Genomic DNA, 56,122 nt, shown 5'->3' with positions numbered 1-56,122 from the left:
TGCGCAGGCCGCACCCGCCGAGCCCGCACCCGCCGAGTCCGCGCTCGCGCTCGCCGAGCCCGCTCCGGACGAGGCCCCAGTGCCCGAAGCGCCGCAAAGCATCGAGACGCCGCAAAGCATCGACGCGCCGGAAGGCATCGACGCGCCCGCAGGCACCGACACGTCGGGGATCCCCGACGCCGTACCTGCACCCGAGACCGGAGCCGTGCCTGCCGGTGACGCGGCACTCGCGCCGGAGAACTATCTGCACCAGCAGGCCCTGGACGGTGCCGTCCTCGCCGACGGGTCGCCCGCCCCGCGGGACCCGGACGCACCGCTGATCCCGCAGACCCTCGACGGCTCACCGGACCCGCACACCGGGCACGTGACCGACTTCGAGACCGGGCAGCCGCCGCAGCAGGCGCAGGCCGACCTTCACGGACCCGCCGTTGCCGAGCCGTCCGGCCCCGAGGGGGAGGAGGCCGAGTCCGCGCACCCCCTCCCGGCGCCGGACCTTCAGCCCGCCGCGGCCCTTCAGGCGGCCCCGGACCTCCAGCCCCTCCCGGATCCGCAGGGCTTCCTGAACCCGCACGACGCCTCGTACGCGTACGAGCCCCGGATCGCGCCCCCCGCACGGCCGCGGACCACCGAACCGGCAGCGCCGGAGGCGGACGCGGCCGGCACGGGGGCCGCTCCGCCCACCGGGGCCGTGCTGCCGGACGCCGGTGCCCCGGACACGGAGTCCGCCGCCCCGTTCGTCGACGCCGGGCCCGCCGACCCGCAGCCCGTGGAGGCACCGCAGCCGTCGGCCGGGACGGACCCCGTGCCCGCGGTCGACGCGGCGCACGCCGAGCCGGTCGCGGACGTCGCACCGGGTTCCGCCGCGTCCGAACCCGCGGCGCCGTACGTCCAGCAGATCCCCGAACCCGTCGCGGAACAGCCGCACGCCGTCCCGGTGGGCGTCGGCGCGCCCCACGCCGTCCTGGGTCAGGCCCTGGCCGGTCACGCGCGGGGCGAGGTCCTGCCGGACGAAACGGTCGCGTTCCCGGAGCCTGCGCCCGCCGCGGTCCACCGGGAGCAGAGCGTGGGCCGGCACGCGAACCGGCCCGTCGGTGAGTTCGTCCCCGTCGAGGGCTCGGTGCCGACGACGCCGCATCTGGCCCCGACACCCCCGCACGCCATGACGGTGCCACCCCTGCCACCGCAGGAGCAGCAGACCGCCCCGGTCCCCGACCCGGAGCCGGCACCTGTCGCTCCGCCGACGACCGCACCCGCCTCGGCACCGACCGAGGAGCCCCGGCTCACCGAGGAACCGGCCGAAGCCGAGGCGGACCAGCCCCTGGCGGCCGGGCCCGTCGTAGCCGAAGCACCGGTGGCGGAACCCTTGGCGGCCGAGCCGGTCGCGGAGGCACCTGCCCCGGTTCCGGCCCCCGAGCCGACGGACGAAGCGGAGCCCGCCACCGCCCTCGCGGCGGCCGAGGAACCCGACGCCGCCGTGCCCGCCCCGCGCGGGGCCGAGGCATCCCCCGTACCGGAGCCGCCCGCCGCGGACCCGGAAGTCGTAGTCGCACAGCAGGCGGACGACCTGGACACCCAGGGCGCCGACCAGGAAGAGAGCACGGCCGCAGTGGAAGACGTGAGGGAGTCCACCGGCCCCGCCGCGCCCGGTTACGACGACGCCGAGCGCGAGGCCGTGCTGCGCGTGATGCGCGAGCGCCGCGACATCCGCAACGGCTTCCGCAGCGACCCGATCCCGCACGACGTGCTGCTGCGCGTCCTCGAGGCCGCCCACACCGCGCCGAGCGTCGGCCATTCGCAGCCGTGGGACTTCGTGGTGATCCGCTCCGGCGAGACCCGCCGCTCGATGCACGAACTCGCGGCGCGTCAGCGCGAGGCGTACGCGAAGTCGCTGCCCAAGGGCCGGGCGAAGCAGTTCAAGGAACTGAAGATCGAGGCCATCCTCGACACCCCGGTGAACATCGTCGTCACCGCCGACCCGACCCGCGGCGGCCGCCACACTCTGGGCCGCCACACGCAGCCGCAGATGGCCCCGTACTCCTCGGCGCTCGCCGTCGAGAACCTCTGGCTCGCCGCGCGCGCCGAGGGCCTCGGCGTCGGCTGGGTCAGCTTCTTCGACGAGCGTGAGATGGTCCGCGCCCTCGGGCTGCCCGAGCACCTGGAGGTCGTCGCCTACCTCTGCGTCGGCTACGTCGACGAGTTCCCCGACGAGCCCGAGCTGATGCAGGCCGGCTGGTCCAAGCGCCGCCCGCTGTCGTGGGTCGTCCACGAGGAGACGTACGGCCGTCGCGCGCTGCCCGGCGAGGAGCCGCACGACCTGCTCGCGGAGACCGTCACCAACATCCGCCCCCTCGACGCCAAGGCGCTCGGCGAGGCCTGGGAGCGCCAGAAGCGGATGACGAAGCCGGCCGGCGCACTCGGCATGCTGGAGATCATCTCCGCGCAGCTGTCGGGACTGTCCCGCCAGTGCCCGCCGCCCATCCCGGAGCCCGCGGCCGTCGCGATCTTCGCCGGGGACCACGGTGTGCACGCCCAGGGCGTCACTCCCTGGCCGCAGGAGGTCACCGCCCAGATGGTGGCGAACTTCCTGGGCGGCGGCGCGGTGTGCAACGCCTTCGCCAACCAGGTGGGCGCCGAGGTCTGCGTCATCGACGTGGGTGTCGCCTCCGACCTGCCGGCGACCCCGGGGCTGCTGCCGCGCAAGATCCGGGCCGGCACGTCCGACATGACCACAGGTCCCGCGATGACCCGCGAGGAGGCCAGGGCGGCCATCGAGGTGGGCATCGAGACCGCCCGCGACCTCGTGGCGGCCGGCAACAAGGCGCTCCTCACCGGCGAGATGGGCATCGCCAACACCACCGCGTCGGCGGCCCTGATCTCGGTCTTCACGGGCGCCGACCCCGGTGAGGTGACCGGTCGCGGCACGGGCATCAACGACGAGACCCTGGCCCGCAAGACCGAGGTCGTCCGCCGCGCCCTGGAGCTGCACCGGCCGGATGCGGCCGACCCCGTCGGCGTCCTCGCCGCGATCGGCGGATTCGAGCACGCCGCCATGGTCGGCCTGCTGCTGGGCGGCGCCTCCCTGCGCACGCCGGTGATCCTGGACGGGGTCAGTGCCGGCGCCGCCGCCCTGGTGGCGCGCGCGATCGCCCCCGAGGTGCTCGCCGCCTGCATCGCGGGCCACCGCAGCGCCGAACCCGGCCATGTGGCAGCCCTGAACAAGCTGGGCCTGCGTCCCCTGGTCGACCTCGACCTGCGGCTCGGGGAGGGCACGGGCGCGCTCCTGGCGCTGCCCGTGGTGCAGAGCGCGGCGCGGGCGATGCACGAAGTGGCGACGTTCGACTCCGCCGGGGTGACCGAGAAGTAGCACCGCGACCGCCGTGCCCTGTCCTGCCCCTCGTAAGGCGGTACGGGCAGGACACGACCGCCCGGAGCCGGCTTCGGCGCCCGCGGACACCGATCCGCTGCCGACTCGGCACCTGGACGCCGACCCGGCACCGGGGCGGCACCCCCGGGATGCCGCCCCGGCACCGGACGGCGCCCTCGGACACCGCCCCGGTCCTCAGCCAAGCCCAGACACCGCCCGGTTTCGGGCGGCACCCTGGAACACGGCCCCGGTCCTCAGCCCCGCCCGGACACCGCCCGGTTTCGGGCGGGCCCGGGCGCGGGGAGGAAATCCGCACCCGCCCGCGCCACCACACGGACCCGCAGCTTAAAATCCGCACGTCAGGCCCGCTCCGAAGGCGCAGGGGGCCCGTCTCGCACCGCCCCGCAAGGAGCCGACCTGCCATGGCCGAACACCCCGCCTACCCCGTAGGCCTCCGCCTCGCCGGCCGCCGCGTCGTCGTCCTCGGCGGCGGCCAGGTGGCCCAGCGCCGCCTGCCCGCCCTGATCGCTGCCGGCGCGGACGTCCACCTCGTGTCACCGCAGGCCACTCCCTCCGTCGAGGCGATGGCGGACGCGGGCGAGATCAGCTGGACGCGGCGGCCGTACGAGGACGGTGACCTCACCGACGCCTGGTACGCACTGATCGCCACCAGCGACACCGCGGCGAACGTGCGTGCCTCCGCGGAGGCCGAGCGGCACCGCGTCTGGTGCGTCCGCTCCGACGACGCCGACGCCGCCACCGCCTGGACCCCGGCCACCGGCCACAGCGAGGGCGTCACGGTCGCCGTGCTGACGACCGACGCGCGGGGCCGCGACCCCCGGCACACCGCCGCCATCCGTGACGCCGTCGTCGAAGGCCTGCGCGACGGCACCCTCGTGGCGCCCCACCACCGCAAGCGTGCCCAGGGCGTCGCCCTCGTCGGCGGCGGCCCCGGCGACCCCGACCTGATCACGGTGCGCGGCCGCCGGCTCCTCGCCGAGGCCGACGTGGTCATCGCCGACCGCCTCGGCCCGCGCGACCTGCTCGCCGAACTCCCCCCGCACGTCGAGGTGATCGACGCGGCGAAGATCCCGTACGGCCGGTTCATGGCCCAGGAGGCCATCAACAACGCGCTGATCGAGCACGCCAGGCAGGGCAAGGCGGTCGTCCGGCTCAAGGGCGGCGATCCCTTCGTCTTCGGCCGCGGCATGGAGGAGGCCCAGGCGCTCGCCGAAGCGGGCATCCCGTGCACGATCGTCCCGGGCATCTCCAGTTCGATCTCGGTCCCGGGCGCCGCGGGCATCCCGGTCACGCACCGCGGGGTCGCCCACGAGTTCACGGTGGTCAGCGGTCACGTGGCCCCCGACGACGAACGTTCCCTGGTCGACTGGGCGGCGCTGGCCAAGCTGCGCGGCACGCTGGTCGTCCTGATGGGCGTGGACAAGATCGGCGCCATCGCCCGCACGCTCATGGACAACGGCAAATCCGCCGACACCCCGGTCGCCCTGGTGCAGGAAGGCACGACGGCCGCCCAGCGCCGGGTCGACGCGACCCTCGCGACGGTCGAAGAGACCGTACGCACCGAGGACGTCAGGCCCCCGGCGGTCATCGTCGTCGGGGAGGTCGTGAACGCGGGCGCGGGGCTGCTCACGGACCTCTTCGGAGCGGTGCCCTCCGGGCCGTCCGACTCCCCGGCCACCGCGCTCCCCGAGTAGCACGCTCCACGTAACCCCGGGTAACCCACCCGTTCCGAGCCGTTGGCACCGCACCCAGGACAAGGCAGTATCACCCTGTGGCCGATCTCATCACCGTTGAGGACCCCGACGACCCGCGTCTGCGTGACTACACGGGCCTGACCGACGTGGAGCTGCGCCGCAAGCGCGAACCGGCCGAGGGCCTGTTCATCGCCGAGGGCGAGAAGGTCATCAGACGCGCCAAGGACGCCGGCTACGAGATGCGCTCGATGCTGCTCTCCGCCAAGTGGGTCGACGTCATGCGCGACGTCATCGACGAGCTGCCGGCCCCGGTGTACGCGGTCAGCCCGGAGCTCGCCGAGCAGGTCACCGGCTACCACGTGCACCGCGGCGCCCTCGCCTCCATGCAGCGCAGACCGCTGCCGACGGCGGACGACCTGCTGCGGTCGGCCCGCCGGGTCGTCGTCATGGAGTCGGTCAACGACCACACCAACATCGGTGCGATCTTCCGTTCGGCGGCGGCCCTCGGCATGGACGCGGTGCTGCTCTCCCCGGACTGCGCGGACCCGCTGTACCGGCGTTCGGTGAAGGTCTCCATGGGCGCCGTCTTCTCCGTGCCGTACGCCCGGCTCGACTCCTGGCCGCGGAGCCTGGAGTCGGTGCGCGAGGCGGGCTTCGCCCTCCTCGCGCTCACCCCCGACGAGAAGGCCAAGACCCTCGACGAGACCGCGCCGCACAGGATGGACCGGGTCGCTTTGATGCTCGGCGCGGAGGGCGACGGCCTGTCCACCCGGGCACTGGTCGCCGCCGACGAGTGGGTGCGCATCCCGATGGCCCACGGTGTCGACTCGCTCAACGTCGGCGCGGCGGCGGCGGTCGCCTTCTACGCCGTGGCGACGGGCCGCCCGCCTGCCTGAGCGTCCCGCCGGCCGATGCGCCCCGCCGGAGTCCGGCGTCCTGCCCGACGCGCGTCCCGCTACCGCGGGGCGATCCGGTGTCCGCCGTCCGGCGGCACGTACGACAGCTCGTGGCGTACGTCCGTGCGGGCGCCCCCGTCCCCGAGCCCCCGCGCCGGACCCTGGCAGCCCTGGGCCACCGCGATGCCCAGCGCCACCAGCAGTGTCACCACGACGAACACGAAGAGCCGCTGCCGCAGGAGCCGCGGATTGGCGGGCCGCCGGCCGGTGCCGGTGGTACGCGGGCCCGGCCGGCCCGCGCCGCTGCGGGGAGCGGGCCGCCTGCCGGAGCGCGTCGTGTCGCGCGAGGGCGTAGGGCGCGAACCCGACCGCGAGCCGCCGCCCGTGCGGGGCTGGGAGGTGCCCCGTGACCCCTGTGTGCCCTGCGGGCGGCGCTGGGTGCGCTGCTCGGCGTACTGCTCGGCGAGCCGGCCGCTCGGCCGGTCCGGGTCCGTGCGCGGGGCGGGCGGCCGTACGTCCGCGAGTCCCTGCCCCTCCCGGGCCGCGATCTCCTTGAGGCGCAACGACAGTTGCAGCGTGCTAGGGCGCTCCTCGGGATCCTTCGCGAGGCAGGCCCGCACGAGCGGGGCCAGCGCGTCGGGAACGCCGTGCAGCTGGGCCTCCTCGTGCACCACGCGGTACAGCATCACCTCGGAACTGCCGTGCCCGAAGGGCGAGTCGGCCGTCGCCGCGTAGGCGAGCGTGGCACCCAGGGAGAAGACGTCGGTCGCCGGAGTGACGGCGGCGCCGCGCACCTGCTCGGGCGCGAGGAACCCCGGCGACCCGACCGCCGTACCGACGTGCGTGAGGGTGGAGGCACCCGTCGCCCAGGCGATCCCGAAGTCGATGATCCGGGGGCCCTTCGGGGACAGCAGGATGTTGGACGGCTTCAGGTCGCGGTGGACGACACCGGCCTCGTGCACCGCGACGAGCCCCTCGGAGAGGGCGGCGCCGACGGCCGCCACGTCGGCGGCGCTCAGCGGTCCCTCCTCGGCGACCTTGTCGTGCAGCGAGGGCCCGGGAACGTACTGCGTGGCGAACCACGGCCGCTCCGCGTCGAGATCGGCCGCGACGAGCCTCGCCGTGCAGCCGCCCCTGATCCGCCGGGCCGCCGAGACCTCGCGCGCGAACCGCGACCGGAATTCCTGATCCTCCGCCAGGTCGGGCCGGATCACCTTGAGTGCGACCCGCTGGCCACGCCGGTCGGAGCCCAGGTAGACAACGCCCATCCCGCCCGCGCCGAGCCGTCGGTGAAGCCTGAACGAGCCGACGACACGCGGGTCCTCGCGCCTCAGGCGCATCATCGCCATGTCCATCCCCGCTGCCCGGTCCGTTTGACGAGCCACAGCTTACGTTTCCACGGCCGGGCGCGTGCATAGGCCGCGCCCTCACGACCCGATCGATTGTCAGTGCCGGGTGGGAGACTTGAGAGGTGGTCAGGGAACGCGCGGCCAGGCCCGCTTCGAGCCGCCTGGGGTCCCAACCATCCGTCGCAGAAGGGGGATTGAGCCCATGAAGGGTGACCGTGTGGAGATAGTCGTGGACGCCGGGGACACGACGCGTACGTACGAGGTGGTGGCGAGCAGGGCGGGCCGCCGGGTGGAGACGGCGGTGCGCCGGGGTGTCGTGGAAGTGAGCGAAGTCACCCGAAGTGGATCAGTGGTGCGCACGGCGCGCTTCATGGCCAATCGGGTGCTGGCCCTCGTCGAGCAGCCGATCCCGAGACAGGACACCTCGGAAGAGTAGGGACACACCGGACGTCCCCTCCGGGAAGACCCTGAGACCTAGGACCTCATCTCCACCCAGGGGAGTACGTCGCAGGTCATCGCTCATCCTCCGGGAGGCCCGGCAATCGGTACGAGGGCATGACGACCGGCACCCGCCGGGCCCCTAGATTTGAGGACAAGCGGCGGGTGCAGTACTCGTCCCCCGAGGTCAGACACCCGCCGCCGTCAAGAACTACGGAAACTCGGTCAGGAGAGGGACCATGGCCCACACGGCACCGCGGACAGCGATCCGCACGCAGGGACGCAAGGCGTACACGGCCGCGTTCGGCGGCAGCACGGGCCGTCGCCACCCGTTGGTGGCGACAGCGATGGTCCTTCCCCTGGCGGCCCTGCTCGTGGTCGTGTTCGGCGGCTGGGAAGCAGTGGTCACACAAGCGTCGTCCGTGGGCGTGATGCTGGGGCGCTGAGCGGCGCCCCGGGCCCGGAAGAGCGGTCCGGGCGGGGACATCCGGCCAGGAAACCCCGTGGGGACGGGGGTGCGGCGGACGGCACAGATGCCCGCGCAGCTGGGGAGCTGCGCGGGCATTGCCATGCCCACGCCCGACCGGCCGCCAGGGACGGGGCCGCCACCCTGGCGACGCACCACGGTGACGGGCCGTCGCCGTCGCCGTGGGGACGCAACCGCCGTGAAGACCGAGCGCGGTGCCTGGCTGTCGCCGTGGGGACGCAACGGCCGTGACCGGGCTGCCGCCCTGGAGAGCGATCGCGGTGCCGGTTTGCCGCCGTGGGGGACGCGCCGTCGTGACGGGGCCGTCGCCGTGGGGACGCAACCGCCGCGACCGGCTGCCGCCCTGAAGACCGAGCGCGGTGCCGGGCTGCCGCCGTGGGGGGCGCACCGCCGTTCCCGGTTTGCCGCTGTGGGGGACGCGCCGTCGTGACGGGGCCGTCGCCGTGGGGACGCAACCGCCGCGACCGGCTGCCGCCGTGAAGACCGAGCGCGGTGCCGGGCTGCCGCCGTGGGGACGCGCCGCCGTGTCCGGAGCGACCGCCGTGGGGACGCATCGCCGTGACGGGGCCGCCGTCGCAGGGACGCACCACCCCGTCCCGAGCCGCCCGCCGCCTGCGTACGCTCACTTCGAACCGAACGTATCCGAGGGGGAACCGTGACCGCAGACGTGCTGCCCGCCCTGACCGCCCGGGCGCGCGGCGCGGCCCACCCCGGCGCCGCCTGCGCACACACCGAAGCCGTCCTCGCCGACCGGGCGGACGGCACCGTCGTGCGGCACGGCGACACCGTCGCCAAGGCCCACGACTCCGGTACGGACCCCCGGGAGCTCTCCCGGCGCCTGGCCGTCGCCGCGCACCCCGGCCTCTCCGGTGTCCTGCTGCCGCCCCTGCGCCCGGCCCCCGTCGCCCTGCACGGCCGCCCCGTGACCTTCTGGCCCTACGGCACCCCGGTCGACCCGGAGACTCCGGAGGCGGCCCCCTGGGAGGAGGCCGCCGTCCTGCTGGCCCGGCTGCACCGCACGCCGGTGCCGGCCGGACTGCCCGCCATGCGCGGCCCGGCGAAGGCGGCCCGTGCGATCGGCCGGCTCACGGCGGCCGGCCCGCACCCCGCCGCCGAACCGGTCCTGCGCGCCTGGGCCGGCCTGCCGCCCTGGGCCCGCGCCGAGGCCCCGACGCCGGCCGCGCCCAGCGCGCTCTGCCACGGCGACGTCCACCTCGGCCAGCTCGTGCGCCACCCGGCGGCGACCGGCCCCTGGCTGCTCATCGACGTCGACGACCTCGGCCACGGCGTGCCCGCCTGGGACCTGGCCCGCCCGGCCGCCTGGTACGCGTGCGGTCTCCTGCCGCCCGACGAGTGGACCCGCTTCCTGACCGCCTACCGGCAGGCCGGTGGCCCGGCGGTTCCCGCCGAGGGCGACCCCTGGCCCGCGCTGGACGTGCCGGCCCGCGCGCTCACCGTGCAGACCGCGGCGCTGGCGATCGCCAAGTCCGTGGCGGCAGGGCGCCCCCTCGACGAGGTCCAGCAGGCCGTGGTCGACACGTGCGACCGGATGGCCGCCCTCCCGCCGGAGTCCGCACGTGATCACGCGAAGTAGGGTGCAACCGACCGCAGGCCGGGCAGTGTCTGTCCTGATGTAGAGCGAAGCAGCGTTGACGACGAGGAGTTGAGCCGAGCATGCAGTGTCCGAAGTGCCATGCGCCCATGCACACCTACAACCGCAATGGCGTCCAGATCGAGCAGTGCAGCGGCTGCCGCGGGATCTTCCTGGACTACGGCGAGCTGGAGTCCCTGACCCGCCTGGAGTCCCAGTGGTCCCAGCCCGCTCCGCCGCCCCCGGGCGCCCCGCAGGCGTACCCCTCGGCCCCCGCGCCGGCGTGGGGCGCCCCGCAGGGCGGCCACGGTGGCCACGGCGGTCACTACGGCGGCCACCACCGCCAGAAGAGCTTCGGGCACATGCTCTTCTCGTCCTGAACCGAAGAGGGGGCCCTCCGCACGGGAGGGCCCCCTCGCCGTTCCCCGGCCGGACCCGGCGCACGACGAAGCCCCCGGCCGTCGAGACGGCCGGGGGCTTCGGCTGGTGCGCGATACTGGGATTGAACCAGTGACCTCTTCCGTGTCAGGGAAGCGCTCTCCCGCTGAGCTAATCGCGCGGGACATGGTGCGGTGTACTGCGTGCGCGATACTGGGATTGAACCAGTGACCTCTTCCGTGTCAGGGAAGCGCTCTCCCGCTGAGCTAATCGCGCGGGATCGGATCTTCGACGAGATCCGGTGGACGATACTGGGATTGAACCAGTGACCTCTTCCGTGTCAGGGAAGCGCTCTCCCGCTGAGCTAATCGTCCTTGGAGGTGGAGACGGGATTTGAACCCGTGTAGACGGCTTTGCAGGCCGTTGCCTCGCCTCTCGGCCACTCCACCAGGAGTGCGGGGGTTCGGGAAGATCCCCCTCTTCCTACGAGCGGACGACCAGGTTCGAACTGGCGACCTCAACCTTGGCAAGGTTGCGCTCTACCAACTGAGCTACGTCCGCGTGTCGTTTCCGGTCGGCTCACGCGTCCCGGTGACGTGTTGAACTCTAGCGGATTCCCGGGCCAGTACAAAAACGCGTTTGTGCAGCGTGCTGCGGTGCGTCCGCGCGGGGACGCGGCCGGGCCCACCCGCAGGTCACCCGCCCTAGACTCGACTGCGTGCACGACCTCCCTGCTCTCGCCCGCTTCGGCGGCCTCGTGGCGACCCGCCTCCTGGACGTCACCAGCGACCCCGCGGCCCTGGAATCCACCGGCTTCTGGGCCGTGGCGGCCGACTTCGAGGGCCGGCTGACCTGCGCCCGTTTCGGCGACGTACGGGCCGAGGAGGTGCCCGCGCCGGTGCCGGGTGAGTGGCGGGGACCGGCGGCCGGTGACTGGACGTCGTCCCTCGACCGCGCCGCGTACACCGAGGGCGTACGGCGGATCCGGAAGCACATCGCGGCCGGTGAGGTGTACCAGGCGAACCTCTGCCGCGTGCTCTCGGCGCCCGTCGCCCCCGGCGCCGACGTGGACGCGCTCACCGCGCTGCTGGCCCGCGGCAACCCCGCGCCGTACGCCGGGACGATCCGCCTTCCCGCCCACGGCGTCGAGATCGCGACCGCGTCCCCGGAACTCTTCCTGCGCCGCGACGGCCGGACCGTCGAATCCGGGCCGATCAAGGGAACGGGGCGGACGGAGGCGGACCTCCTGGAGAAGGACCACGCCGAGAACGTGATGATCGTGGACCTGGTCCGCAACGACATCGGGCGGGTCTGCGCCACCGGCACCGTGACCGTCCCCGACCTGTGCGTCGTCGAGAAGCACCCCGGACTGGTGCACCTCGTCTCCACCGTCCGCGGGGAACTGCGCGAGGACGCGGGCTGGCCGGAGCTGCTCGCCGCGGCCTTCCCGCCCGGCTCCGTCACCGGCGCCCCCAAGTCCAGCGCCCTGCGGATCATCGACGCTTTGGAGACCGCGCCCCGAGGCCCCTACTGCGGCGGCGTCGGCTGGGTCGACGCCGACCGGGGCACCGGGGAGCTGGCCGTCGGCATACGCACCTTCTGGATCGACCGCGCCGAGGGTGTCCTGCGTTTCGGCACGGGGGCGGGCATCACCTGGGGCTCGGACCCCGAAGGCGAGTGGCGGGAGACCGAGCTGAAGGCGTCGAGACTGCTCGCGGTAGCGTCGGGGACGTACGAGGCGAGTGGAGGGACCCTTTCGTGAAGATCTGGCTCGACGGCGGGCTGCAGGACATCGAGTCCGCCCGCGTCTCCGTCCTCGACCACGGACTGACCGTGGGCGACGGCATCTTCGAGACGGTGAAGGTGGTCGACGGGCGGCCGTTCGCCCTGACCCGTCACCTCGACCGGCTGACCCGCTCGGCCCGCGGCCTCGGCCTGCCCGACCCCGACCTCGACGAGGTGCGCCGCGCCTGCGCCGCGGTCGTCGAAGCCGACCCGATGGCGCTGGGGCGGCTGCGGATCACGTACACCGGCGGCCACGGCCCGCTCGGTTCGGACCGGGGCGAGCACGGCCCGACGCTCGTCGTCGCCCTCGGCGGGACCGCCCGCCGCCCCGACTCCACCGCCGTCGTCACCGTGCCGTGGACCCGCAACGAGCGCGGCGCCCTCACCGGCCTCAAGACCACCTCGTACGCGGAGAACGTGGTCGCTCTGGCCCGCGCCCGCGAACAGGGCGCGTCCGAGGCGCTGTTCGCGAACACGGTGGGGCAGCTGTGCGAGGGCACGGGGTCGAACGTCTTCGTCGTCCTCGACGGCGAGATCCACACTCCGCCGGTCGCCTCCGGCTGCCTCGCCGGCATCACCCGCGCCCTCGCCGCCGAGTGGACGGGCGCCCGGGAGACCGACCTGCCGTTCGACGTCCTGGAGCGCGCCGACGAGATCTTCCTGACGTCGACGCTGCGGGACGTGCAGGCGGTGCACCGCGTCGACGGGCGTGAACTCCCGGGCGCCCCGGGCCCGGTGACGGCCAAGGCGATGCGGATCTTCGAGGAGCACGCCGGGAACGACCTCGACCCGTAGCCCGAACCGCCGGGAAATCCGGATGACGTCCGGCCGTCGGGCGGGTACAACACCCCTGATGACCACGACCCTGCGGCCGACCGAGCCGCTCCAGCACCACGCCGACGGGACGCGCTCGCGCCGCTACCAGGTGTGCGTGAACAGCCGTCCCGTGGGCGCGATACACCTCAGTACCCACGCGCTCTTCGGACCCGGCGTCGCTCGGGCCACCGACCTGTGGATCGACGAGCCGGACCGCGGACGCGGACGGGGCACGGTGGCCGCCCTCGCCGTCGAGGAGGTGGCCCGCGGCTGGGGCTGCCGGCGGATCGAGGTGTCGGTTCCCGCCGACGCCGTGGCAGCCCTCGGGCTGACGAGTGCGCTGGGGTACGTCACACGCAACCGCGGCATGGAGAAGCGGCTCGGCGCCGCACCCCCGCAGCTGCCCGCGGGCAGCCGTGCCCGCCCCATGTCCCAGGAGGAGTACGAACCTTGGGAGGCGCTGGCCAGGGAGAGCTACGCGCAGATCTGGATCGAGCGCGGTGTGCCCGAGGCGGAGGCGTACGAGAAGTCGCGGCGCGACCACGACGAGCTGCTGGCGCGGGGGACGGACACCGAGGGCGTGCTGATCAGCGTCCTGGAGCACGAGGGAGCTCCGGTCGGCACGCTGTGGCTGGCGCTGCAGGACGACCGCGCCTTCGTCTTCGACGTCGAGGCCGACGCCGCCCACCGCGGCCGGGGTCACGGCCGTACGCTGATGCTGCTGGCCGAGGCGCAGGCGGTGGCCGCCGGCCGGCCCGTGATCGGCCTCAACGTCTTCGCGGGCAACACCCCGGCCGAGCGGCTCTACGAGTCCCTCGGCTACGAGACGACCGCCCACCACCTGTACAAGAACCTGCTGTAGGGCCGGGGGCGGACGGGATCAGGCCTCCTGCTCCGCCAGCAGCCGGTCGGCGATCTCCTCGACGCGCTCGCGCAGCCCCGCCTGGCTCCTGCCGCCGTCGAGGCGCTCCCCGCCGATGACGTAGGTCGGCGTGCCCGTCACGCCGATGGCCTTGCCCTCGGCGTGGTCGGCGTCGACGATCAGGATGTGCCGGCCGTCGATCAGCGCGGTGTCGAACTCCTCGGCGTCCAGGCCCAGTTCGCGGGCCACCTCGACGAGGAACCGCTCACCTCCGCGGTCGAGTTCCTCGACGCGGCCGAGCACGGCCTCCACGTACGGCCAGGCCCTGCCCTGCTCCGCGGCCTCCTCGGCGGCCTGCGCGGCGGCGAAGGCGTGCTTGTGCTTGTCCAGCGGGAAGTGCCGCAGCCGCAGTTCGACCCGGTCGCCGTAGCGGGCGCGCAGGGCGCGCAGGTCGTCCAGGGCCGTGCGGCAGTCGGGGCACTGCAGTTCGCACCAGATGTCCAGGACGGGGGTGCCGGGGCGGGCGGCGGAGGAGTCGTTCATGGTCCCCAGTCTTCCAGCCGCGGCGCCGGTGCCCAACCGGGACCTCCGCGGCGCCGGTGCCCAACCGGGACCTCCGCGGCGCCGGTGCCCAACCGGGACCTGGGGAGGACGCCGACCCGGAGATGTCCCTGAGGTCCGCCCGGGCCGTGGCACGGCGGGCCGGGCTCGGTGCAGGATGGAAGGGACGCAGTAGCCCTTCCCGCCCGCACCCCGCCCGGAGGACCGGATGATTGCCGAGACCGTCTGTTCCGCCGTGTCCGCGGCCGGGCTGGGTATCGCCGTGGTCACGGCGTACCGCAAGCGTTTCCTGGCCGCGGCCCGCATCGCCGCCTACTCCCTGGTGCCCGTCGGTCTGGTGATGACCGGTGCCGTCGGCTGGGCGGCGGACACCGCCTTCAGCCCGACCGCGTGGGCCGGTTTCGCGGTGCTGGGCGCTGCCTGGCTGCTGTTCCTGACCACCCGGGCCGCCGAGCGCCGCGGCGGCGGCACCCGCGAGGAGCGCAAGGCGGCGCGGGCCACCGCGCGGCGTGCGGCGGTGGCCCCGGAGGCGTCGGCGCCCTCGCTGGGGCAGACCGCGCGCCCCGCCGGGCGGCCCGCCCCCGCGCGGCGTCCGGCGGCGGCCCCGTCGGAGGACTTCAGCGACATCGAGGCCATCCTGAAGAAGCACGGCATCTGAAGCCGTACGGAGCACGGAGCCGGTCCGGGACGGCCGGCACGCGGGAAGCCCTCAAGTGATCACATGATCCGCGGAAGTGATCACCTCCGGCGTCGTGCTGCGCGAAGATCAGTGAACTCCCGGTCATTTCGGGTGTCTTGATCGCCTGCGGGGTGTCCCGTAGGTCATCATCACCGCGAGATGCTGGACACAACACAGAGCGACACCGCGGCCCCTCCCGAGGAACGGCGAGGTTGTCTCTTCGCGCTTTCCCAGCCACCGCTGATGATCTTTCTGGCGGTGATCGGCTGTCTTCTGCTCATGGCTTCGCTGCACGACCTGCTGCTGCTCTGAGCCGTACACGGAGCCCCTGGCGTCACCCGCCGAGGGCTCCGTCAGCCCGCCGCTTCCCTGCGCCGCGCCCGGTAGGCCGCCACATGCAGGCGGTTTCCGCAGGTCCGGCTGTCGCAGTACCGGCGCGAGCGGTTGCGGGAGAGGTCGACGAAGGCACGCCGGCAGTCCGGTGCCTCGCAGCGGCGCAGCCGTTCCTGTTCCCCCGCGACCACGAAGAAGGCCAGCGCCATCCCGCAGTCCGCCGCCAGGTGGTCGGCGACGGAGGCGCCGGGCGCGAAGTAGTGCACGTGCCAGTCGTAGCCGTCGTGGTCGGTGAGGCGCGGTGTCGTTCCCGCGGCGGCTACCAGTTCGTTGATGAGCAGGGCCGCGGCGTGCGCGTCGTCGGCCGCGAAGATGCCCGTGAACCGCGCCCGTACCCGGCGCACGGCCGCCAGATCCTGCTCCGTCAGCACCCCCACGTCGCTGATCTCGTGGTTGCGCACGAAGTCCTCGAGGGAGGCGAGGTCCGGGAGGCGGTCCGCCGCGTCGTCCTCCGGCGCGGTGTTCACCAGATCCACCACGGTGTCGAGCGCGCACCGGGTGTCGTGGGTGATCAGCACGTTTCGCTCCCTGGCCTGAAGTCGGGCGGGCGCCCGCCGATGGGGGCCCGAGCCTAGCGGCTCGGCGTCGGCGGGGGCCGGTACGGACCAGGTCCCGGACGCTCCGTGACAGCCGGACGTGCCTCGAGGGCACACACCGGCGCCGTCGCCGCGGAAATCCCGCGGCGACGGCGCCGGTGCATGCCGTATGCAGTTGTACGGGCCCGAGCCGTCTCCCCGAGTGGACGGCGCCGGGCGGCTCAGGGTGCCTCGCTAACTCTCCGCGAGGATGTGGGAGAGCTCCGTGTCGAGGTCGAAGTGCCGGTGTTCCGTGCCGGGGGGCACGGCGGCGTCGGTTCGCTTCAGGAACGACTCGAGAGCCCGTGCCGGGGCCTCGAGGAGGGCTTCACCCTCCGGAGAGCTCAGGGCGATGCAGACGACGCCCTGACCGTGGCTCCGGGACGGCCAGACTCGGACGTCGCCGGTACCGGTGGGCCGGTGCAGGCCCTCGGCGAGGAGGTCGCGGGCGAACACCCACTCGACGGTTTCCTCGGCTCCGGTGTGGAAGGTGGCGTGCACGGCGTAGGGATCGGCCGTGTCATACCGCAGTCCTGCGGGTACGGGCAGTGAGGACTCGCTCGACACAACGAGGCGCAGGTGCAGCTCGCAGCTGACCGTGGTGTTCATAAGCGCCAGGGCCTTTCGCTCAGTGTGCGCTCGGGGATTCGCACGTCGGCGAAATCGACATGCCACCTACGGTGCCGTTGTAAACCCCTCTGAGTGTTTTGCGTGGCTTTAGGTCGCTCATCCGGCCGAGAGACCGTTCGCGAGGTACGCCCATTCTGGTGACTGGTTTCTCTCGGGTAGGGTTGGGTCGTATGAATACGGGGAGTGACGAGACCGGCGAGGTCGCCGTGGCGGGTGAAGAATCGACGAGTGAGCGACCGCTCGGTTCGCGGGCGCCGGAATTCATCCAGGCCCGGCGGGCGCTCCACCTGAGCTGGCAGGTGGGAGTTTTCATCGTCGGCCTCGCGGTCGTCGGTGCGGGCGTGGTCATGCTTCCGCTGCCCGGCCCGGGCTGGCTGGTGATCTTCGGCGGTATGGCGATCTGGGCGACCGAGTTCGTCTGGGCGCAGCTGGTCCTGCGGTGGACGAAGCGCAAGGTGACCGAGGCGACGCAGCGCGCGCTCGACCCCCGGGTGCGCCGTCGCAACATCGTCCTGACGACCGTCGGGCTCGTGATCGTCGCGGTTCTCGTCGCGGTCTACGTGTGGAGATTCGGCTTCGAGATGCCGTGGAAGATCAAGGAATGACGCCGGCCCGCTGGGCGCGCCCCCGGCCTGCCCGACTGGTCCGGGCAGCCTCTGACATGGGGTAATGTTCTCCGTGCGCCCGGGCGATTAGCTCAGCGGGAGAGCGCTTCGTTCACACCGAAGAGGTCACTGGTTCGAACCCAGTATCGCCCACAGGATCGAAGGCGGTCCTCGTCCACGTAGTCCGTGGACGGGGGCCGCCTCCGTCGTTTCCGCGGGGTGCGAGGCGCCCGGCGCGGCTGCGCGCGTCCTGCGCTTGCGAGGGGCCCTTTGCCGAAGCGTGCTGCTCACTCGGGGGCGTCCGGTTCAGTCCTCCGGCGCGCGGCGGCGGGCCGCGTCTCAGTTCGATCGCCGACGTGCGGGGTGGCGGGACGGGCGGCCGGCGTTCTCGGTTCGCGTCGGCCGCCTCCGTTGGCGGGCCGGCCGAGCCGCCCTGGCGGTCCCGTGGGTGTGGCCTGCGGGCGCACCGCCCCCGGTGGTCCCGTCGGTGTGGCCCGCGGGCGCCGCGTATCGACGGCCCGCCGCCGGCGGCCGCCGCGACCACGCGCGCGTCACCCCGGCTCACCCGGACCCTCACGCCCGGTCATTCCGGAATACCCCACTCCTTGCTCAGTGGCCGTCAGCACCCCGAAACGACAGGGGCTTTCCCGCCTGGGGCGGGTGACGCGCACACCGGCGCACATTGTTCGGCCCGTCGGTCGCAAGCGTCCGACCTGCACCGTCGGGCGCCCGTCCACCGCGGTCCCGTTGACGGGTATCGGGACGTCGTCGCGTCGCCTCCCACGAATTCCTGTCCGAATCATTGACGCGCCCGGGGGGTCTCCGTACCTTGTGGCAGCAAGCGCTTGCTTGAAACGATTCATGAAGCGTCCGAGGCGGCACGAGGAGGGCTCGACTGTGGGGATCAGCGGGAGTGTCGAGAGGCGTACGGTCCTCAGGGCGGCCGGAGCTTCGCTGGCCACGGTGGGGCTGGCGGCCGCGACCGGCTGCGGGGGCGGCAACGGGTCCGGGGACGGGCCGGTGACGATCCGTTACGCCTGGTGGGGCGCCGAAGCGCGGGCGCAGAAGATCAACCGGTCCATCGACCTCTTCGAGAAGAAGTACCCGAAGATCAAGGTGAAGACCGACTTCCAGGATTACGCGGCCTATTGGGAGAAGTTCCAGACCCAGGCGGCGGGCGGGAATCCGCCGGACGTATTCCAGAACGCCGTCGCATTCCTTCGGAAGTACGACAGGAGGGGCGTCCTCCTCGATCTCAGGTCCCAGATGGACGCGGGGAACCTGAGCCTCGACGACTTCCGGGCCGGAGTCGAGAAGGTCGGGCAGGTCGACGGAAAGCAGCTCGGTATTCCGGTCGGATCCAACACCATGTCACTTGTCATCGACGAGAAGCTCTTCGACAAGGCCGGGATCAAGCCGAAGGAAGGCTGGACCTGGGACGAGTACTTCGCCGCTCTCAAGAAGATCCACGACACCCAGAAAGTGGCGGGCGACACCGGTTACTTCGGGATCATGTATCTCTACGACCTCTATCTGCGGCAGAACGGAAAGGCGTTCTTCACCAAGGACGGACTCGGTTTCCAGGAGACCGATCTGACGGAGTGGTGGACGGACGGGTACAACCGCGTGAAGGCCGGCATCGTCACCGACCCCAAGAAGGTCGCGCAGGTCGCGCCGAAGTCGGCCCTGTCGGCGGGCCTCGCGGCGGCGGAGTTCACCTGGGACAACTTCACGGTGCGTTATGCCGCGGAGGGCGACAGCACCTACGGTCTCGCCCCGATCCCCACGACCGACGGCAAGGAGACGGGGCAGTACCTCGCCTCGCTGATGCTGAGCGCCTCCGCCCGGACCGAGCACCCCAAGGTGGTCGCCCAGTTCATCGACTTCATGGTCCACGACCCGGAGGTCGGCAGGATCATGGGCTACGACCGCGGCATCCTCGCCACCACCGGCCAGTTCGACGCGTACAAGCCGACGGACGCGCCCAACAAGGCCATCGCCGCGTACGAGGAGGACACCGCGGCCGCCGGGGTCCTCGGAACCATCACCCCCCACCCGTCCGGCGCGGACACCGTCGAGGCCGCCTTCCTGCGCATCGCCGGCGACATGTCACAGGGCAAGACCAAGGTCTCCGACGCGGTCAAGCAGTTCTTCTCCGAGGCGAAGACCGCCCTCGCCGCCTGATGGGAACCGCAGTGACGCTCGTCAAGGACTCTCCGCCCGACGCGCCGCAGATGCTCCCCGCAGCCCCCGTCGCCGGAAAGCGGCGGGGCCGCCGGGAGAATCTCACCGGTTACCTCTTCCTGTCCCCGTGGATCGCGGGTTTCCTGCTGCTGACCGCGGGCCCGATGGCCGCCTCGCTCTACTTCGCCTTCACCGACTACAACCTCTTCAATTCACCGAAGTGGGTCGGCGTCGACAACTTCACCAGGATGTTCGACGACCCCCGGTGGCAGAAGTCGGTCGAGGTGACGGCCAAGTACGTCGTCATCGGTACGCCCCTCAAGCTGCTGCTGGCACTCGGGGTGGCGCTGCTGCTCGCGCAGAGCCGCCGGGGCCAGGCCTTCTACCGGGCCGCGTTCTACGCGCCCTCGCTCATCGGGGCGAGCGTCTCCGTCGGCTTCGTGTGGCGCGCGCTGTTCTCGGACGACGCCGTGGTGGACCGTACGCAGTCGTTCCTGGGCTTCCACCCGGGCGGCTGGGTCGGTGACCCGGACCGGGTGCTCTACAGCCTGGTCGCGCTCACCGTCTGGCAGTTCGGCGCCCCGATGGTGATCTTCCTCGCGGGGCTCAAGCAGGTGCCGAAGGAGCTGTACGAGGCGGCGGAGGTGGACGGCGCCGGGCCCTTCCGGAGGTTCTGGAGCATCACGCTGCCGATGATCTCGCCGGTGCTCTTCTTCAACGTCCTGCTGGAGACCATCCACTCCTTCCAGATCTTCGGCTCGGCGTACGTCGTCTCCAACACCAGCTGCGGTCCCGCCGACGCCACGCTCGTCTACACCTGCTACCTGTACCAGAAGGGCTTCAAGGAGGCCCAGATGGGCTTCGCCTCCGCGATGGCCTGGATGCTGCTGCTCGCCGTGGCGCTGGTGACGGCCGTCCTCTTCTGGTCCCAGAAGCGGTGGGTGCACTACGAGGAGGCCCCCCGATGAGCACCACCCCGCGCAAGCCCGCGGAGCCCGCCCGCAGGCGGACGGGCTCGCTCGTCTGGCACCTGGGCGCCGTACTGGTCCTGGCCGTCGTCCTGTATCCCGTCGCCTGGGTCGTCGGCGCCTCGTTCAAACCGAGCCGGGACGTCATCGGCAGTCTGCAGCTGTTCCCGACGACCCCCGTCCTGGACAACTTCAAGGGGCTGGCCGACGGCATCGCCGACATCTCGATCGCCACCTTCTTCCAGAACTCCCTCTTCTACGCGCTCGCTTCCGTCGCCGGCATCCTCGTCTCCTGCTCGCTGACGGCGTACGCCTTCGCCAAGATCCGGTTCGCCGGGCGCAACCTGCTGTTCTCGCTGATGATCGGCACGCTCCTGCTGCCGTACCACGTGCTGCTGATCCCGCAGTACGTGATGTTCCAGAAGCTGGAGCTCGTCAACACCTACGTGCCGCTGCTGATCGGCAAGTACCTCGCCACCGAGGCGTTCTTCGTCTTCCTGATGGTGCAGTTCATGCGGAACCTGCCCCGGGAGCTGGACGAGGCCGCGCGGCTCGACGGCTGCGGTCATCTGCGGATCTACTGGTCGATCGTGCTGCCGCTGTGCCGGCCCGCGCTCATCACCAGCGCGATCTTCACGTTCATCAACGCCTGGAACGACTTCATGGGCCCGCTGATCTACCTCAACGAGCCCGGCAAGTACACCGTCTCGCTCGGCATGATGATGTTCCGCGACTCGGACGGGGTGGCCGCCAACTACGGCGGACTGATCGCGATGTCCCTGGTGGCGCTGCTGCCCGTGCTGCTGTTCTTCCTCGCGTTCCAGCGGTATCTCATCGACGGCATGGCGACCTCCGGACTGAAGGGCTGAGATGGCCACCGGACAGCCGCGCGCCAAGGCGGCCAGGACGCCCCGCGCATCCGTGTTCGCCGAACGGTTCGCCGTGTTCGCCGAGTGCCTGCTCACCGGCGTGTGGATCACGGTGGCGGCGCTGCCGCTGGTGACCTACCCCGCCGCGTTCACGGCCGGCTCCCGGCATCTGCGGCGGCGCACGGCGCACGAGGGTGGCGGCGTACGGGAGTTCGCGGCGGACTACCGGGCGGCCCTGCGGGGCGGCTGGCTCGTCGGGCTCGCCGGGTGGGCCGCGGCCGGGGTGGTCTGGGTGGACGTCCGGGCCGTTCGCGCGGGGCTCCCGGGCGGCCCGCTCGTCGGTGCCGTCGGCCTCTTCGCCCTGATCGGACTGGCCGTCGCCGGGCTGCGCGCGGCGGCGGCCTGGGGGCCGGGCGCGTCCTGGCGGACGCTGCTGGCGTCCGCCGGGCTGCGCACCGTCCTCGACCCCGCCGGATCGTTCCTGCTCGTCGGCGGACTCGTCGTGGTGGTCTGCTCCGGCCTCTTCGTCGCGCCGCTGGCGGTCCCCGTGCTGGGGGCCGTCGCGGCCGCGGCCGTCGCCGTGGACGAGCGCCACCGGCGCCGCGCCGCCGCACCGGAGTCGTCCCGGCCCCGCTGAGCCGTCACCCCGCACGGGCCGCCGCTGCCACGCGGGCTCCTGCTGTCATGCCCCTGACTTCCCTGTTTCGGAAAGGAAAGGCCATGTCCTCCATCCCCCGCAGATCCCTGCTCAAGGCGGCCGCAGTCGCCGGAGCCGCCGCACAGTTCAGCTGGGCCCTGGGCGCCAAGGACGCCCAGGGCGCCCCGGGAGCGGAGACCGCGGACGCGGATCCCGTGACCCTGGACTGGCTGGAGGACGGCGGCCTCGGCGCCGCCCCCGGCTCCACCGTCGGTGTGCCCTGGCCGAAGGGTGCGTACGAGGACGACCAGACCTTCGCGCTGAAGGACGCCGCAGGCAAGGACGTCCCGGTGCAGTCCTGGCCCCTCGCCTACTGGCCGGACGGCTCCCTCAAGTGGACCGCGCACGCCGTCGGTTCGGGATCCGGCAAGCTCACCCTGACCGCGGGCCAACCCGCCGCTCCCGCCCGGGAGGTCACCGTCGGCAGGAGCGGCGGCACCATCACCGTCTCGACCGGAGTCATCACCGCGACGATCGGCAGGAGCGGCTCCGCGCTGGTGAAGTCCGTACGGCGCGGCTCCACCGAGATCGCGAAGAACGGCCGCCTCGTGCTGATCCGCCAGCCCGGGATCGAGGACGGCGACCAGGGCGCCGAGAAGTACGAACGGTTCGACAGCCACATCACCGGCGTCGAGGCCGAGCAGGAGGGACCGGTCCGCGCCGTCGTCCGCATCGACGGCAAGCACCGCCGCGGCGACCGGAGTTGGCTGCCCTTCTCGGTCCGGCTCTACTTCTACGCGGGCGCCGAGTCGTTCCGCATGGTGCACACGATCACGTTCGACGGGAAGCAGGAACCCGGCAGGGCGAGCGGCGACTTCATCCGCGGGCTCGGCGTCCGCTTCACCGTGCCGATGCGGGACGCCGCGTACGACCGCCACATCCGCATCGGCGGCGACGGCACCGGTCTGCTGCGCGAGGCGGTCAAGGGCGTCACCGGACTGCGCCGCGACCCCGGCGCGGCCGTGCAGGCCGCCCAGTTCGCCGGCGAGAAGCTGCCCGACCCGTCCACCTGGGACCAGCGGGTGACGACCCGGCTGCAGTACATCCCCGAGTGGGGCGACTACACCCTCGCCCAGCTCTCCGCCGACGGCTTCACCCTGCGCAAGCGGACGAAGAAGGGGTACGGCTGGATCGGCGCGGGCGGCGGCCGGCGGGCATCCGGCTTCGGCTACGTGGGCGGCCCGAGCGGCGGACTCTCCTTCGGGCTGCGGGACTTCTGGGAGAAGCACCCGGCCCAGCTCGACGTCCGCGGCGCCCACACCGACGAGGCCGAGGTCACCCTCTGGCTCTGGTCGCCCGAGGCCCAGCCCATGGACCTGCGCCTCTACCACGACGGCATGGGCCAGGACACCTACGCGGAGCAGCTCGAAGGCCTCAACATCACCTACGAGGACCACGAACCCGGCTTCGGCACCCCCTACGGCATCGCCCGCACCTCCGAACTCCTCTTCTGGGCCAACGAGTCCACACCCGCCCCGGAGAGGCTCGCCGAGCAGGTCGAGGCCGTGCGCGTACTGCCGCAGCTCGCGGCCCCGCCCCGGCACCTCGTCAAGGCCAGGGTCTTCGGCGGCCTCTTCTCCGAGCCGGACCGCTCCACCGCCGCAAAGGCGAAGATCGAGGACCACCTCGACTTCCTCTTCACCTACTACAGGGACCAGGTGGAGATGCGCCGTTGGTACGGCTTCTGGGACTACGGCGACATCATGCACTCGTACGACCCGGTGCGGCACCAGTGGCGCTACGACGTCGGCGGCTACGCCTGGGACAACTCCGAGCTCTCCCCGGACCTGTGGCTCTGGTTCGCCTACCTGCGCTCCGGGCGCGCGGACATCTTCCGCTTCGCCGAGGCGATGACCCGGCACACCGGCGAGGTCGACGTCTACCACCTCGGGAAGTGGGCCGGCCTCGGCACCCGGCACGGCGTGCAGCACTACGCCGACAGCGCCAAGCAGCAGCGCATCGCCAACACCACCTACCGCCGCTACTACTACTTCCTCACCGCGGACGAACGCGTCGGCGACCTCATGCACGCCAACGTCGACTCCGACGAGACCTTCCTGGTCCTCGACCCGATCCGCAAGATCCGCACCGAGCCGTACACGCCCGACCGGCACGCCCTGTCGATCGGCTTCGGCACCGACTGGAGCGGCCTCGTGTCGGCGTGGCTCACCGAGTGGGAGCGCAAGGGACCCAAGTGGGAGAAGGCCAGGGCACGCGTGCTGTCCACGATGGAGACCATCGCCGCCCAGCCCAACGGCTTCGTGCAGGGCACCGGGCTCTACGACCTCGACACGGGGAGGTTCGCGATCGCCGACAATCCCGCGGTGAGCGTCTCGCACCTGTCGGCGGTGTTCGGCCTCAACGAGCTGTGCGCCGAGCTGATCGACCTGGTCGACCTGCCGGAGTTCAAGGACGCCTACCTCGACTACTGCCGCTACTTCAACGCCACCAAGGCCGAGCAGGCGGCGCGCTACGGCAGCAACTTCGGTTCGCTGCTGCTCTTCCAGGGCCATTCGCGCCTCGACGCCTACGCCGCCGTACAGACCGGTGACGCGGCGCTCGCCAAGCGCGCGTGGGCCAAGTTCTACGGCTCCGACGGCTACACGGAGTCCTCCCCCTGGAAGACCGAGAAGCTGAGCGGCCCCGTCACGCTGGTCCCGGGCAGCGAGGCCAACTGGGTCTACACCAACGACACCGCCCTCTACGGCCTCGCCGCCATCGAGAACCTGGCACTGCTCGGCGACAGGATGCCGTAGCCCGGCCACGGATGCCTCAGCGCATCCTCCCCAGCACCTCCCGCACCCGCCGCGCGTCACGGATCCGCTGCTCGTACGTCGCACCGAGCGCGAGCAGCAGCAGACCGGCGAGTGCGGGAGGCACCCAACGGGGGAGCGCGTCGGCCACCTGGGCGAGGTACGGCGCCAGTTCGTGCAGCGCGTCCAGGACGAGCACACCGCCGCCGAGGACCAGCGGGGCCCGCAGCCGGTGACGGGCACCCACGAGCGTGACGGCCAGCGCCGCTCCGCCCAGCAGCAACGGGCGCAGCCAGTGCGTGCCGGCCCACGCCGCCGCCAGACTCGGCAACAGCGTCACCGACAGGCCCGCTCCGTACGCCGTCCACGACGAGATCCGCGCGTCCGTGCGGCGCCTGACGGCTCCGACGAACAGGGCCGGCACGGTCACCGGCAGCGTGTACGCCTCCGGCGAACCGACGTCCCAGGACGCCAGACGCACCCAGGCGGCCAGCACGAACAGGGCGGTGGCCGCGTAGCCGACACTCCTGCGGTCCGGGCGGACCGCGGTGCCCGCGGCGATCACCCCGCACAGGGCGAGCAGCAGGGCCGTCATCCGCGGATCCGTGACCGTCAGGCCGACGGCGAGCAGCGCCGCGGCCGCCCCGGTCATCTCCACCGGGACCGTCAGGGACGACTCGCCCGGGCGCGCCGCCAGCAGCGCCGCGCCGGCCGGCACCGCCAGCACGAGCAGAGCGGTGTGCTGCGGCTGCCAGCCGAGGGACCCGCCCACCGCGCAGGCGAGGGCGGCGGCGAACCCCAGGGAGGCGGGCGCGGCCACCGGGCCGAGGCGCGGTCGCCGGGCCGCCGCCGCGAACAGGGCCGTCAGCGCCGCGAGCACCCCCAGCGTCGCGGCCTCGGAGGCGAGGGACAGCAGAGCAAGGCTCAGGGAGCCGGCGAGGGCCAGAAGCAGGCAGACGAGGGGGAGAGGCGCCGACGCGGGCTGCGCCGGACGCCGGTACGCCGCCGCGGCCAGCGCCGCCGCACAGACGACCACCTGCACCGACAGCCCCGCCGCGTACGGCAGTTCCAGCGTCGCGGGAAGCGTGAACACCGTCGCCCAGGCCAGCGCCGAGGAGCCCGCCGACGCCTTGTCGTGCCAGGCCGTGCCGCGTGCCGCCACCGCCAGGACCGCGGCGACCACCGCCGCCACGAGCGGCGCCGCCGTCGCGTGCGCGGGCCAGGGCGCGTCGAGCGTCACCGCGGCCCGGGCGTCCGCCGGGACCCCGGACCAGACCTGCCCCACCCGGCTCACGGGACCCAGCAGGGCGACGACGGCCACCGGCAGCGCCCACAGCACCGCGAGGCCCTGCACCGCACCGGAGGCCAGGCCGAGGCCACGCCGCACGGGCCCGGGAAGCCCGGTGCGGACGGCCGCCGCGAGCACCACACCGCACCCCAGGAACCCCGGCACCGTCCAGTCGTCGGACAGCCACACGCGCAGGACGCCCCCGAGCCCGCCGACCGCGACCAGGCCGCCGGCCAGCGAGAGGGAGGCGGCGGTGTGCGGATCCGCCACGCGCAGGGCGGCGGTCAGGGCGAGGGCCGCCGCGAGGAGAAGGAGCGCCGCCGCACTCGCGGCCCCGCCCGGCCCCGTCGCCTCCCAGGAGAGCCGGCCGGCCGCCAGGGTGCCACAGACGCCCATGGCGTACGCGCCGGCGACCGCGACCGTCCGCACGGACCGCACGGGCACCCGCGGCGCCACCGCCGTGTCGAGCGCGGCCGTGACCAGCAGAGCCGCCGTCGTGGTCCACTCACCCGCACCCGCTGCCACCACCCACAGCAGCAGCGGCAACTGGGCCGCCGCCGTCGCCGCCGGCAGGGGCAGCCGCAGCGGTGCACTCACACCCGTCCCCGGCCCGCCCGCCCGGCACAGCGCGCCGAGCCCGAGTCCGTACCCCGCCCACCCCGCGGCCAGCACCGACGACGCGCCGGCCGTGTACCCGAGGCCGTCGAGGTCCGGGAACGCGACCTCGTGCAGCGCGTACACGTCGAGCACGGTCAGCGCGAGCCCGAGGCCCGCCACCGACTCGGCGGTGGAGCGCAGCCCGCGGCGCAGCAGCGGCACCGGTGCCCCGAGCGCGGCCAACGTCACCGCGCCCAGCACCGACGCCCGCCCGGCGATTCCCAGGTCACCCCAGCTGACCAGCGTGAACACGAGGGCGGCGATGGTGAGCAGGGTGCCGCCGAGCAGCAGCAGCACGTCCTGCACGCCGGGAGCGGTCGTCTCGGGCCGGCGGGCCGGCGGCGTCACGGGGCCGAGCGGGGACGGCGGCCGGGCGGCCGTCGAGCGGAGGGCACGGAGCAGCCAGGCGCGGCGTGCCAGCAACTGGGCCCGGCGGGCGTCGAGTTGCCACAGCTCGGCGTCGAGCAGCCGCAGCTCCTCGGCCGGTGGCGGAATGTGGGTCATGCTCCGGAGTGTGGCCGCCGTCACCTTCCCGGACATGAGTGCGTGTACTCACGCGGTACTCGGATCCCCGGCGGGCAGACTCGGCACATGGACTGGTGCCGTTACCGTTTCCGCAGTCTGTGGGCCGTGCCCGCGCCGCTCGCCGACGTCTGCACCGCCCTCGAACGCGCCGAGGACTACCCGCGCTGGTGGCCCCAGGTGCGCGAGGTCGACCGGATCGACGAGACGCGCGCGGACATCCGCATCCGCTCCCTGATCCCCTACGACCTGGTGTTCACCGCGCGGGAGGTGAGGCGCGACCCGGTGGCCGGCGTACTGGAGATCGCGATGACCGGCGATCTCGACGGCTGGGCCCGCTGGACCCTGACTGCCGACGGGCCGGGCACCCGGGCCCGGTACGACCAGGAGGTCGAGGTGAACAAGCCCCTGATGCGGCGGCTCGCGGTGCCGGGACGGCCCGTCTTCTGCGCCAACCACGCGCTGATGATGAGGGCCGGACGGCGCGGACTCGGCGCGTACCTCCGGGCGGTTTGAACGAGACCCTCCGGGACCTGTATGGTTCAGTGCGTTCCCGGGCGATTAGCTCAGTGGGAGAGCGCTTCGTTCACACCGAAGAGGTCACTGGTTCGAACCCAGTATCGCCCACCCGGAGAAGGCCGGTCCGTCATCGACGGACCGGCTTTTTGCGTGCGCTCCCGCGCCTCTCATGCCGCCGCGGGCAGCTCGGGCCGCAGCGGCCACGCCGGGTCCACCGCCTCCGGGGTCCCGCTGCGCGCGAACCACGCCTGCAGACCCCGGGCCTGCGCCGCGTGCCACGTCGACTGGAGGGTGTGCAGCTCGGCCGGTGAGAGCCGCTCCAGCCGGGCCGCGAAACGCCGCCCCACCGCCCGTACGACGTCCAGCGCGGCCAGCGCGTCGGCCGCCGCGTCGTGCGCGCCCGCCAGCTCCACGCCGTAGTGCCCGCACAGGTCGGTGAGCGTGCGCCGGCCCTTGCGGTAGCGGTCCAGGTGCTTGTCCAGGACCCGCGGGTCCAGGACGTGCAGCGGCGTCGACGCGAACCAGTGGTCGAGCGACGACGCGCGGTGGCGGCGCAACTCCCGGTCGAGCAGCGTCAGATCGAACGGCGCGTTCATCACCACGAGCGGGCGGCCCGCCGCGGCCTGCTCACCCAGCGCCCTGGCTATCTCGTCCATCACCGGCGACGGCCAGCGGCCGTTGCGCCGCAGATGGTCGTCCGTCAGCCCGTGCACGGCCGTCGCCGCCTCGGGCACCGGAACCCCGGGGCTCACCAGCCACCTGCTCACCCGCGGCCGGGCGCCGGGGGAGTCCTGGACGACGACGGCGGCCGACACGATCCGGTCGGTCTCGACGTCCACTCCCGTAGTCTCCGTGTCGAACGCGGCCAGGGGGCCCTCGTACCAGCACGTCATATGCCACAACTCCTCGCTCACCCACGGCAGCTGACGTCCCGTCCGCTGCCCGTTCCGGTGATACCCGGGCTGTTTGCGGCGTACGCCGGAAGGAGACAACACAGGTACGGGTCTTTGCAGTTCAGCGACCCGCAGTGGGGAAACCCTCGGCTCGGAAGGCTGTGGGACATGGCCATCGCGCAGCCCGAGCGGGGCGGGCTGCTGCCCCGGCGGACGGCACCGCATCGCGGCACACTCGCCACCACCGCATGCATGGAGACACTCCAGGTCGGCTATCTCCACGCCGTCGCGGCCGCCGCGGGCTGCTCCCTGTCCCAGCCCTTCCCGGACAACGGCATCGACTGGCACGTCAGCCACAGCGCCCCCGGGCACACGGTCGACGACGAGGTCACCATCAAGGTGCAGCTCAAGTGCACGTACCAGATCGCGCCGGACCCCCAGGGCCCCGCCTTCTCCTTCACGCTCGACAACACGCATCTGGCGAAGCTGGCCCGCACCCCGGTCTCGGTGCACAAGATCCTGGTCGTGATGCTCGTCCCGCGGTCCCAGGACGAGTGGCTGCGCGCCGGTCACGACCGCCTCGACCTGCGGCACTGCTGCTACTGGACCAACCTCGCCGGCCACGCCGTCACCGGCCGGCGCCGGACCACCGTCCGGATTCCGACCGCGCGCATCTTCGACGACCGGGCCCTGTGCGAGATCATGACGCGCGTCGGGGCGGGAGGCAGACCATGACGCACCGCCCCATCGACGAACCCCTGCGGCCGGCCGGCCTCCATCCCGGCGAGACCTTCCACGACCGGACGCCCGAACCCGGCCGGGTGGACCCCGCCGTGCTCGGCGCGCTGCTGCACCGGCACGGCTGGCAGCGGCGCGGCGGAGCCCCCGGACGCTACGGCCGCTGGACCCCGCCAGGACCCGGGGGCGGCGGCACGAGCCTGCTGGTGCCCGAGAACCGCGCCTTCCCCGACAGCGACGACCTGCTCGGCGAGGCGCTCCTCGCGCTGTCGCGCAGCGCCTCGGCGTCCGCCCGCGACATCCTGCTCGGACTCGCGGTGCCCAGCGACGAGATCCGGTGGTGGCGGGACGCCCCGGCCGGACCGGCGGGCGCGGCTCCCTGGACGGTGGAGGAGCAGCTGCGGACGGCCGCCCGGCAGACGCTGCTCGCCGGGGCGCTGGCCACGCGTGCGCGTGCGGGCTACCACGGAGCCAGGCACCGGCGGCCCGCCGCCGCCTCCCTGGAGAGCGTCCTCGTCGGCGCGGCACCCGACGGCCGCCGGCTCACGGCCTTCGTGCCCGTCGCGACGGGACGCCCGCTCGCCGTACGGCTGTACCAGGCGCTGTACGCCGCCCGTGAGGCGATCGACTACCAGCGCGCCACCGGCGGCACGGACGCCTTCGACGCGGCCGTCGAAGCGGGCGTCAGCCACGAACTCACGGAGGCACTGGTGTCCCTCGTGCGAGGCACCGAGGGCGCCCGGGTCTCCGTCGAGTGGGCGCCCGCCGCCGGGGTCCCGAAGGGGTGTGCCGCGACGGCGGAGCCCGTCGAGTTCTCGCCCGGCGACCTGCCCGCCCTGCGTGAGGCCGGCGCCCGCTATCTGCGCGAGGAGCCGTCGGTGCCGGTGCGGATCACCGGCGTCGTGGTGCGGATGCGCAGGTCGACGGCGCGCGGCGCGGGCGCGGTACGGCTGAGGGTGATCGCGGGCGCCGAGATCCCGCACGTCCGGACCACCCTCGACGAGGAGGCGTACCGCCTGGCCGGGCACGCCCACCTGGTGGGGCTCCCGGTGCGGGTGCACGGCCGCCTGGAGAGCCGCGGCGGCTTCCGGAGGCTGACGGGTGCCACCGGGGTCGTACCCGTGCAGGTCGACGAGGCGGAGCGGGACAGGCTGCTGAAGTCGCTCCAGGAGAACCTGGACTTCTTCGAGGAGGCCTGCGCCGGGGACTGACCGCCGTGCGGGCGCCGAGCGCAAACCGTTTCGCGGTGGGGACCCCGGGCTCGGTACGATCGCCCTTGTGACGACGCGCGCAGGTGAAGATGCGCGCGTCCCCTTCAGTCAGGAGAGACCGGTGTCAGACGTCCGTGTGATCATCCAACGCGATTCCGAGCGGGAAGAGCGCGTGGTGACGACGGGCACTACGGCGGCCGAACTCTTCGCCGGCGAGCGCACCGTCGTCGCGGCCCGCGTCGCGGGGGAGCTGAAGGACCTGGCGTACGAGGTCGGGGACGGCGAGGAGGTCGAGCCCGTCGACATCTCCTCCAAGGACGGCCTCGACATCCTGCGCCACTCCACCGCGCACGTCATGGCGCAGGCCGTGCAGGAGCTCTTCCCCGAGGCCAAGCTGGGCATCGGCCCGCCGGTCAAGGACGGTTTCTACTACGACTTCGACGTCGAGAAGCCGTTCACGCCCGAGGACCTCAAGGCCGTCGAGAAGAAGATGCAGGAGATCCAGAAGCGCGGCCAGCGCTTCTCGCGGCGGGTGGTGAGCGACGAGGCGGCCCGCGAGGAGCTGGCGCGGGAGCCGTACAAGCTGGAGCTCATCGGCATCAAGGGCTCGGCCTCGGCCGACGACGGCGCGGACGTCGAGGTGGGCGGCGGCGAGCTGACCATCTACGACAACCTCGACGCCAAGACCGGCGAGCTGTGCTGGAAGGACCTCTGCCGGGGCCCCCACCTGCCCACCACCCGCAACATCCCGGCGTTCAAGCTGATGCGCAACGCCGCCGCCTACTGGCGCGGCAGCGAGAAGAACCCGATGCTCCAGCGCATCTACGGCACCGCGTGGCCCTCCAAGGAGGAGCTGAAGGCGCACCTGGAGTTCCTCGCCGAGGCGGAGAAGCGCGACCACCGCAAGCTGGGCAGCGAACTCGACCTGTTCTCCATCCCGGACCAGATCGGCTCAGGCCTCGCCGTCTTCCACCCCAGGGGCGGCGTCATCCGCCGCGTCATGGAGGACTACTCGCGGCGCCGCCACGAGGAGGAGGGCTACGAGTTCGTCTACACCCCGCACGCGACGAAGGGGAAGCTCTTCGAGACCTCGGGCCACCTGGACTGGTACGCCGACGGCATGTACCCGCCCATGCAGCTCGACGAGGGCGTGGACTACTACCTCAAGCCCATGAACTGCCCGATGCACAACCTGATCTTCGACGCGCGCGGCCGCTCCTACCGTGAACTGCCGCTGCGGCTCTTCGAGTTCGGGACCGTCTACCGCTACGAGAAGTCCGGCGTCGTGCACGGACTGACCCGGGCACGCGGCTTCACGCAGGACGACGCGCACATCTACTGCACCCGCGAGCAGATGGCGGAGGAGCTCGACAAGACGCTCACCTTCGTCCTCGGTCTGCTGCGCGACTACGGCCTGACCGACTTCTACCTGGAGCTGTCCACCAAGGACCCGGAGAAGTTCGTCGGCTCGGACGAGGCGTGGGAGGAGGCCACCGAGGCGCTGCGGCAGGTGGCCGAGAAGCAGGGCCTTCCGCTGGTCCCGGACCCGGGCGGCGCCGCCTTCTACGGGCCGAAGATCTCCGTCCAGACCAAGGACGCCATCGGCCGCACCTGGCAGATGTCGACCGTCCAGCTCGACTTCAACCTGCCCGAGCGCTTCGACCTGGAGTACACCGGCCCCGACGGCTCCAAGCAGCGTCCGGTGATGATCCACCGCGCCCTGTTCGGCTCCATCGAGCGCTTCTTCGCGGTGCTCCTGGAGCACTACGCGGGCGCGTTCCCGGCGTGGCTGGCGCCCGTGCAGGCGCTCGGCATCCCGATCGGTGACGCACACGTCGAGTACCTGCAGAAGTTCGCCGCCGAGGCGAAGAAGAAGGGGCTGCGCGTCGAGGTCGACTCGTCCTCGGACCGGATGCAGAAGAAGATCCGCAACGCGCAGAAGCAGAAGGTGCCCTTCATGGTCATCGCGGGCGACGAGGACATGGCGGCCGGCGCCGTCTCCTTCCGCTACCGCGACGGCTCCCAGGAGAACGGCATCCCCGTCGAGGACGCGATCGCCAAGATCCTCAAGGTCGTGCAGGACCGCGTGCAGGTCTGACGCCCGGCCGAGCGGGCCCCCGGCAGGTTCACCTCGCCGGGGGCCCGTCCTCGTCCCCGCGGGCGAACACCTGGAGCAGCCAGGACGAGAACGACCCGGTCACCGCGCCGAGCAGGCCGAGACCGCAGGCCATCATGGCGGCGGCGATCACCCGTCCACCAGCGGTGACCGGCACGATGTCGCCGTAGCCGACGGTGGACAGCGTCGAACAGGCCCACCACAGCGCGTCCCCGAAGGTGCGCATGTCCGCGCCCGGTGCACCCCGCTCCTGCTGGTACACCGCGAGGGCGCCGGTGAAACCGAGCAGGGAGGCCGAGATCCCCGCGTAGGCGACCACCCGCGCGTGCAGGCTGAGCCGCGGGCCGCCGCGCCGGTGCTGGACGGCTTCGTAGATGCGGACGATCCGCAGCGGCCGCAGCAGCGGCAGGACCAGCACGAGGGTGTCCAGCCAGTGCGACCGTACGAAACCGAACCGCCGCCCGCTGAGGCGCCAGCGCACCCCGTAGTCGACGGCGAAGGCCGTCCAGGCGGCCAGCAGGACGCACAGCGCCACGCCCCGCCACGCGTCGGACGCTCCGTGTGCCAGGACCAGGAAGGCGTAGGAGCCCAGGAAGGCGAGCGACGCCACGGTGAGCAGGAGCTCGGTGCGCCGCTCCCAGCGGGCGGTCGGGCTGTCGGGGTCCACCGGCCCAGCTTCGCCCGGGGGCCACTTCCCCGAACCCCGGCGACACGCCGCGAACGGGCGAAGTCATATGCTGCATCTCATGACGAGTGAGCCGGAGCAGCAGATCGGAGTGGGGACGCAGGACGCGTTCCAGCGCCTGTGGACGCCCCACCGGATGGCCTACATCCAGGGCGAGAACAAGCCCACCGGCCCGGGTGCCGATGACGGCTGTCCCTTCTGCGCGATCCCCGCCAAGTCCGACGAGGACGGGCTCGTCGTCCGCCGCGGCGAGCAGGTGTACGCGGTGCTCAACCTCTACCCGTACAACGGCGGCCACCTGATGGTGGTGCCCTACCGGCACGTCGCCGACTACACCGACCTCACGGGGCCGGAGACCGCGGAACTGGCCGAGCTGACCAAGCAGGCCATGTCCGCGCTGCGGACGGCCTCCGGGGCGCACGGCTTCAACATCGGCATGAACCAGGGCGGGGTCGCCGGCGCGGGCATCGCCGCGCACCTGCACCAGCACGTCGTGCCGCGCTGGGGCGGGGACACGAACTTCATGCCGGTCGTCGGCCACACCAAGGTGCTGCCGCAGCTGCTCGCCGACACCCGGAAGATGCTGGCCGACGCCTGGCCGGCGACGGCCTAGTCCCGCGGGGCGGGGCAGCCGGGCCTCCCCGGGAGTGCGGGGCCGCCGGGCGCGGCCCCACCGGGCGCGTTACGCGTCGTACACGTCCGCCTTCCTCGGCGTCGGGTCCTGGACCGCGGTGCTGAGGAAGGACGAGCGGGTGCCGAACTTCTCGGTGTCCACGCCGTTCTCCTCCAGGACCTTGATCGCCGCCGCGTGGACCACACGCAGCACCGGGGTCGCGGCCCGCAGCGCGTCGTCGGCCATGAAGCGGTGCCGCCAGGGCTGGTCGGCCCAGGCGTGCCGCAGGCCGAACGGCTCGGGCAGGACCAGCGTCCCGCCCAGCCAGTTCAGGAACGGCGGGTACCAGGTGAAGGGGGCGCGCGCGGTGAGGCGGACCACCTCGTCCGTGTCGACCAGGGGCAGGGTCACCTTGCGGGTCTCCCAGAACCTGACGGACTTGGCGACCTCCTTCGTGGGGGCCTCGGGCTTGGTGGTGAAGAGGGAGTTGACCGGACCCAGCGCGTGGCCGGTCACCTCGATCCGCAGCGTCTCGTGCAGCACGGTCACCGTGATCAGCATGGTGAGGACGAGCTGGCCGTCCCAGAGGGTCCACTGCACGCCGAGGTAGTGCCGGTCGCCGCCGCCGAACTGCTGCTTGTTGCAGATGTCCTGGATGGCGTGGTTCCTGATCTGGTACGCGTCCACGTCCGTGCCCTCGGGACGGGACACCGCGGCGGCGTTCTCGCCGATCGGCGTGACGATCCAGTGCTTGATCGACGGCTTCGGGAAACCACCGGTGTTGAGCGGGCCGCGCTCCAGCATGCGGAGCTGGTCGTGGATGGACCGGATGACGTCCCAGCTGCGGAAGGGGTGGATCTCGCGGTCGGCGTCACGCGGCACCAGGTCCTCGGCGAGCTGCCAGCTGCCCCACCGCGTGCCCATGCCGAGTATGCCCTTGGGCCCGGCGTAGAAGACGGAGTTGGACTGCTGCTCGGCGCCGAGCCGGGCCAGGGCCTGGCGCAGCCGCTCGGCCGCGTTCTCGCCGGGGCTGCCCGGCACCGCCTCGGGGATCTTCGCGCCGAGACCGCCGCCGGCCAGCAGGCTGTCCCAGCGCTCCCGCAGGTCCTGGGCGGTCCGCTCGCAGATCCGCTTGGCCCAGAACCACCCGACGACCGGCAGCACGACGGTCGCGCGTCCGTACCACCCCCAGAAGCCGCCGAAGGGCATCTTCAGTACGAAGAGCACGGCGAGGGCGCCCACGGCCAGCAGCAGGACGGTGGCGAGGGCGGGGGCGCGCTTGTCGCCCCGCCTGGTGACCGCCGAGCGGATCTGGAAGACGAGCAGCCACACGAGGAGGCCCGGCAGGAAGAGCAGGCCGCACAGCACCCAGACCGCCGTGAGCCAGTTGTCCCGCTCCCGGCGGATGCGGTTCGCGGCGAGGCAGTGTTCGACGACGACCTGCGGCTCCGTGCCGAAGGACTGGATGAGCGGTTTGCGGCCGGCGCCCAGCATGCGGTCCTGGACGGCCCGGGCGAAGGCCTCGCCCAGATTCGGCCGCCACAGGGACGCCCACCTGCGCCCGGGGACGACCACCGACTTGTGCCACTCGTTGTTGGCCTTGAGGATCTCCGCGACCTCGTTGTCCCGGTACGCCGCCGACGCCAGGGCGTAGGTGGCCGCGGTCTGTCCCGCGGAGCCCGAGAGCGGCACCTGTGCCCCGGGACTGAAATCGAATCCGTCAGTGGCCACTGCCGCCCCCATCGCCGCCGTCCGCTGCTGCGGCTTTTCCCGACTTCCGTGCCTCGCACACCTGTTGATCAGGTCATCGTGCTGATCGAGTCGCAACTTGATCAGGTCATCAGCGTATCCGCAGCCGACGGCGTCCGTCGGCGGACGGCCGAAAGCCGCCCGCCGACGCGCGGTTCCGGCCCGAACTAGGAGGCGGCCCCGATCTGTTCGCGGACCCGCTCGGCGACCTGGGCCGGCATCGGTTCGTGCCGTGCGTAGCGGCGGTCGAAGCGCGCGGTGCCGTGCGAGAGGGAGCGCAGGTCGACCGCGTACCGGCCGATCTCGATCTCCGGGATCTCGGCCCGTACGACGGTGCGTCCGCCGGGCGCCTGCTCGGTCCCTACGACCCGGCCGCGCCGTCCGGACAGGTCGCTCATCACGGTCCCCACGTACTCGTCGCCCACCAGCACCGTCACCTCGGCCACCGGCTCCAGCAGATGGATGGTGGCGCCGGCGGCGGCCTCCCGCAGGGCGAGCGCTCCCGCGGTCTGGAACGCGGCGTCGGAGGAGTCCACCGAGTGCGCCTTGCCGTCCAGCAGCGTGACCCGGACGTCGATGAGCGGATACCCGGCGACCACACCCCTGGCGGCCTGGGCCCGCACGCCCTTCTCCACGGACGGGATGAACTGCCGCGGCACGGCGCCGCCGACGACCTTGTCCACGAACTCGATGCCCGAGCCGTTCGGCAGCGGCTCGACCTCGATCTCGCAGACCGCGAACTGTCCGTGACCGCCGGACTGCTTCACATGACGGCCGCGCCCCGCAGCCGGGGCCGCGAACGTCTCCCGCAGCGGCACCCTGTGCGGGACCACGTCCACCCGGACGCCGTACCGGCTGCGCAGCCGTTCCAGCGCGACGTCGGCGTGCGCCTCGCCCAGGCACCACAGCACGACCTGGTGGGTGTTCTGGTTCTGCTCCAGGCGCATGGTGGGGTCCTCGGCGACCAGCCGGCCGAGGCCCTGGGAGAGCTTGTCCTCGTCGGCCTTGCTGTGCGCCTCGATGGCGAGCGGCAGCAACGGGTCCGGCATCCGCCACGGCGCCATGAGCAGCGGATCGTCCTTGGCCGAGAGGGTGTCGCCGGTCTCCGCGCGGCTCAACTTCGCCACGCACGCGAGATCGCCTGCGATGCAGTGGGTGAGCGGGCGCTGCTGCCTGCCGAAGGGGGCGGACAGGGCGCCGACGCGCTCGTCGACGTCGTGGTCCTCGTGGCCGCGGTCGGACAGTCCGTGCCCGGAGACGTGCACCGTCGCGTCGGGGCGCAGCGTGCCCGAGAAGACACGCACCAGCGAGACACGGCCCACGTAGGGGTCGCCGGACGTCTTGACCACCTCCGCGACCAGCGGCCCGTCCGGATCGCAGGGCTTCACCTCGCGTGCCCTGCCGTCCGGGGTGGTGACCGCGGGCGCCGGGCGTTCCAGGGGGGTGGGGAAGCCGCCGGTGATCAGTTCGAGCAGTTCGACCGTGCCGATGCCCTGCCGGGCGCCCTCGGCGGCGGGGGCGGCGGCCAGCACGGGGAAGAAGGTCCCGCGCGCCACGGCCCGCTCCAGGTCCTGCACGAGTGTCCCGAGGTCGATCTCCTCGCCGCCGAGGTAGCGGTCCATGAGCGTCTCGTCCTCGCTCTCGGCGATGATCCCCTCGATCAGCCGGTCGCGGGCCTCCGCGATGAGCGGCAGCTCCTCGGGACCCGGCTTGGACTCCTTGCGCTCCCCGGAGGAGTAGTCGAACAGCCGCTGCGAGAGCAGCCCGGTCAGCCCGGTGACGGGCGCGTGCCCGTCGGGCCCCTGCGGACCGTGCAGCGGCAGGTACAGCGGGAGTACGGCGTCGGGGTCGTCGGCGCCGAAGGCCTGCGCGCAGACGCGGGTCATCTCGTCGAAGTCGGCGCGGGCGGCCTCCAGGTGCGTGACCACGATGGCCCGCGGCATGCCGACCGCCGCGCACTCCTCCCACACCATCCTCGTCGAGCCGTCCACGCCGTCGGAGGCGGAGACGACGAAGAGGGCCGCGTCCGCGGCGCGCAGACCGGCCCTCAGCTCCCCGACGAAATCCGCGTAGCCGGGTGTGTCCAGCAGATTGATCTTGTATCCGTCCCAGTCGACGGGGACCAGGGAGAGCTGCACCGAGCGGTGCTGCCGGTGCTCGATCTCGTCGTAGTCGGAGACGGTGCCGCCGTCCTCCACGCGGCCCGCCCTGTTCACCGCTCCCGCCGTCAGCGCGAGAGCCTCCACCAGCGTCGTCTTGCCGGATCCGCTGTGGCCGACCAGCACCACATTCCGTACGGACGCGGGGTGGTCGGCCGCCGTAGCCCTGCCGGCGGCTCCGGGGTGTGCGTTCGCCTTGTCGCCCATGGTCCTGCCTCCCGTGCACGGTGAGGTCACTGTGGGCGCGGACGTGCCGGTCCGCGTGCGGTGGCGGCTCCGGTGACGCCCGCGGTCCTTCGAGCTTTCCACTCACCTCACGGTGCGTCCATACGAGGGACGCGATCCCGGCGTGACGCCGGCGCGGGGCCGCCGTGACACCGGGCGAGGGTGCCCGGCGGTCGCACCGGCGCGCGCGTGGCTACGATGGGCCAGCCGGCGGCCAGCAGGGGCCGCACGGCGACACCGACCCTCGGGAAGGCCATGCTGAACAAGTACGCGCGTGCATTCTTCACGCGTGTCCTCACACCGTTCGCCGCGTTTCTCGTCCGCCGGGGGGTGAGCCCCGACACCGTGACGCTCCTCGGCACGGCCGGAGTGGTGGCGGGCGCGCTGGTCTTCTACCCCATGGGCGAGTTCTTCTGGGGCACGGTCGTGATCACGCTGTTCGTGTTCTCGGACCTGGTCGACGGGAACATGGCGCGCCAGCTCGGCCGCTCCAGCCGCTGGGGAGCCTTCCTCGACTCGACCCTGGACCGGGTCGCCGACAGCGCGGTCTTCGGCGGGTTCGCCCTCTGGTACGCGGGCGGCGGCGACGACAACGTGCTGTGCGCGGTCTCCATCTTCTGCCTGGCCAGCGGCCAGGTCGTCTCGTACACCAAGGCCCGCGGCGAGTCGATCGGCCTGCCGGTCGCGGTCAACGGCCTGGTCGAGCGCGCCGAGCGGCTGGTGATCTCGCTGGTCGCGGCCGGGTTGGCCGGGCTGCACAAGTTCGGGGTCCCCGGCATCCAGTGGCTGCTGCCGATCGCCCTGTGGATCGTCGCCGTCGGCAGCCTCGTCACGCTGATCCAGCGGGTCGTCACGGTGCGCCGGGAGGCCGCCGAGGCAGACGCGGCGGCCGCCGCCCAGGGCAGTGAGGCCACCTCGTGAGCAAGCTGCGGGACCGGCTGGCGGACGGGGCGTACGCGCTCGGCTGGAGCACCGTCAAGAAGCTCCCCGAGCCCGTCGCCGTCCGGCTCGGCCGGATCATCGCCGACCTCACCTGGAAGCGGCGCGGCAAGGGCGTGCGGCGGCTGGAGAGCAACTACGCGCGCGTGGTGCCGGACGCGACCCCGGAGCGGCTCGCCGAGCTGTCCAGGGCGGGCATGCGCTCGTACCTGCGCTACTGGATGGAGTCCTTCCGGCTGCCCGCCTGGAGCGCGGAACGCGTGCGGACGGGCTTCGACCCCAAGGACCTGCACCACCTCACCGACGGGCTCGCCGCGGGCAAGGGCGTGGTCGTCGCGCTGCCGCACCTGGGCAACTGGGACCTCGCGGGCGCCTGGGCCACCACGGGGCTCGGCATCCCCTTCACGACGGTCGCCGAGCGACTCAAGCCCGAGTCGCTGTACGACCGTTTCGTCGCCTACCGCGAGGGCCTGGGCATGGAGGTACTGCCGCACAGCGGCGGCTCCGCGTTCGGCACGCTGGCCCGGCGGCTGCGCAGCGGCGGCCTGGTCTGCCTGGTCGCCGACCGCGACCTGTCCGCGTCCGGTGTCGAGGTCGAGTTCTTCGGCGAGAAGGCCCGGATGCCCGCGGGACCCGCCCTGCTGGCGCAGCAGACCGGCGCCCTGCTCCTCCCGGTGACGCTCTGGTTCGACGACTCGCCCGTGATGAAGGGCCGGATCCATCCGCCCGTCGAGATCCCCACGACAGGCACCCGCGCGGAGAAGACGTCTGTCATGACACAGGCGCTGGCCGACGCCTTCGCCACGGGAATCGCCGACCATCCGGAGGACTGGCACATGCTGCAGCGTCTGTGGCTCGCCGACCTGGAGCCCCGCCCCGAGCCGTCCGACCGGGAGGGCCGGTGAGGATCGGCATCGTCTGCCCGTACTCCTGGGACGTCCCCGGCGGCGTCCAGTTCCACATCCGTGACCTCGCCGAGCACCTCATCCGCCTCGGGCACGAGGTGTCCGTCCTCGCCCCGGCCGACGACGAGACACCCCTCCCGCCCTACGTCGTCTCGGCGGGCCGCGCGGTCCCGGTGCCGTACAACGGCTCGGTCGCGCGCCTCAACTTCGGCTTCCTGAGCGCCGCCCGGGTACGGCGCTGGCTCCACGACGGCAGGTTCGACGTGATCCACATCCACGAGCCGACCTCGCCGTCACTGGGACTGCTCGCGTGCTGGGCGGCCCAGGGACCCATCGTCGCCACCTTCCACACCTCGAACCCGCGCTCCCGGGCGATGATCGCCGCGTACCCGATCCTCCAGCCCGCGCTGGAGAAGATCAGCGCGCGGATCGCGGTGAGCGAGTACGCCCGCCGCACGCTCGTCGAGCACCTCGGCGGCGACGCCGTCGTCATCCCGAACGGCGTCGACGTCGACTTCTTCGCGCGCGCCAAGCCCAACCCCGAGTGGCAGGGCGACACCCTCGGTTTCATGGGCCGCATCGACGAGCCCCGCAAGGGACTTCCGGTGCTGATGAAGGCGCTGCCGAAGATCCTCGCCGCGCGTCCGCGGACGCGGCTCCTGGTCGCCGGACGCGGTGACGAGAAGGAGGCCGTGGAGGACCTGCCGGCCGAGCTGCGCTCGCGTGTGGAGTTCCTCGGCATGGTCAGCGACGAGGACAAGGCGCGCTTCCTGCGCAGTGTCGACGTGTACGTCGCGCCCAACACCGGCGGCGAGAGCTTCGGGATCATCCTCGTCGAGGCGATGTCGGCGGGGGCCGCGGTGCTCGCCTCCGACCTCGACGCGTTCGCCCAGGTGCTCGACCAGGGGGCGGCCGGGGAACTGTTCGCCAACGAGGACGCGGACGCGCTGGCCGAGGCGGCCCTGCGGCTCCTCGGTGACGACGGGCGCCGGGCCGGACTGCGGGAGCGGGGGAGCGCCCATGTGCGGCGCTTCGACTGGTCGACGGTCGGCGCGGACATCCTCTCCGTGTACGAGACGGTGACCGACGGGGCGGCGGCGGTCGCGGCCGACGAACGCACGGGCCTTATGGCCCGCTTCGGGCTCGCCCGGGACTGAACGCCGTACGCCGCCCCCGGTGCCGGGAGTCCGGCGGGGTCCGCCGTCCCCCGGTGCCGGGGGGATCACGGGGCCCGTCGCCCCCCCGGTGCAGGGGGCCGGTTTTGCGGTCCGGGTCCGCCAGGTGGTCCCGTTCCGTGACGCCGGGTGGTCCCGTTCCGTGACGCCGGGGGTTCGCGCTTTCCGTGACGCCGGGGGGATCACGGGGCGTTCCGTGACTCCGGGGCTTCACGCCGCGTTCCGTCGCGCACGGTGCCTGCGGGGCGCCGAGTGGTCACCGGTAGCCTTGCCGCCCGTGACCGCAACCCTCATCTGGATCCTCGTCGGCCTCGCCGCCATCGGCCTCTACCTGAGCTGGACCGCAGGGCGTCTCGACCGGCTGCACGCGCGGATCGACGCCGCGCGGGCGGCCCTGGACGCACAGCTGCTGCGCCGCGCGTCGGTCGCCCAGGAACTGGCGACGTCCGGAGTGCTGGATCCGGCCGCCTCGATCGTGCTCTACGAGGCGGCCCACGCCGCCCGGCAGGCCGAGCCGGAGCAGCGCGAGGTCGCCGAGAGCGAGCTGAGCCAGGCCCTGCGGGCGGTCTTCGGCGAGACGGCCCAGGTCGAGGCCGTCCGGGCGGCACCCGGCGGCGAGGAGGCCGCGGACGAGCTGGCCCAGGCGGTGCGCAGGGTGCCGATGGCCCGGCGGTTCCACAACGACGCGGTACGCGCCGCCCGCGCGCTGCGCCGGCACCGCAAGGTGCGCTGGTTCCGGCTGGCGGGGCATGCGCCGTTCCCGCTCGCCTTCGAGATGGACGACGAGCCCCCGGTGGCCCTGGCGGACCGGCCCACCTCGTAGGCCCGCCGGACCCACCACAGCCGTGCCCCCGCTCGGGGAGGAAGGCCGATGACAGGCCCGTGGCCTGGGCCTTTAAACACGGTGAACGAAAAATGAGCCACCGGCTCATCATTGGCCCTTGCTGTGGACTGGTCCGCCGGCGTTTCCTCGGTGCTGCAGCAGCCCTCTTTTTCCACCGAGTGAGGTACACCCTTGTCCAGCACGCCTTCCAACTCCGCCCAGCGCGCCGACAACCCCGCGACCGGCACCGCGCGCGTCAAGCGCGGCATGGCCGAGCAGCTCAAGGGCGGCGTGATCATGGACGTGGTCAACGCCGAGCAGGCGAAGATCGCCGAGGACGCCGGCGCCGTGGCCGTCATGGCCCTGGAGCGGGTGCCCGCCGACATCCGCAAGGACGGCGGCGTGGCCCGGATGTCGGACCCGAACATGATCGAGGAGATCATCGAGGCGGTCTCCATCCCGGTCATGGCCAAGTCCCGCATCGGCCACTTCGTCGAGGCCCAGGTCCTGCAGTCCCTCGGCGTGGACTACATCGACGAGTCCGAGGTCCTCACCCCGGCCGACGAGGTCAACCACTCCGACAAGTGGGCGTTCACCACCCCCTTCGTCTGCGGCGCCACCAACCTGGGCGAGGCCCTGCGCCGCATCGCCGAGGGCGCGGCCATGATCCGCTCCAAGGGCGAGGCCGGCACCGGCAACGTCGTCGAGGCCGTCCGCCACCTGCGCCAGATCAAGAACGAGATCGCCAGGCTGCGCGGCTTCGACAACAACGAGCTGTACGCCGCGGCCAAGGAGCTGCGTGCCCCGTACGAGATCGTCAAGGAGGTCGCCGAGCTCGGCAAGCTGCCGGTCGTGCTGTTCTCCGCCGGTGGCGTGGCCACCCCGGCCGACGCCGCGCTGATGCGCCAGCTCGGCGCCGAGGGCGTCTTCGTCGGCTCCGGCATCTTCAAGTCGGGCGACCCCGCCAAGCGTGCCGCCGCCATCGTGAAGGCCACCACCTTCTACGACGACCCGAAGATCATCGCGGACGCGTCCCGCAACCTGGGCGAGGCCATGGTCGGCATCAACTGCGACACCCTCCCCGAGACCGAGCGCTACGCCAACCGCGGCTGGTAGTCACCGATGAACACTCCTGTCGTGGGCGTCCTGGCACTCCAGGGCGACGTACGGGAGCACCTGATCGCCCTGGCCGCGGCCGACGCCGTGGCCAGGCAGGTGCGGCGCCCCGAGGAACTCGCCGAGGTCGACGGTCTCGTCATCCCCGGCGGCGAGTCCACCACCATCTCCAAGCTGGCCGTGCTCTTCGGACTGATGGAGCCCCTCCGCGCGCGCGTCCGTGACGGCATGCCCGTCTACGGCACCTGCGCGGGCATGATCATGCTCGCCGACAAGATCCTCGACCCGCGCTCGGGCCAGGAGACCGCCGGCGGCATCGACATGATCGTGCGCCGCAACGCCTTCGGGCGCCAGAACGAGTCCTTCGAGGCGGCCGTCGACGTGACGGGCGTGGCGGGCGGTCCGGTGGAGGGCGTCTTCATCCGTGCCCCCTGGGTCGAGTCCGTCGGCGCCACCGCCGAGGTGCTCGCCCGGCACGGAAGCCACATCGTCGCCGTGCGCCAGGGCAACGCGCTCGCCACGTCGTTCCACCCGGAACTGACCGGCGACCACCGCATGCACGGGCTCTTCGTCGACATGGTGCGCGCGAACCGGACAGCGGAGTCCTTGTAGGATCTCTGGCGTTCGTAAAGAGTTGGGTTACGCGAAGGAGACAGGCAGATGTCCGGCCACTCTAAATGGGCTACGACGAAGCACAAGAAGGCCGTGATCGACGCCAAGCGCGGCAAGCTCTTCGCGAAGATGATCAAGAACATCGAGGTCGCGGCCCGTACGGGCGGCGCCGACCCGGCCGGTAACCCGACCCTCTTCGACGCCATCCAGAAGGCCAAGAAGAGCTCGGTCCCGAACAAGAACATCGACTCCGCGGTCAAGCGCGGCGCCGGTCTCGAGGCCGGCGGCGCCGACTACGAGACGATCATGTACGAGGGCTACGGCCCGAACGGCGTCGCGGTGCTCATCGAGTGCCTCACCGACAACCGCAACCGCGCCGCCTCCGACGTCCGCGTCGCGATGACCCGCAACGGCGGCTCGATGGCCGACCCGGGCTCCGTGTCGTACCTGTTCCACCGCAAGGGCGTCGTGATCGTCCCCAAGGGCGAACTGTCCGAGGACGACGTGCTGGGCGCCGTGCTCGACGCGGGCGCCGAAGAGGTCAACGACCTCGGCGAGTCCTTCGAGGTCCTGTCCGAGGCCACCGACCTGGTCGCGGTCCGCACCGCGCTCCAGGAGGCCGGCATCGACTACGACTCCGCCGAGGCCAACTTCGTCCCGACCATGCAGGTCGAGCTGGACGAGGACGGGGCCCGCAAGATCTTCAAGCTGATCGACGCGCTCGAGGACAGCGACGACGTGCAGAACGTCTTCGCCAACTTCGACGTGAGCGACGAGGTGATGGCGAGCGTCGACGCCTGAGCGGACGGCACCAGCCGCGGGCCGACGGAACACCCACTCCGTCGGCCCGCGGCTTTGTCGGCGGTACCCGATAGCCTGCACGAACAGGAGATCGACGAAGGGGTTCGGGGTGCGGGTACTGGGTGTTGACCCGGGGTTGACCCGGTGCGGTGTCGGAGTGGTCGAGGGACTCGCGGGCCGCCCCCTGACCATGTGCGGCGTCGGTGTCGTACGGACCCCGCCCGACGCCGAGTTGGGGCTGCGCCTCGTCGCCGTCGAGCAGGGCATCGAGCGGTGGCTCGACGAGTACCGGCCCGAATTCGTCGCCGTGGAGCGGGTGTTCAGCCAGCACAACGTACGCACGGTCATGGGCACCGCCCAGGCCAGCGCCGTCGCCATGCTCTGCGCCGCCCGGCGCGGCATCCCCGTCGCCCTGCACACCCCGAGCGAGGTCAAGGCCGCCGTCACCGGCAGCGGGCGCGCGGACAAGGCCCAGGTCGGCGCGATGGTCACGCGCCTGCTCCGGCTCGACGCACCGCCCAGACCCGCCGACGCCGCCGACGCCCTGGCCCTCGCCATCTGTCACATCTGGCGCGCACCCGCAAAGAACAGACTCCAGCAGGCCGTCGCCCTGCACGCATCGAAAGGGCGTCCCGCATGATCGCCTTCGTCAGCGGCCCGGTCGCCGCGCTCGCCCCCGACTCCGCGGTCCTCGAGGTCGGCGGCATCGGCATCGCCGTCCAGTGCACGCCCAACACCCTCTCCGGACTCCGCAGGGGACAGGACGCCAGGCTCGCCACCTCCCTCGTCGTCCGCGAGGACTCACTGACGCTGTACGGCTTCGTGGACGACGACGAGCGGCAGGTCTTCGAGCTGCTGCAGACCGCGAGCGGTGTCGGCCCGCGGCTGGCCCAGGCCATGCTGGCCGTGCACAGCCCCGACGCCCTGCGCCGCACGGTGGCCACCGGTGACGAGAAGGCGCTCACCGCCGTCCCGGGCATCGGCAAGAAGGGCGCCCAGAAGCTCCTCCTGGAACTCAAGGACCGGCTCGGCGAGCCCCTCGGCCCCGGCGGCCCCGCCATCGGCAGGTCCGTCACCGCCGGCTGGCGCGACCAGCTGCACGCCGCCCTGATCGGCCTCGGATACGCGACCCGCGAGGCGGACGAGGCGGTCTCCGCGGTCGAGCCCCAGGCCGAGGCCGCAGGCGGCAGCCCCCAGGTGGGCCACCTGCTGAAGGCGGCCCTGCAGACCCTCAACCGGACGCGCTGACCGCGCCCCGAGCGCCCCACGCCCGTTCGACCGACCCCACTGCGACCGCGAGGCACAAGCGATGAACTGGGACGACACGACCGACGAGACCGCCGACGAGCGGCTGGTGGGCTCGGTCGCCGACCACGAGGACCAGGCCGTCGAGGCGGCGCTGCGCCCGAAGGACCTCGACGAGTTCATCGGACAGGAGAAGGTCCGCGAGCAGCTCGACCTGGTCCTGCGCGCCGCCCGCGCGCGCGGCGCCACCGCCGACCACGTGCTCCTGTCCGGCGCCCCCGGACTGGGCAAGACCACCCTGTCGATGATCATCGCCGCCGAGATGGGCGCCCCGATCCGCATCACCAGCGGCCCGGCCATCCAGCACGCGGGCGACCTCGCCGCGATCCTGTCCTCCCTCCAGGAGGGCGAGGTCCTCTTCCTCGACGAGATCCACCGCATGTCCCGGCCCGCCGAGGAGATGCTCTACATGGCCATGGAGGACTTCCGCGTCGACGTCATCGTCGGCAAGGGCCCCGGCGCCACCGCCATCCCGCTCGAACTGCCGCCGTTCACGCTGGTCGGCGCCACCACGCGCGCGGGTCTGCTGCCACCCCCGCTGCGCGACCGCTTCGGCTTCACCGCGCACATGGAGTACTACGAGCCGGCCGAACTGGAGCGCGTGATCCACCGCTCGGCCCATCTCCTCGACGTCGAGATCGACACCGCGGGCGCCGCCGAGATCGCCGGCCGCTCCCGGGGCACGCCCCGCATCGCGAACCGTCTGCTGCGCCGCGTACGCGACTACGCGCAGGTCAAGGCCGACGGGATCATCACGCGGGAGATCGCTGGAGCGGCCCTCGCGGTGTACGAGGTGGACGCCCGCGGCCTCGACCGGCTCGACCGCGGCGTCCTGGAGGCGCTGCTCAAGCTCTTCGGAGGCGGTCCCGTCGGTCTTTCCACGCTCGCGGTCGCGGTGGGGGAGGAGCGCGAGACGGTCGAGGAGGTCGCCGAGCCCTTCCTGGTGCGCGAGGGGCTGCTGGCCCGCACCCCGCGCGGCCGGGTGGCGACACCGGCCGCCTGGGCGCATCTCGGCCTGGCCCCGCCGCGCCGGGCGCCGGGGGGAATCGGACAAGGGGACCTGTTCGGGGCGTGACGGCGCGGGCCCCTGCCCGGAGAGGAACCCCGGTGCCATGCTGAGCGTTGTTCCCTGAGTGCGGACTCGCTTAGACTCCGCCGATGCCGCCCTTGTGGGCGGCGCCGACCAACCCCCATCCACCAGGCCGCCCCCCGCGCGGTCGTGCGAAGGAACCCCGTCCCGTGAATACCTTGACCTTCCTCCCGCTCGTCGTGCTCATCGGGGCCATGTTCCTGATGACCCGCTCGGCCAAGCGCAAGCAGCAGGCGGCCGCGCAGATGCGCAACGAGATGCAGCCCGGTACCGGCGTCCGCACGATCGGGGGCATGTACGCGACGGTGAAGGAGGTCAGCGAGGACACGGTCCTCCTCGACGCCGCCCCCGGCGTCCACCTGATCTTCGCGAAGAACTCGATCGGGGCCGTTCTGACCGACGACGAGTACAACCGCCTCGTCCACGGCATCGACCCCGATCTCAAGGACGACGACGCCGCTGTCGTGCCGGACGACGCCTCCTCCCTCACCGGGACGGACGAGCCCGTGGTCGCTTCCGACGACAAGCCTCTCGACCTCGGCAAGAAGGACGCGGACGCGCAGGCCGTCGAGCCCACCGAGACCGACGCGGTGGAGCCGAAGAAGACCGACGGCGAGTCCGACGCGAAGTAGGCACGACCCGGGAGCGCGGCGCGACCCGCTCGCGACCGGCGTTCCGCGGGACGTGCGGTTCCGCACGGTATCCCGACACCATGTCATGGCCGCCCCGGCGCTCACCCGGCGTCGGGTGGCCCGAGAGGGAGTACGAGAAGGTGGCAGCACCGAAGAAGGGCCGGAGCGCGAGCGCCCAGAGCAGGCCGGGGCGCTCGCTGGCCCTCATCCTGATCGCCATCGTGGCGCTCACCGGGGGGATGTTCCTCTCCGGGCACCCCACCCCGCGTCTCGGCATCGACCTCGCCGGCGGCACGAGCATCACGCTCGAGGCGAAGAACGAGCCGGGCCAGCCGAACGCGATCAACAAGACCAACATGGACACCGCGGTCGACATCATGAACCGCCGCGTCAACGGTCTTGGCGTGTCCGAGGCGGAGGTCCAGACCCAGGGCCGGCAGAACATCATCGTCAACATCCCCAAGGGCACGAACTCCAAGCAGGCCCGGGAGCAGGTCGGCACCACCGCCAAGCTCTACTTCCGTCCCGTCATCGCGACGGAGGTCACCGGCGGCGCCGCGAAGGCCAGCCCCTCGCCGAGCGGCAGCGCCTCGAAGAAGCCCACGGACAAGGCGAGCGAGAAGGCGGGCGACAAGGCCACCGACAAGGCCACCCCGTCCGGCTCCGCGACTGCCTCGGCCACCGCCACCTCCCAGGGCCGCGCCGTCACCGACGCCCTGAAGGACGACGCCACGCCGTCCGCGAGTGCCTCGGCGAAGTCCTCGGCCTCCGCCGACGCCTCCCCTCCGGCGAGCGCCGACCCGGCGACGGCCAAGCTCCAGGCCCAGTACGCCGCGCTGGACTGCTCCAAGCCGGCTGCCCGCGCCAAGGCCGGAGCCGGCGCCAAGCCGTCCGACTCCACCGTGGCCTGCGGCCAGAACTCGGACGGCCAGTGGCAGAAGTACGTGCTCGGCCCGGCCGAGGTGTCCGGTACGGACGTCAAGAAGGCCGCCGCCGTCTACGACACGCAGAGCGGTGCCGGCTGGAAGGTCACCATGGACTTCACGTCCGGTGGCTCGAAGAAGTTCGCCAGCATCACCGGCAAGCTCGCGCAGAACCAGCAGCCGCAGAACCAGTTCGCCATCGTCCTCGACAACGAGGTCGTCTCCGACCCGTACGTCAGCCAGGCGCTGAGCGGCAGCGCGGAGATCTCCGGTAGCTTCGACCAGACCGAGGCGCAGGACCTGGCGAACATGCTGAAGTACGGCGCGCTGCCGCTCACCTTCAAGGAGGCGAGCGTCACCACGGTGACCGCGGCCCTCGGCGGCGAGCAGCTGCACGCCGGCCTGATCGCCGGTGCGATCGGCCTGGCCCTGGTCGTCATCTACCTGGTGGTCTACTACCGGGGTCTGTCGCTCATCGCTGTCGCCTCGCTGCTCGTCTCCGCCGTCCTCACGTACGTGATCATGGCGTTGCTCGGCCCCACCATCGGCTTCGCGCTGAACCTGCCGGCCGTGTGCGGTGCCATCGTCGCGATCGGCATCACAGCGGACTCGTTCATCGTGTTCTTCGAACGCATCCGTGACGAGATCCGCGAGGGCCGTTCGCTGCGGCCCGCCGTCGAGCGTGCCTGGCCGCGCGCCCGGCGCACCATCCTGGTCTCCGACTTCGTGTCGTTCCTCGCCGCCGCGGTGCTCTTCATCGTCACGGTCGGCAAGGTCCAGGGCTTCGCGTTCACCCTCGGTCTGACCACCCTGCTCGACGTGGTCGTCGTCTTCCTGTTCACCAAGCCGCTGATGACGATCCTCGCTCGCAAGAAGTTCTTCGCGAGCGGTCACAGCTGGTCGGGCCTCGACCCGAAGCGACTGGGCGCCCAGCCCCCGCTGCGCCGCACCCGTCGCGCGTCCGCCCCCGTCGACACGAAGGAGGCGTGAGATGTCGAAACTCGGCACCCTCGGCGCCCGGCTCCACCGCGGCGAGATCGGCTACGACTTCGTCGGCAAGCGCATGATCTGGTACGGCGTCTCGATCCTGATCACCATCACGGCCATCCTCGGCCTGACGGTGCGCGGCCTGAACATGGGCATCGAGTTCCAGGGCGGAGCCGTCCTGACCACCGAGCGGACCAGCGTCTCGGTGTCCCAGGCGGAGACGTACGCGGAGGAGGCCTCCGGGCACGACGCGATCGTCCAGAAGCTCGGCAACGGCGGTCTGCGCATCCAGATCGCCGGCATCGACACCGGCAAGTCGGACCAGATCAAGGACGAGCTGGCCAAGGACCTGAAGGTCGACTCCGAGTCGATCAACGCGGACCTGGTCGGCCCCAGCTGGGGTGACCAGATCGCCAACAAGGCCTGGCAGGGCCTGGCGATCTTCATGGTCCTCGTGGTGATCTACCTGGCGATCGCCTTCGAGTGGCGCATGGCCCTGGCCGCGCTCGTCGCGCTGATCCACGACATCACGATCACGGTCGGCATCTACGCCCTGGTCGGTTTCGAGGTCACCCCGGGCACCGTGATCGGTCTGCTCACGATCCTCGGTTACTCGCTCTACGACACGGTCGTGGTCTTCGACAGCCTCAAGGAACAGACGAAGGACCTCACCAAGCAGACCCGCTGGACCTACAGCGAGGTCGCCGACCGGTCCATCAACAGCACCCTGGTCCGCTCCATCAACACGACGGTGGTCGCGCTGCTGCCCGTCGCGGCCCTGCTGTTCATCGGCGGCGGTGTCCTCGGGGCCGGCATGCTCAACGACATCTCGCTGTCGTTGTTCGTGGGTCTCGCGGCCGGAGCGTACTCGTCGATCTTCATCGCCACGCCGCTCGTCGCCGACCTCAAGGAGCGCGAGCCGCAGATGAAGGCCCTGAAGAAGCGGGTCCTCGCCAAGCGGGCGCAGGCCGCCGCACGGGGCGAGTCGCTGGACGCGCCGGAGTCCGCCCCCGCGTCGTACGACGACGAGGACGAGCCCCAGGACGCCGCACCCGCGGTCGTCGGCCCGCGCAACCAGCCCGCGTCCCGCACCCGGGGCCGCGGCCGGCCCTCGGGGAAGCGCCGATGACCGGCATCGAGGAGCTTCTGCTCAGCCGCATCAGGGACGTCGCGGACTACCCGGAGCCGGGTGTGATGTTCAAGGACATCACGCCGCTGCTGGCCGACCCGGCGGCGTTCACCGCGCTGACCGACGCCCTGGCGGAGATCACCGTGCGCAACGGCGCCACCAAGATCGTCGGTCTGGAGGCGCGCGGCTTCATCCTGGGCGCGCCCGCGGCGGTCCGCGCGGGCGTCGGCTTCATCCCCGTACGCAAGGCGGGCAAGCTCCCCGGAGCGACCCTCAGCCAGTCGTACGACCTGGAGTACGGCTCCGCCGAGATCGAGGTGCACGCCGAGGACCTGGCCGCGGGGGACCGCGTGATGGTCGTCGACGACGTCCTCGCCACCGGCGGCACCGCCGAGGCCTCGCTCTCGCTGATCCGCCGGGCGGGCGCCGAGGTGGCGGGCGTCGCGGTCCTGATGGAGCTCGGCTTCCTCGGCGGCCGAGCCCGCCTGGAGCCGGCCCTCGCGGGCGCTCCCCTGGAGGCCCTCCTCAGGATCTGAGGACGTCGCCGGCCGCGTCGCGGTACGGCGTCGCGGTACCCGGAGGACGCCTTCCGGCAGTCGCGCAGCATCCGTAGGACACCCGTGCGACACCGCGGAGGCGGGCCCGGAGGAATCCGGTGCCCGCCTCCGCTGTTTCCGCAGTACCAGGCCGTCCCACCGGCCGAAGGCGAGTTCGAAGCCGGGGATCGCTACCATGGGGTTTCCGGAGCCTGACCGGGGGACCCGGAAAGCGCACGAGGAGCCCTCTTGCCAGACGAGGCCCAGCCACTCGCCCCCAGTGCCGACCGCCCGGGGGGAACCCCGGCCGCCAAGCCCGTACCGGATTCGGGCCCCGCGGCCGAGCCCGCGAAGAGCGTCGCGCACGCGGTCGAGCACGCCCAGTCCGCGCCCGAGGGGAAGGCGGCGGAGGAGCCACGCCCCAAGCCGGCGCCCGGCGAGGGCGGGCAGGCCAGCACCCCGGTGGCCCGTCCCGCGGCCGGCCAGCCCGCGCGGACCGGCGGCGGCTCCTCCAACCGCGTGCGGGCCCGCCTCGCCCGGCTCGGCGTCCAGCGCTCCAACCCGTACAACCCGGTGCTGGAGCCCCTGCTGCGGATAGTGCGCGGCAACGACCCGAAGATCGAGACGTCCACGCTCCGCCAGATCGAGCGCGCCTACCAGGTCGCCGAGCGCTGGCACCGCGGTCAGAAGCGCAAGAGCGGCGACCCGTACATCACGCACCCGCTGGCCGTCACCACCATCCTCGCCGAGCTCGGCATGGACCCGGCGACGCTGATGGCCGGTCTGCTGCACGACACCGTCGAGGACACCGAGTACGGCCTGGACTCCCTGCGCCGCGACTTCGGCGACCAGGTCGCCCTCCTCGTCGACGGTGTCACCAAGCTCGACAAGGTCAAGTTCGGCGAGGCCGCGCAGGCCGAGACGGTCCGCAAGATGGTCGTCGCGATGGCGAAGGACCCCCGCGTCCTGGTCATCAAGCTCGCCGACCGCCTGCACAACATGCGCACCATGCGCTACCTCAAGCGCGAGAAGCAGGAGAAGAAGGCGCGCGAGACCCTCGAGATCTACGCGCCGCTCGCCCACCGGCTGGGCATGAACACCATCAAGTGGGAGCTGGAGGACCTCGCCTTCGCGATCCTCTACCCCAAGATGTACGACGAGATCGTGCGCCTCGTCGCCGAGCGCGCCCCCAAGCGCGACGAGTACCTCGCCATAGTGACCGACGAGGTGCAGTCCGACCTGCGCGCCGCCCGCATCAAGGCGACGGTGACCGGCCGCCCGAAGCACTACTACAGCGTCTACCAGAAGATGATCGTCCGCGGCCGTGACTTCGCGGAGATCTACGACCTGGTGGGCATCCGCGTCCTCGTGGACACCGTCCGCGACTGCTACGCGGCCCTCGGCACGGTGCACGCGCGATGGAATCCGGTCCCCGGCCGGTTCAAGGACTACATCGCGATGCCCAAGTTCAACATGTACCAGTCGCTGCACACCACGGTCATCGGCCCCAACGGCAAGCCGGTCGAACTCCAGATCCGTACGTTCGACATGCACCGCCGTGCCGAGTACGGCATCGCCGCGCACTGGAAGTACAAGCAGGAGGCCGTCGCCGGCACCTCCAAGGTGCGCTCGGACGTGCCGCGGACCACCGGCAAGGACGACCACCTCAACGACATGGCGTGGCTGCGCCAGCTCCTCGACTGGCAGAAGGAGACCGAGGACCCGGGCGAGTTCCTGGAGTCCCTGCGTTTCGACCTGTCCCGCAACGAGGTCTTCGTCTTCACGCCGAAGGGCGACGTCATAGCGCTCCCGGCGGGCGCCACCCCGGTGGACTTCTCCTACGCCGTGCACACCGAGGTCGGCCACCGGACCATAGGGGCCCGCGTCAACGGCCGCCTGGTGCCGCTGGAGTCCACCCTCGACAACGGCGACCTGGTCGAGGTCTTCACCTCCAAGGCCGCGGGCGCCGGCCCCTCCCGGGACTGGCTGGGCTTCGTCAAGTCGCCGCGGGCCCGCAACAAGATCCGGGCCTGGTTCTCCAAGGAGCGCCGCGACGAGGCGATCGAGCAGGGCAAGGACGCCATCGCCCGCGCGATGCGCAAGCAGAACCTGCCGATCCAGCGCATCCTCACCGGCGACTCCCTGGTCACCCTCGCGCACGAGATGCGCTACCCCGACATCTCGTCGCTGTACGCGGCGATCGGCGAGGGGCACGTCGCCGCGCAGAGCGTCGTGCAGAAGCTGGTGCAGGCGCTCGGCGGCGAGGAGGCGGCCAGCGAGGAGATCGACGAGAGCATTCCGCCCGCCCGCGGCCGGAGCCGCAAGCGGCGTTCCAACGCCGACCCCGGCGTCGTCGTCAAGGGCGTCGACGACGTCTGGGTCAAGCTGGCCCGCTGCTGCACTCCCGTACCCGGCGACCCGATCATCGGTTTCGTCACCCGCGGCAGCGGCGTCTCGGTGCACCGCAGCGACTGCGTCAACATCGACTCCCTGTCCCGGGAACCCGAGCGGATCCTCGAGGTCGAGTGGGCGCCCACCCAGTCCTCGGTCTTCCTCGTCGCCATACAGGTCGAGGCGCTGGACCGCTCGCGGCTCCTGTCGGACGTCACCCGCGTCCTGTCGGACCAGCACGTCAACATCCTCTCCGCGGCCGTGCAGACCTCCCGCGACCGCGTCGCCACCTCGCGCTTCACCTTCGAGATGGGCGACCCCAAGCACCTCGGCCACGTCCTGAAGGCCGTGCGGGGCGTGGAGGGCGTGTACGACGTGTACCGCGTGACGTCGGCCCGCAGGCCCTGACCGACCGGACGACGGGGGACGAGATGGACGGCATCGGCTTAGTGGCCGGCCGCTACCGCCCGGTGGGGCTCCTCGGGCGGGGCGGCATGGGCGTGGTGTACGAGGCGGTCGACGAGGTGCTCGGGCGCCGCGTCGCGGTGAAGCTGCTGACCGCCGTTGAGGGACTGGCCGCCGACAGCGAGGCACTCGAGCGCTTCATGCGCGAGGCCCGCGCGCTGGCCAGGATCGACCACCCCTCGGTCGTCACGCTGTACGACACGGGGGTCCACGACGGCACGCCGTTCCTGGTCATGCAGGTGCTCGACGGCATGACCCTGGCCGACCTGGTCGCGGCGACGGGACCGCTGCCGCCGGCCGCGGTGGCCTCCGTCGCCCTCGGGGTCGCCGACGCACTCGCCGCCGCCCACGCGGCCGGCGTGCTGCACCGGGACGTCAAGCCCTCGAACGTGGCGATCGACCGCGGCGGACGGGTCGTCCTCCAGGACTTCGGGCTCGCCCGCCTCGCCGGGGAGGCGGTGATCACCCGGACCGGCATGCTGATGGGCACACCGCAGTTCATCGCGCCCGAGGCGATCCGCGGGGCGCTGCCGGAGCCCGCCGCCGACCTCTACGGGCTGGGCGCCTGCATGTACCTGATGATCACGGGCGAGATGCCGTTCGGCGCGACCATGGACGTCGGAGCCATCGTGGAGAAGGCCCTGGGCGACGGCATCCCGCGGCTGGCCGGGCGGAAACCGCCGTACCCCGTCGATCTGACCCGCCTCGTCGACCGGCTCTGCGAGCAGGATCCCGCCGACCGGCCGCAGCGGGTCGAGACGGTCGAGGAGGAACTCAGGGGCCTCGCCGACGGCGGCACCGCACTGCTGGCCGGCCTGCTGGCGCGGCACATCCGCGCCGAGGTGCTGGAAGGCCTCGCCGAGCCGCCCGCCGCACAGGGCTCGCCCCCGGCCGGGGGCCCGCCCGCCCCCGGAGGCCAGAACCCGTCCGAGCCGCCGTTCGAGGCGCCCGAGTACGACTGGGACCAGTCGGCCGTGCCGCCGCTGCCCCCGGGCTCTGCCGGTGAGGGCTGGGGGGCCGGAGCGCCGGACGGCGGCGCCTTCTCCGAGCAGGACGCGGGGGCATCGTTCCGCATGGCCGGCCGCGCTCTGGCGCCGCCCACCCTCAGCGACGCCACCCGGCGGCTCGTCCTGAGCAGCATGACCGCGTCGAACGCCCTGTCCCGGCAGCGCGAGGCGGTCAACCTGGTGCTGCGCGGTGAACTCCGCGAAGCGGCACAGATGTTGTCGGTGATCGTGCCGGTGTGCCTGTCGTCGCTGGGCCCCGACCACCTCACCACCCTGACCAGCCAGTACTGGCAGGCCGTGTGCCTGGCCAGGCTGGACGCCGGGGACCAGGCACTGGGCCTGTTCTCGCAGGTGAACAAACGTGTAGGCCGACGAACGGACGGGACCGATGACTGACTTCGTCGCGGGGATCGCAGCGGTCCCGACGGCCGCGGGGGCCCAGCGGACGCCGGACACCGGGGAAACACCCGGCAGTGAGGACGAACTCCGCTCCCTGCTGCACTGGCTGCACGCGGACGAGACGCTCGACGTACGCGCCCGGATCGGGGGCGAGCCGGCCGGCGCACAGCACCTGGGCTCGGGGTTCGACCTCCTCCAACTCGCCCTCGGCAGCGGGCTGTCCACCGCGTCGCTGGTCGTCTCCGTGCTCCAGTGGCAGAGCTCGCGCCGCCGGGCCCCCGCCGTCACCCTGCGCCGCGGCGAGGTCGAGGTGCTGCTCACCGCCGAGGCGGCGCGCGACGAGGAGACCCTGCGCCGGATCGTCGGACTCCTCGACCGGGAGGAAGCCGAGAGTGACCTCGACGCTCCCTGACCCGGCCCGCTCCAGAGCGGTCCTGATCGGCACCGCCTCCTACCGGCACCTGCCCCAACTGCCCGCCGTCGAGGCGAACGTGGTCGACCTCGCCGCCGAGCTGTGCGACGCCACGGTCTGGGGGCTCCCCGTCCAGCACTGCACCGTCGTCACCGACCCGCAGAGTCCGCTCGCCATGCTCGACCCGGTGCACCAGGCGGGCGACGAGGCCACCGACACCCTGATCGTGTACTACGCCGGGCACGGCATGCGCGACTCCGAGTCCGCCGACCTGTACCTCGCGCTCGGCGACTCCCGCGACCACCTGGGCTACACCGCCGTCGCCTACCAGCACCTGCGCTCCGCCCTGCGCGCCTCACGCGCCCGCCGCAAGGTCGTCGTCCTCGACTGCTGCTTCAGCGGCCGGGCCGCCCGCACCCTCGTCGGCGGCGGTGACGTACTTGCCGCGCAGGCCGCCGTCGACGGCGCCTTCGTGCTCACCGCCTCCCCGCGCGACCGGCTGGCG

The 56,122-nt window shown here is 72.4% G+C and carries 50 protein-coding genes and 7 tRNA genes (2 of these 57 only partly in view); 43 read left to right on the top strand and 14 right to left on the bottom strand.

The genetic code is table 11. From position 1 onward, the window contains the following. From cobT to AC0ZLC_RS12630, 3 genes are all read left to right on the top strand, one after another. Positions 1–3,364: the 3' portion of a nicotinate-nucleotide--dimethylbenzimidazole phosphoribosyltransferase gene (cobT, locus tag AC0ZLC_RS12640; RefSeq protein ID WP_476752018.1), read on the top strand. The gene continues 791 nt to the left of window position 1, outside the view; 3,364 of the gene's 4,155 nt are visible here — the last part of the coding sequence; its start codon lies off the left edge, out of view; it ends in the stop codon at positions 3,362–3,364. Between the two features lie 422 nt (positions 3,365–3,786). After that, positions 3,787–5,079, top strand: coding sequence for a uroporphyrinogen-III C-methyltransferase (gene cobA / locus AC0ZLC_RS12635; RefSeq protein WP_476752017.1), 1,293 nt, complete (start codon positions 3,787–3,789; stop codon positions 5,077–5,079). A 77-nt stretch (positions 5,080–5,156) separates the two neighbouring features. Then, the gene (locus tag AC0ZLC_RS12630; protein ID WP_476752016.1) at positions 5,157–5,975 is read left to right on the top strand and encodes a TrmH family RNA methyltransferase; all 819 of its coding nucleotides are present in this window, start codon (positions 5,157–5,159) and stop codon (positions 5,973–5,975) included. A 59-nt stretch (positions 5,976–6,034) separates the two neighbouring features. On the opposite strand, the gene AC0ZLC_RS12625 is transcribed toward AC0ZLC_RS12630, so the two are convergent. Then, positions 6,035–7,330: a serine/threonine-protein kinase gene (locus AC0ZLC_RS12625; protein ID WP_476752252.1), complete on the bottom strand. Its 1,296-nt coding sequence runs from the start codon at positions 7,328–7,330 to the stop codon at positions 6,035–6,037. Between the two features lie 196 nt (positions 7,331–7,526). Between AC0ZLC_RS12625 and AC0ZLC_RS12620 the strand changes: the two genes are divergently transcribed. From AC0ZLC_RS12620 to AC0ZLC_RS12605, 4 genes are all read left to right on the top strand, one after another. After that, on the top strand, positions 7,527–7,760 hold the full coding sequence (locus AC0ZLC_RS12620; protein ID WP_476752015.1) for a hypothetical protein: 234 nt from the start codon (positions 7,527–7,529) through the stop codon (positions 7,758–7,760). A 241-nt stretch (positions 7,761–8,001) separates the two neighbouring features. Continuing rightward, a complete protein-coding gene (locus AC0ZLC_RS12615; protein ID WP_476752014.1) occupies positions 8,002–8,208 on the top strand; it encodes a hypothetical protein in 207 nt (68 codons plus the stop codon). Positions 8,209–8,904: 696 nt separating this feature from the next. After that, positions 8,905–9,843, top strand: coding sequence for an aminoglycoside phosphotransferase family protein (locus tag AC0ZLC_RS12610; RefSeq protein ID WP_476752013.1), 939 nt, complete (start codon positions 8,905–8,907; stop codon positions 9,841–9,843). Between the two features lie 80 nt (positions 9,844–9,923). Next, entirely contained in the window at positions 9,924–10,220 is a 297-nt protein-coding gene (locus tag AC0ZLC_RS12605) for a TFIIB-type zinc ribbon-containing protein (RefSeq protein WP_476752012.1), read from the top strand. 104 nt (positions 10,221–10,324) lie between these two features. Here AC0ZLC_RS12605 and AC0ZLC_RS12600 read toward each other — a convergent pair. The 5 genes from AC0ZLC_RS12600 to AC0ZLC_RS12580 form a co-directional block, all read right to left on the bottom strand. Continuing rightward, positions 10,325–10,399, bottom strand: a tRNA-Val gene (locus AC0ZLC_RS12600). Positions 10,400–10,422: 23 nt separating this feature from the next. Next, a tRNA-Val gene (locus AC0ZLC_RS12595) sits at positions 10,423–10,494 on the bottom strand. A 26-nt stretch (positions 10,495–10,520) separates the two neighbouring features. Continuing rightward, positions 10,521–10,592, bottom strand: a tRNA-Val gene (locus tag AC0ZLC_RS12590). A gap of 1 nt (position 10,593) precedes the next feature. Beyond that, a tRNA-Cys gene (locus AC0ZLC_RS12585) sits at positions 10,594–10,667 on the bottom strand. A 39-nt stretch (positions 10,668–10,706) separates the two neighbouring features. After that, positions 10,707–10,779 (bottom strand) — tRNA-Gly (locus AC0ZLC_RS12580). Between the two features lie 157 nt (positions 10,780–10,936). On the opposite strand from AC0ZLC_RS12580, the gene AC0ZLC_RS12575 reads away from it, so the two are divergent. The 3 genes from AC0ZLC_RS12575 to AC0ZLC_RS12565 are packed head-to-tail and all read left to right on the top strand — an operon-like array spanning position 10,937 to position 13,681. After that, the gene (locus AC0ZLC_RS12575; RefSeq protein ID WP_476752011.1) at positions 10,937–11,980 is read left to right on the top strand and encodes a chorismate-binding protein; all 1,044 of its coding nucleotides are present in this window, start codon (positions 10,937–10,939) and stop codon (positions 11,978–11,980) included. Further along, positions 11,977–12,798 (top strand): aminotransferase class IV, encoded by an 822-nt coding sequence (locus AC0ZLC_RS12570; protein WP_476752010.1) that lies wholly within the window; start codon positions 11,977–11,979, stop codon positions 12,796–12,798. The genes AC0ZLC_RS12575 and AC0ZLC_RS12570 overlap by 4 nt, the downstream gene beginning before the upstream one ends. A gap of 58 nt (positions 12,799–12,856) precedes the next feature. Continuing rightward, positions 12,857–13,681: a GNAT family N-acetyltransferase gene (locus AC0ZLC_RS12565; protein ID WP_476752009.1), complete on the top strand. Its 825-nt coding sequence runs from the start codon at positions 12,857–12,859 to the stop codon at positions 13,679–13,681. An 18-nt stretch (positions 13,682–13,699) separates the two neighbouring features. Here the strand turns inward: AC0ZLC_RS12565 and AC0ZLC_RS12560 are convergent, their stop codons facing one another. Continuing rightward, positions 13,700–14,224, bottom strand: coding sequence for a DsbA family protein (locus AC0ZLC_RS12560; protein ID WP_476752008.1), 525 nt, complete (start codon positions 14,222–14,224; stop codon positions 13,700–13,702). Between the two features lie 226 nt (positions 14,225–14,450). On the opposite strand from AC0ZLC_RS12560, the gene AC0ZLC_RS12555 reads away from it, so the two are divergent. Then, complete coding sequence (locus tag AC0ZLC_RS12555; protein WP_476752007.1) at positions 14,451–14,900, top strand: hypothetical protein; 450 nt, start codon at positions 14,451–14,453, stop codon at positions 14,898–14,900. Between the two features lie 180 nt (positions 14,901–15,080). After that, complete coding sequence (locus tag AC0ZLC_RS12550; protein ID WP_010988207.1) at positions 15,081–15,233, top strand: hypothetical protein; 153 nt, start codon at positions 15,081–15,083, stop codon at positions 15,231–15,233. A 41-nt stretch (positions 15,234–15,274) separates the two neighbouring features. Here AC0ZLC_RS12550 and AC0ZLC_RS12545 read toward each other — a convergent pair whose 3' ends face one another. Both AC0ZLC_RS12545 and AC0ZLC_RS12540 read right to left on the bottom strand, forming a co-directional pair. Next, positions 15,275–15,832 (bottom strand): CGNR zinc finger domain-containing protein, encoded by a 558-nt coding sequence (locus AC0ZLC_RS12545; protein ID WP_476752006.1) that lies wholly within the window; start codon positions 15,830–15,832, stop codon positions 15,275–15,277. Positions 15,833–16,084: 252 nt separating this feature from the next. After that, positions 16,085–16,498: an SsgA family sporulation/cell division regulator gene (locus AC0ZLC_RS12540; protein ID WP_003959770.1), complete on the bottom strand. Its 414-nt coding sequence runs from the start codon at positions 16,496–16,498 to the stop codon at positions 16,085–16,087. Between the two features lie 191 nt (positions 16,499–16,689). Between AC0ZLC_RS12540 and AC0ZLC_RS12535 the strand changes: the two genes are divergently transcribed. The 7 genes from AC0ZLC_RS12535 (at position 16,690) to AC0ZLC_RS12505 (ending at position 24,598) form a co-directional block, all read left to right on the top strand. Next, positions 16,690–17,124 (top strand): TIGR02611 family protein, encoded by a 435-nt coding sequence (locus AC0ZLC_RS12535; RefSeq protein ID WP_476752005.1) that lies wholly within the window; start codon positions 16,690–16,692, stop codon positions 17,122–17,124. Between the two features lie 81 nt (positions 17,125–17,205). Beyond that, positions 17,206–17,277 (top strand) — tRNA-Val (locus AC0ZLC_RS12530). Positions 17,278–17,985: 708 nt separating this feature from the next. Beyond that, positions 17,986–19,308, top strand: a complete 1,323-nt coding sequence (locus tag AC0ZLC_RS12525; RefSeq protein ID WP_476752004.1) for an ABC transporter substrate-binding protein — start codon at positions 17,986–17,988, stop codon at positions 19,306–19,308. Then, positions 19,308–20,276: a carbohydrate ABC transporter permease gene (locus AC0ZLC_RS12520; RefSeq protein ID WP_476752003.1), complete on the top strand. Its 969-nt coding sequence runs from the start codon at positions 19,308–19,310 to the stop codon at positions 20,274–20,276. Before AC0ZLC_RS12525 ends, AC0ZLC_RS12520 begins: the two co-directional genes overlap by 1 nt. Beyond that, entirely contained in the window at positions 20,273–21,145 is an 873-nt protein-coding gene (locus AC0ZLC_RS12515) for a carbohydrate ABC transporter permease (RefSeq protein ID WP_476752002.1), read from the top strand. The genes AC0ZLC_RS12520 and AC0ZLC_RS12515 overlap by 4 nt, the downstream gene beginning before the upstream one ends. Before the next feature lies 1 nt (position 21,146). Then, positions 21,147–21,782: a hypothetical protein gene (locus AC0ZLC_RS12510; protein WP_476752001.1), complete on the top strand. Its 636-nt coding sequence runs from the start codon at positions 21,147–21,149 to the stop codon at positions 21,780–21,782. 83 nt (positions 21,783–21,865) lie between these two features. Next, positions 21,866–24,598 carry an exo-rhamnogalacturonan lyase family protein gene (locus AC0ZLC_RS12505; RefSeq protein WP_476752000.1) on the top strand — a complete coding sequence of 911 codons (2,733 nt, stop codon included), beginning with the start codon at positions 21,866–21,868 and terminating at the stop codon, positions 24,596–24,598. 16 nt (positions 24,599–24,614) lie between these two features. Here AC0ZLC_RS12505 and AC0ZLC_RS12500 read toward each other — a convergent pair whose 3' ends face one another. Then, positions 24,615–27,044: an SCO7613 C-terminal domain-containing membrane protein gene (locus AC0ZLC_RS12500; protein ID WP_476751999.1), complete on the bottom strand. Its 2,430-nt coding sequence runs from the start codon at positions 27,042–27,044 to the stop codon at positions 24,615–24,617. A gap of 87 nt (positions 27,045–27,131) precedes the next feature. On the opposite strand from AC0ZLC_RS12500, the gene AC0ZLC_RS12495 reads away from it, so the two are divergent. After that, entirely contained in the window at positions 27,132–27,578 is a 447-nt protein-coding gene (locus tag AC0ZLC_RS12495; protein WP_476751998.1) for an SRPBCC family protein, read from the top strand. Between the two features lie 39 nt (positions 27,579–27,617). Then, positions 27,618–27,689 (top strand) — tRNA-Val (locus tag AC0ZLC_RS12490). A gap of 59 nt (positions 27,690–27,748) precedes the next feature. Here the strand turns inward: AC0ZLC_RS12490 and AC0ZLC_RS12485 are convergent. Continuing rightward, positions 27,749–28,474, bottom strand: a complete 726-nt coding sequence (locus tag AC0ZLC_RS12485; protein WP_476751997.1) for an exonuclease domain-containing protein — start codon at positions 28,472–28,474, stop codon at positions 27,749–27,751. Between the two features lie 168 nt (positions 28,475–28,642). Here AC0ZLC_RS12485 and AC0ZLC_RS12480 point away from each other — a divergent pair, with 168 nt between their 5' ends. The 3 genes from AC0ZLC_RS12480 to thrS all read left to right on the top strand — a co-directional run bounded on the left by AC0ZLC_RS12480 (position 28,643) and on the right by thrS (position 32,521). Next, complete coding sequence (locus AC0ZLC_RS12480; protein ID WP_476751996.1) at positions 28,643–29,209, top strand: DUF4365 domain-containing protein; 567 nt, start codon at positions 28,643–28,645, stop codon at positions 29,207–29,209. Then, positions 29,206–30,423, top strand: a complete 1,218-nt coding sequence (locus tag AC0ZLC_RS12475; RefSeq protein WP_476751995.1) for a hypothetical protein — start codon at positions 29,206–29,208, stop codon at positions 30,421–30,423. Before AC0ZLC_RS12480 ends, AC0ZLC_RS12475 begins: the two co-directional genes overlap by 4 nt. A gap of 121 nt (positions 30,424–30,544) precedes the next feature. After that, positions 30,545–32,521: a threonine--tRNA ligase gene (thrS, locus tag AC0ZLC_RS12470; RefSeq protein ID WP_476751994.1), complete on the top strand. Its 1,977-nt coding sequence runs from the start codon at positions 30,545–30,547 to the stop codon at positions 32,519–32,521. 28 nt (positions 32,522–32,549) lie between these two features. On the opposite strand, the gene AC0ZLC_RS12465 is transcribed toward thrS, so the two are convergent. Then, complete coding sequence (locus tag AC0ZLC_RS12465) at positions 32,550–33,206, bottom strand: potassium channel family protein (RefSeq protein ID WP_476751993.1); 657 nt, start codon at positions 33,204–33,206, stop codon at positions 32,550–32,552. Positions 33,207–33,273: 67 nt separating this feature from the next. Between AC0ZLC_RS12465 and AC0ZLC_RS12460 the strand changes: the two genes are divergently transcribed. Next, entirely contained in the window at positions 33,274–33,837 is a 564-nt protein-coding gene (locus AC0ZLC_RS12460) for an HIT family protein (protein WP_476751992.1), read from the top strand. Positions 33,838–33,906: 69 nt separating this feature from the next. Here the strand turns inward: AC0ZLC_RS12460 and AC0ZLC_RS12455 are convergent, their stop codons facing one another. After that, positions 33,907–35,580, bottom strand: coding sequence for a hypothetical protein (locus tag AC0ZLC_RS12455; protein WP_476751991.1), 1,674 nt, complete (start codon positions 35,578–35,580; stop codon positions 33,907–33,909). A 173-nt stretch (positions 35,581–35,753) separates the two neighbouring features. Then, the gene (locus AC0ZLC_RS12450) at positions 35,754–37,952 is read right to left on the bottom strand and encodes an elongation factor G-like protein EF-G2 (protein WP_476751990.1); all 2,199 of its coding nucleotides are present in this window, start codon (positions 37,950–37,952) and stop codon (positions 35,754–35,756) included. 216 nt (positions 37,953–38,168) lie between these two features. Here AC0ZLC_RS12450 and pgsA point away from each other — a divergent pair, with 216 nt between their 5' ends. The 18 genes from pgsA to AC0ZLC_RS12360 form a co-directional block, all read left to right on the top strand. After that, entirely contained in the window at positions 38,169–38,891 is a 723-nt protein-coding gene (gene pgsA, locus AC0ZLC_RS12445) for a phosphatidylinositol phosphate synthase (RefSeq protein ID WP_476752251.1), read from the top strand. Further along, positions 38,888–39,814, top strand: a complete 927-nt coding sequence (locus AC0ZLC_RS12440) for a phosphatidylinositol mannoside acyltransferase (protein ID WP_476751989.1) — start codon at positions 38,888–38,890, stop codon at positions 39,812–39,814. The genes pgsA and AC0ZLC_RS12440 overlap by 4 nt, the downstream gene beginning before the upstream one ends. After that, complete coding sequence (locus tag AC0ZLC_RS12435) at positions 39,811–40,971, top strand: glycosyltransferase family 4 protein (RefSeq protein ID WP_476751988.1); 1,161 nt, start codon at positions 39,811–39,813, stop codon at positions 40,969–40,971. The genes AC0ZLC_RS12440 and AC0ZLC_RS12435 overlap by 4 nt, the downstream gene beginning before the upstream one ends. A 295-nt stretch (positions 40,972–41,266) precedes the next feature. Next, positions 41,267–41,812 (top strand): LemA family protein, encoded by a 546-nt coding sequence (locus AC0ZLC_RS12430; protein WP_476751987.1) that lies wholly within the window; start codon positions 41,267–41,269, stop codon positions 41,810–41,812. 192 nt (positions 41,813–42,004) lie between these two features. Beyond that, positions 42,005–42,928, top strand: coding sequence for a pyridoxal 5'-phosphate synthase lyase subunit PdxS (gene pdxS, locus AC0ZLC_RS12425; RefSeq protein WP_476751986.1), 924 nt, complete (start codon positions 42,005–42,007; stop codon positions 42,926–42,928). Positions 42,929–42,934: 6 nt separating this feature from the next. Next, complete coding sequence (pdxT, locus tag AC0ZLC_RS12420; protein WP_476751985.1) at positions 42,935–43,540, top strand: pyridoxal 5'-phosphate synthase glutaminase subunit PdxT; 606 nt, start codon at positions 42,935–42,937, stop codon at positions 43,538–43,540. Between the two features lie 48 nt (positions 43,541–43,588). Next, a complete protein-coding gene (locus AC0ZLC_RS12415) occupies positions 43,589–44,341 on the top strand; it encodes a YebC/PmpR family DNA-binding transcriptional regulator (protein WP_476751984.1) in 753 nt (250 codons plus the stop codon). Positions 44,342–44,450: 109 nt separating this feature from the next. Beyond that, positions 44,451–44,981 (top strand): crossover junction endodeoxyribonuclease RuvC, encoded by a 531-nt coding sequence (gene ruvC, locus AC0ZLC_RS12410; protein ID WP_476751983.1) that lies wholly within the window; start codon positions 44,451–44,453, stop codon positions 44,979–44,981. Beyond that, the gene (gene ruvA / locus AC0ZLC_RS12405) at positions 44,978–45,589 is read left to right on the top strand and encodes a Holliday junction branch migration protein RuvA (RefSeq protein WP_476751982.1); all 612 of its coding nucleotides are present in this window, start codon (positions 44,978–44,980) and stop codon (positions 45,587–45,589) included. The genes ruvC and ruvA overlap by 4 nt, the downstream gene beginning before the upstream one ends. Positions 45,590–45,650: 61 nt before the next feature. After that, a complete protein-coding gene (gene ruvB, locus AC0ZLC_RS12400) occupies positions 45,651–46,721 on the top strand; it encodes a Holliday junction branch migration DNA helicase RuvB (RefSeq protein ID WP_476751981.1) in 1,071 nt (356 codons plus the stop codon). A gap of 164 nt (positions 46,722–46,885) precedes the next feature. Beyond that, positions 46,886–47,368: a preprotein translocase subunit YajC gene (yajC, locus tag AC0ZLC_RS12395; protein ID WP_476751980.1), complete on the top strand. Its 483-nt coding sequence runs from the start codon at positions 46,886–46,888 to the stop codon at positions 47,366–47,368. 140 nt (positions 47,369–47,508) lie between these two features. Beyond that, on the top strand, positions 47,509–49,281 hold the full coding sequence (secD, locus tag AC0ZLC_RS12390; protein WP_476751979.1) for a protein translocase subunit SecD: 1,773 nt from the start codon (positions 47,509–47,511) through the stop codon (positions 49,279–49,281). Between the two features lies 1 nt (position 49,282). Then, complete coding sequence (gene secF, locus AC0ZLC_RS12385; RefSeq protein WP_476751978.1) at positions 49,283–50,407, top strand: protein translocase subunit SecF; 1,125 nt, start codon at positions 49,283–49,285, stop codon at positions 50,405–50,407. Then, positions 50,404–50,943 (top strand): adenine phosphoribosyltransferase, encoded by a 540-nt coding sequence (locus AC0ZLC_RS12380; RefSeq protein ID WP_476751977.1) that lies wholly within the window; start codon positions 50,404–50,406, stop codon positions 50,941–50,943. The genes secF and AC0ZLC_RS12380 overlap by 4 nt, the downstream gene beginning before the upstream one ends. 249 nt (positions 50,944–51,192) lie before the next feature. Continuing rightward, positions 51,193–53,742 carry a RelA/SpoT family protein gene (locus AC0ZLC_RS12375; RefSeq protein WP_476751976.1) on the top strand — a complete coding sequence of 850 codons (2,550 nt, stop codon included), beginning with the start codon at positions 51,193–51,195 and terminating at the stop codon, positions 53,740–53,742. Between the two features lie 23 nt (positions 53,743–53,765). Next, positions 53,766–55,202 carry a serine/threonine-protein kinase gene (locus AC0ZLC_RS12370; RefSeq protein WP_476751975.1) on the top strand — a complete coding sequence of 479 codons (1,437 nt, stop codon included), beginning with the start codon at positions 53,766–53,768 and terminating at the stop codon, positions 55,200–55,202. Continuing rightward, entirely contained in the window at positions 55,195–55,617 is a 423-nt protein-coding gene (locus AC0ZLC_RS12365) for an effector-associated constant component EACC1 (RefSeq protein ID WP_476751974.1), read from the top strand. The genes AC0ZLC_RS12370 and AC0ZLC_RS12365 overlap by 8 nt, the downstream gene beginning before the upstream one ends. After that, positions 55,598–56,122, top strand: partial view of a caspase family protein gene (locus AC0ZLC_RS12360; protein WP_476751973.1) — the 5' portion only. Its footprint extends 624 nt past the window's final position; only the first 525 of its 1,149 coding nucleotides appear in the window; its start codon is at positions 55,598–55,600; the stop codon falls past the right edge of the window. The genes AC0ZLC_RS12365 and AC0ZLC_RS12360 overlap by 20 nt, the downstream gene beginning before the upstream one ends.

The organism is Streptomyces sp. GLSS-08, assembly GCF_056387915.1.
This window is presented reverse-complemented; position numbering and strand designations above follow the sequence as displayed.

Coding starts and splice junctions, on each gene's coding strand:
- cobA (WP_476752017.1), top strand. CDS start 3,787: ATGGCCGAACACCCCGCCTACCCCGTAGGCCTCCGCCTCGCCGGCCGC.
- AC0ZLC_RS12450 (WP_476751990.1), bottom strand. CDS start 37,952: ATGGGCGACAAGGCGAACGCACACCCCGGAGCCGCCGGCAGGGCTACG.
- AC0ZLC_RS12605 (WP_476752012.1), top strand. CDS start 9,924: ATGCAGTGTCCGAAGTGCCATGCGCCCATGCACACCTACAACCGCAAT.
- AC0ZLC_RS12555 (WP_476752007.1), top strand. CDS start 14,451: ATGATTGCCGAGACCGTCTGTTCCGCCGTGTCCGCGGCCGGGCTGGGT.
- AC0ZLC_RS12455 (WP_476751991.1), bottom strand. CDS start 35,580: ATGGGGGCGGCAGTGGCCACTGACGGATTCGATTTCAGTCCCGGGGCA.
- AC0ZLC_RS12550 (WP_010988207.1), top strand. CDS start 15,081: ATGCTGGACACAACACAGAGCGACACCGCGGCCCCTCCCGAGGAACGG.
- AC0ZLC_RS12525 (WP_476752004.1), top strand. CDS start 17,986: ATGAAGCGTCCGAGGCGGCACGAGGAGGGCTCGACTGTGGGGATCAGC.
- AC0ZLC_RS12460 (WP_476751992.1), top strand. CDS start 33,274: ATGCTGCATCTCATGACGAGTGAGCCGGAGCAGCAGATCGGAGTGGGG.
- AC0ZLC_RS12380 (WP_476751977.1), top strand. CDS start 50,404: ATGACCGGCATCGAGGAGCTTCTGCTCAGCCGCATCAGGGACGTCGCG.
- AC0ZLC_RS12625 (WP_476752252.1), bottom strand. CDS start 7,330: ATGGACATGGCGATGATGCGCCTGAGGCGCGAGGACCCGCGTGTCGTC.
- AC0ZLC_RS12505 (WP_476752000.1), top strand. CDS start 21,866: ATGTCCTCCATCCCCCGCAGATCCCTGCTCAAGGCGGCCGCAGTCGCC.
- AC0ZLC_RS12415 (WP_476751984.1), top strand. CDS start 43,589: ATGTCCGGCCACTCTAAATGGGCTACGACGAAGCACAAGAAGGCCGTG.
- AC0ZLC_RS12510 (WP_476752001.1), top strand. CDS start 21,147: ATGGCCACCGGACAGCCGCGCGCCAAGGCGGCCAGGACGCCCCGCGCA.
- AC0ZLC_RS12565 (WP_476752009.1), top strand. CDS start 12,857: ATGACCACGACCCTGCGGCCGACCGAGCCGCTCCAGCACCACGCCGAC.
- ruvA (WP_476751982.1), top strand. CDS start 44,978: ATGATCGCCTTCGTCAGCGGCCCGGTCGCCGCGCTCGCCCCCGACTCC.
- AC0ZLC_RS12520 (WP_476752003.1), top strand. CDS start 19,308: ATGGGAACCGCAGTGACGCTCGTCAAGGACTCTCCGCCCGACGCGCCG.
- AC0ZLC_RS12620 (WP_476752015.1), top strand. CDS start 7,527: ATGAAGGGTGACCGTGTGGAGATAGTCGTGGACGCCGGGGACACGACG.
- AC0ZLC_RS12615 (WP_476752014.1), top strand. CDS start 8,002: ATGGCCCACACGGCACCGCGGACAGCGATCCGCACGCAGGGACGCAAG.
- AC0ZLC_RS12365 (WP_476751974.1), top strand. CDS start 55,195: ATGACTGACTTCGTCGCGGGGATCGCAGCGGTCCCGACGGCCGCGGGG.
- pgsA (WP_476752251.1), top strand. CDS start 38,169: ATGGGCCAGCCGGCGGCCAGCAGGGGCCGCACGGCGACACCGACCCTC.
- AC0ZLC_RS12535 (WP_476752005.1), top strand. CDS start 16,690: ATGAATACGGGGAGTGACGAGACCGGCGAGGTCGCCGTGGCGGGTGAA.
- AC0ZLC_RS12475 (WP_476751995.1), top strand. CDS start 29,206: ATGACGCACCGCCCCATCGACGAACCCCTGCGGCCGGCCGGCCTCCAT.
- AC0ZLC_RS12560 (WP_476752008.1), bottom strand. CDS start 14,224: ATGAACGACTCCTCCGCCGCCCGCCCCGGCACCCCCGTCCTGGACATC.
- AC0ZLC_RS12515 (WP_476752002.1), top strand. CDS start 20,273: ATGAGCACCACCCCGCGCAAGCCCGCGGAGCCCGCCCGCAGGCGGACG.
- secF (WP_476751978.1), top strand. CDS start 49,283: ATGTCGAAACTCGGCACCCTCGGCGCCCGGCTCCACCGCGGCGAGATC.
- pdxT (WP_476751985.1), top strand. CDS start 42,935: ATGAACACTCCTGTCGTGGGCGTCCTGGCACTCCAGGGCGACGTACGG.
- AC0ZLC_RS12500 (WP_476751999.1), bottom strand. CDS start 27,044: ATGACCCACATTCCGCCACCGGCCGAGGAGCTGCGGCTGCTCGACGCC.
- AC0ZLC_RS12480 (WP_476751996.1), top strand. CDS start 28,643: ATGGCCATCGCGCAGCCCGAGCGGGGCGGGCTGCTGCCCCGGCGGACG.
- ruvB (WP_476751981.1), top strand. CDS start 45,651: ATGAACTGGGACGACACGACCGACGAGACCGCCGACGAGCGGCTGGTG.
- AC0ZLC_RS12370 (WP_476751975.1), top strand. CDS start 53,766: ATGGACGGCATCGGCTTAGTGGCCGGCCGCTACCGCCCGGTGGGGCTC.
- AC0ZLC_RS12485 (WP_476751997.1), bottom strand. CDS start 28,474: ATGACGTGCTGGTACGAGGGCCCCCTGGCCGCGTTCGACACGGAGACT.
- AC0ZLC_RS12495 (WP_476751998.1), top strand. CDS start 27,132: ATGGACTGGTGCCGTTACCGTTTCCGCAGTCTGTGGGCCGTGCCCGCG.
- AC0ZLC_RS12540 (WP_003959770.1), bottom strand. CDS start 16,498: ATGAACACCACGGTCAGCTGCGAGCTGCACCTGCGCCTCGTTGTGTCG.